General features: G+C 43.8%; 52 protein-coding genes, 1 riboswitch and 1 other annotated feature (2 of these 54 running past the window's edge). Of the genes, 15 read left to right on the top strand and 37 right to left on the bottom strand.

The genetic code is table 11. The features are described from left to right. Positions 1-21, bottom strand: partial view of a SprT family protein gene (locus tag AC0VXY_RS01545; RefSeq protein ID WP_475526681.1) — the 5' portion only. Its footprint begins 450 nt before the window's first position; the window shows 21 of its 471 coding nt (coding positions 1-21); it begins with the start codon at positions 19-21; the stop codon falls past the left edge of the window. A 144-nt stretch (positions 22-165) separates the two neighbouring features. On the opposite strand from AC0VXY_RS01545, the gene cmpA reads away from it, so the two are divergent. Beyond that, positions 166-279, top strand: coding sequence for a cortex morphogenetic protein CmpA (cmpA, locus tag AC0VXY_RS01540; protein WP_094075192.1), 114 nt, complete (start codon positions 166-168; stop codon positions 277-279). A 93-nt stretch (positions 280-372) separates the two neighbouring features. Here cmpA and AC0VXY_RS01535 read toward each other — a convergent pair whose 3' ends face one another. The 14 genes from AC0VXY_RS01535 to acpS all read right to left on the bottom strand — a co-directional run bounded on the left by AC0VXY_RS01535 (position 373) and on the right by acpS (position 11,687). After that, positions 373-2,541, bottom strand: a complete 2,169-nt coding sequence (locus AC0VXY_RS01535) for a Tex family protein (protein WP_475526679.1) — start codon at positions 2,539-2,541, stop codon at positions 373-375. Between the two features lie 99 nt (positions 2,542-2,640). Then, positions 2,641-3,237 (bottom strand): PP2C family serine/threonine-protein phosphatase, encoded by a 597-nt coding sequence (locus AC0VXY_RS01530; protein ID WP_475526678.1) that lies wholly within the window; start codon positions 3,235-3,237, stop codon positions 2,641-2,643. After that, positions 3,237-4,034 carry an RNA polymerase sigma factor SigB gene (gene sigB / locus AC0VXY_RS01525; RefSeq protein WP_435993986.1) on the bottom strand — a complete coding sequence of 266 codons (798 nt, stop codon included), beginning with the start codon at positions 4,032-4,034 and terminating at the stop codon, positions 3,237-3,239. The genes AC0VXY_RS01530 and sigB overlap by 1 nt, the downstream gene beginning before the upstream one ends. Beyond that, on the bottom strand, positions 4,012-4,479 hold the full coding sequence (gene rsbW / locus AC0VXY_RS01520; RefSeq protein ID WP_435994683.1) for an anti-sigma B factor RsbW: 468 nt from the start codon (positions 4,477-4,479) through the stop codon (positions 4,012-4,014). The genes sigB and rsbW overlap by 23 nt, the downstream gene beginning before the upstream one ends. Further along, complete coding sequence (locus AC0VXY_RS01515) at positions 4,479-4,811, bottom strand: anti-sigma factor antagonist (RefSeq protein WP_435993988.1); 333 nt, start codon at positions 4,809-4,811, stop codon at positions 4,479-4,481. Before AC0VXY_RS01515 ends, rsbW begins: the two co-directional genes overlap by 1 nt. A gap of 74 nt (positions 4,812-4,885) precedes the next feature. Next, positions 4,886-5,896 carry a PP2C family protein-serine/threonine phosphatase gene (locus tag AC0VXY_RS01510; protein ID WP_435993990.1) on the bottom strand — a complete coding sequence of 337 codons (1,011 nt, stop codon included), beginning with the start codon at positions 5,894-5,896 and terminating at the stop codon, positions 4,886-4,888. Positions 5,897-5,906: 10 nt separating this feature from the next. Further along, positions 5,907-6,308 (bottom strand): anti-sigma regulatory factor, encoded by a 402-nt coding sequence (locus AC0VXY_RS01505; RefSeq protein ID WP_435993992.1) that lies wholly within the window; start codon positions 6,306-6,308, stop codon positions 5,907-5,909. Between the two features lie 2 nt (positions 6,309-6,310). Beyond that, positions 6,311-6,667 (bottom strand): STAS domain-containing protein, encoded by a 357-nt coding sequence (locus AC0VXY_RS01500; RefSeq protein ID WP_034763058.1) that lies wholly within the window; start codon positions 6,665-6,667, stop codon positions 6,311-6,313. Beyond that, positions 6,664-7,494 carry an RsbT co-antagonist protein RsbRA gene (locus AC0VXY_RS01495; RefSeq protein ID WP_435993995.1) on the bottom strand — a complete coding sequence of 277 codons (831 nt, stop codon included), beginning with the start codon at positions 7,492-7,494 and terminating at the stop codon, positions 6,664-6,666. Before AC0VXY_RS01495 ends, AC0VXY_RS01500 begins: the two co-directional genes overlap by 4 nt. Before the next feature lie 405 nt (positions 7,495-7,899). Beyond that, on the bottom strand, positions 7,900-8,250 hold the full coding sequence (gene ndoA, locus AC0VXY_RS01490) for a type II toxin-antitoxin system endoribonuclease NdoA (RefSeq protein WP_034763063.1): 351 nt from the start codon (positions 8,248-8,250) through the stop codon (positions 7,900-7,902). Positions 8,251-8,254: 4 nt separating this feature from the next. Further along, on the bottom strand, positions 8,255-8,536 hold the full coding sequence (locus AC0VXY_RS01485; RefSeq protein ID WP_032085355.1) for a CopG family ribbon-helix-helix protein: 282 nt from the start codon (positions 8,534-8,536) through the stop codon (positions 8,255-8,257). 126 nt (positions 8,537-8,662) lie between these two features. Next, complete coding sequence (alr, locus tag AC0VXY_RS01480) at positions 8,663-9,868, bottom strand: alanine racemase (RefSeq protein ID WP_475526676.1); 1,206 nt, start codon at positions 9,866-9,868, stop codon at positions 8,663-8,665. Between the two features lie 246 nt (positions 9,869-10,114). Continuing rightward, positions 10,115-11,128: a LolA family protein gene (locus AC0VXY_RS01475; protein WP_435993999.1), complete on the bottom strand. Its 1,014-nt coding sequence runs from the start codon at positions 11,126-11,128 to the stop codon at positions 10,115-10,117. Between the two features lie 208 nt (positions 11,129-11,336). Continuing rightward, entirely contained in the window at positions 11,337-11,687 is a 351-nt protein-coding gene (acpS, locus tag AC0VXY_RS01470; RefSeq protein WP_475526675.1) for a holo-ACP synthase, read from the bottom strand. A 134-nt stretch (positions 11,688-11,821) separates the two neighbouring features. Between acpS and AC0VXY_RS01465 the strand changes: the two genes are divergently transcribed. Beyond that, positions 11,822-12,406: a rhomboid family intramembrane serine protease gene (locus AC0VXY_RS01465; protein ID WP_475526674.1), complete on the top strand. Its 585-nt coding sequence runs from the start codon at positions 11,822-11,824 to the stop codon at positions 12,404-12,406. Positions 12,407-12,450: 44 nt separating this feature from the next. Here the strand turns inward: AC0VXY_RS01465 and AC0VXY_RS01460 are convergent, their stop codons facing one another. The 8 genes from AC0VXY_RS01460 to AC0VXY_RS01425 form a co-directional block, all read right to left on the bottom strand. Beyond that, positions 12,451-13,908: a PH domain-containing protein gene (locus AC0VXY_RS01460; protein WP_475526673.1), complete on the bottom strand. Its 1,458-nt coding sequence runs from the start codon at positions 13,906-13,908 to the stop codon at positions 12,451-12,453. Beyond that, positions 13,898-14,377, bottom strand: coding sequence for a PH domain-containing protein (locus AC0VXY_RS01455; protein WP_435994007.1), 480 nt, complete (start codon positions 14,375-14,377; stop codon positions 13,898-13,900). Before AC0VXY_RS01455 ends, AC0VXY_RS01460 begins: the two co-directional genes overlap by 11 nt. A 97-nt stretch (positions 14,378-14,474) precedes the next feature. Further along, positions 14,475-15,437 carry a UV DNA damage repair endonuclease UvsE gene (uvsE, locus tag AC0VXY_RS01450; RefSeq protein ID WP_475526672.1) on the bottom strand — a complete coding sequence of 321 codons (963 nt, stop codon included), beginning with the start codon at positions 15,435-15,437 and terminating at the stop codon, positions 14,475-14,477. Positions 15,438-15,484: 47 nt separating this feature from the next. Beyond that, the gene (locus tag AC0VXY_RS01445; RefSeq protein ID WP_475526671.1) at positions 15,485-16,456 is read right to left on the bottom strand and encodes a nuclease-related domain-containing protein; all 972 of its coding nucleotides are present in this window, start codon (positions 16,454-16,456) and stop codon (positions 15,485-15,487) included. 303 nt (positions 16,457-16,759) lie between these two features. Continuing rightward, positions 16,760-18,274: a degradosome RNA helicase CshA gene (cshA, locus tag AC0VXY_RS01440; RefSeq protein WP_435994013.1), complete on the bottom strand. Its 1,515-nt coding sequence runs from the start codon at positions 18,272-18,274 to the stop codon at positions 16,760-16,762. 262 nt (positions 18,275-18,536) lie between these two features. Then, positions 18,537-19,226, bottom strand: a complete 690-nt coding sequence (locus AC0VXY_RS01435) for an alpha/beta hydrolase (protein WP_435994015.1) — start codon at positions 19,224-19,226, stop codon at positions 18,537-18,539. A gap of 87 nt (positions 19,227-19,313) precedes the next feature. Then, entirely contained in the window at positions 19,314-20,690 is a 1,377-nt protein-coding gene (locus tag AC0VXY_RS01430) for a UDP-N-acetylmuramoyl-tripeptide--D-alanyl-D-alanine ligase (protein WP_475526670.1), read from the bottom strand. 75 nt (positions 20,691-20,765) lie between these two features. Beyond that, the gene (locus AC0VXY_RS01425) at positions 20,766-21,836 is read right to left on the bottom strand and encodes a D-alanine--D-alanine ligase (RefSeq protein ID WP_435994019.1); all 1,071 of its coding nucleotides are present in this window, start codon (positions 21,834-21,836) and stop codon (positions 20,766-20,768) included. Positions 21,837-22,136: 300 nt separating this feature from the next. On the opposite strand from AC0VXY_RS01425, the gene AC0VXY_RS01420 reads away from it, so the two are divergent. The 3 genes from AC0VXY_RS01420 to AC0VXY_RS01410 all read left to right on the top strand — a co-directional run bounded on the left by AC0VXY_RS01420 (position 22,137) and on the right by AC0VXY_RS01410 (position 25,099). Beyond that, the gene (locus AC0VXY_RS01420) at positions 22,137-23,324 is read left to right on the top strand and encodes a dicarboxylate/amino acid:cation symporter (RefSeq protein ID WP_435994021.1); all 1,188 of its coding nucleotides are present in this window, start codon (positions 22,137-22,139) and stop codon (positions 23,322-23,324) included. A gap of 123 nt (positions 23,325-23,447) precedes the next feature. Beyond that, the gene (locus tag AC0VXY_RS01415; protein WP_435994023.1) at positions 23,448-23,999 is read left to right on the top strand and encodes a GNAT family N-acetyltransferase; all 552 of its coding nucleotides are present in this window, start codon (positions 23,448-23,450) and stop codon (positions 23,997-23,999) included. Between the two features lie 14 nt (positions 24,000-24,013). Next, positions 24,014-25,099, top strand: coding sequence for an FAD-dependent oxidoreductase (locus AC0VXY_RS01410; protein ID WP_475526669.1), 1,086 nt, complete (start codon positions 24,014-24,016; stop codon positions 25,097-25,099). A gap of 64 nt (positions 25,100-25,163) precedes the next feature. Here the strand turns inward: AC0VXY_RS01410 and AC0VXY_RS01405 are convergent, their stop codons facing one another. Genes AC0VXY_RS01405 through AC0VXY_RS01375 form a run of 7 tightly spaced genes read right to left on the bottom strand, consistent with a single transcriptional unit; the run spans position 25,164 to position 31,712 of the window. Further along, the gene (locus AC0VXY_RS01405; RefSeq protein ID WP_475526668.1) at positions 25,164-26,588 is read right to left on the bottom strand and encodes a dihydrolipoyl dehydrogenase family protein; all 1,425 of its coding nucleotides are present in this window, start codon (positions 26,586-26,588) and stop codon (positions 25,164-25,166) included. 12 nt (positions 26,589-26,600) lie between these two features. Next, positions 26,601-27,182 carry a CDP-alcohol phosphatidyltransferase family protein gene (locus AC0VXY_RS01400; protein ID WP_475526667.1) on the bottom strand — a complete coding sequence of 194 codons (582 nt, stop codon included), beginning with the start codon at positions 27,180-27,182 and terminating at the stop codon, positions 26,601-26,603. Between the two features lie 14 nt (positions 27,183-27,196). After that, a complete protein-coding gene (locus AC0VXY_RS01395; RefSeq protein WP_435994031.1) occupies positions 27,197-27,856 on the bottom strand; it encodes a TVP38/TMEM64 family protein in 660 nt (219 codons plus the stop codon). A 12-nt stretch (positions 27,857-27,868) separates the two neighbouring features. Next, positions 27,869-28,837, bottom strand: coding sequence for an ABC transporter ATP-binding protein (locus AC0VXY_RS01390; RefSeq protein ID WP_475526666.1), 969 nt, complete (start codon positions 28,835-28,837; stop codon positions 27,869-27,871). Next, a complete protein-coding gene (locus AC0VXY_RS01385) occupies positions 28,834-29,634 on the bottom strand; it encodes an ABC transporter permease (RefSeq protein ID WP_475526665.1) in 801 nt (266 codons plus the stop codon). Before AC0VXY_RS01385 ends, AC0VXY_RS01390 begins: the two co-directional genes overlap by 4 nt. 7 nt (positions 29,635-29,641) lie before the next feature. After that, entirely contained in the window at positions 29,642-30,502 is an 861-nt protein-coding gene (locus tag AC0VXY_RS01380; protein ID WP_475526664.1) for an ABC transporter permease, read from the bottom strand. Next, positions 30,483-31,712: an ABC transporter substrate-binding protein gene (locus tag AC0VXY_RS01375; protein WP_475526663.1), complete on the bottom strand. Its 1,230-nt coding sequence runs from the start codon at positions 31,710-31,712 to the stop codon at positions 30,483-30,485. Before AC0VXY_RS01375 ends, AC0VXY_RS01380 begins: the two co-directional genes overlap by 20 nt. Before the next feature lie 223 nt (positions 31,713-31,935). Between AC0VXY_RS01375 and AC0VXY_RS01370 the strand changes: the two genes are divergently transcribed. Next, positions 31,936-32,409 carry a BsuPI-related putative proteinase inhibitor gene (locus AC0VXY_RS01370; RefSeq protein ID WP_475526662.1) on the top strand — a complete coding sequence of 158 codons (474 nt, stop codon included), beginning with the start codon at positions 31,936-31,938 and terminating at the stop codon, positions 32,407-32,409. A 42-nt stretch (positions 32,410-32,451) separates the two neighbouring features. Here AC0VXY_RS01370 and sfsA read toward each other — a convergent pair whose 3' ends face one another. Both sfsA and AC0VXY_RS01360 read right to left on the bottom strand, forming a co-directional pair. Further along, the gene (gene sfsA / locus AC0VXY_RS01365) at positions 32,452-33,195 is read right to left on the bottom strand and encodes a DNA/RNA nuclease SfsA (RefSeq protein ID WP_475526661.1); all 744 of its coding nucleotides are present in this window, start codon (positions 33,193-33,195) and stop codon (positions 32,452-32,454) included. Beyond that, positions 33,192-33,971 carry a hypothetical protein gene (locus AC0VXY_RS01360; RefSeq protein ID WP_475527790.1) on the bottom strand — a complete coding sequence of 260 codons (780 nt, stop codon included), beginning with the start codon at positions 33,969-33,971 and terminating at the stop codon, positions 33,192-33,194. The genes sfsA and AC0VXY_RS01360 overlap by 4 nt, the downstream gene beginning before the upstream one ends. Before the next feature lie 436 nt (positions 33,972-34,407). Between AC0VXY_RS01360 and AC0VXY_RS01355 the strand changes: the two genes are divergently transcribed. The 3 genes from AC0VXY_RS01355 (at position 34,408) to AC0VXY_RS01345 (ending at position 38,339) form a co-directional block, all read left to right on the top strand. After that, positions 34,408-35,583, top strand: coding sequence for an FtsW/RodA/SpoVE family cell cycle protein (locus AC0VXY_RS01355; RefSeq protein WP_034763125.1), 1,176 nt, complete (start codon positions 34,408-34,410; stop codon positions 35,581-35,583). A 52-nt stretch (positions 35,584-35,635) separates the two neighbouring features. Beyond that, positions 35,636-35,841: a binding site (T-box leader), on the top strand. Between the two features lie 47 nt (positions 35,842-35,888). Further along, positions 35,889-37,577: an arginine--tRNA ligase gene (gene argS, locus AC0VXY_RS01350; protein ID WP_475526660.1), complete on the top strand. Its 1,689-nt coding sequence runs from the start codon at positions 35,889-35,891 to the stop codon at positions 37,575-37,577. Positions 37,578-37,757: 180 nt separating this feature from the next. Then, positions 37,758-38,339: a YqaA family protein gene (locus AC0VXY_RS01345; protein WP_475526659.1), complete on the top strand. Its 582-nt coding sequence runs from the start codon at positions 37,758-37,760 to the stop codon at positions 38,337-38,339. Positions 38,340-38,385: 46 nt separating this feature from the next. Here the strand turns inward: AC0VXY_RS01345 and AC0VXY_RS01340 are convergent, their stop codons facing one another. The 3 genes from AC0VXY_RS01340 to AC0VXY_RS01330 form a co-directional block, all read right to left on the bottom strand. Further along, positions 38,386-39,285, bottom strand: coding sequence for a diacylglycerol/lipid kinase family protein (locus AC0VXY_RS01340; RefSeq protein WP_475526658.1), 900 nt, complete (start codon positions 39,283-39,285; stop codon positions 38,386-38,388). 171 nt (positions 39,286-39,456) lie between these two features. Beyond that, positions 39,457-39,741, bottom strand: a complete 285-nt coding sequence (locus AC0VXY_RS01335; protein ID WP_435994055.1) for a hypothetical protein — start codon at positions 39,739-39,741, stop codon at positions 39,457-39,459. A gap of 85 nt (positions 39,742-39,826) precedes the next feature. Beyond that, a complete protein-coding gene (locus AC0VXY_RS01330) occupies positions 39,827-39,976 on the bottom strand; it encodes an Lmo0850 family protein (RefSeq protein WP_098351100.1) in 150 nt (49 codons plus the stop codon). A gap of 165 nt (positions 39,977-40,141) precedes the next feature. On the opposite strand from AC0VXY_RS01330, the gene safA reads away from it, so the two are divergent. The 5 genes from safA (at position 40,142) to AC0VXY_RS01305 (ending at position 43,918) form a co-directional block, all read left to right on the top strand. After that, positions 40,142-40,762, top strand: coding sequence for a SafA/ExsA family spore coat assembly protein (gene safA / locus AC0VXY_RS01325; protein ID WP_475526657.1), 621 nt, complete (start codon positions 40,142-40,144; stop codon positions 40,760-40,762). Positions 40,763-40,892: 130 nt separating this feature from the next. Continuing rightward, a complete protein-coding gene (locus tag AC0VXY_RS01320) occupies positions 40,893-41,306 on the top strand; it encodes a CBS domain-containing protein (protein WP_034763135.1) in 414 nt (137 codons plus the stop codon). A gap of 210 nt (positions 41,307-41,516) precedes the next feature. Continuing rightward, entirely contained in the window at positions 41,517-41,684 is a 168-nt protein-coding gene (locus AC0VXY_RS01315; RefSeq protein WP_435994060.1) for a hypothetical protein, read from the top strand. 330 nt (positions 41,685-42,014) lie between these two features. Further along, a complete protein-coding gene (locus AC0VXY_RS01310) occupies positions 42,015-43,448 on the top strand; it encodes an alanine/glycine:cation symporter family protein (RefSeq protein WP_475526656.1) in 1,434 nt (477 codons plus the stop codon). A gap of 212 nt (positions 43,449-43,660) precedes the next feature. Next, entirely contained in the window at positions 43,661-43,918 is a 258-nt protein-coding gene (locus AC0VXY_RS01305; protein ID WP_475526655.1) for a YpbS family protein, read from the top strand. A gap of 86 nt (positions 43,919-44,004) precedes the next feature. On the opposite strand, the gene AC0VXY_RS01300 is transcribed toward AC0VXY_RS01305, so the two are convergent. Continuing rightward, entirely contained in the window at positions 44,005-44,277 is a 273-nt protein-coding gene (locus AC0VXY_RS01300) for a DUF2187 family protein (protein WP_435994066.1), read from the bottom strand. A 292-nt stretch (positions 44,278-44,569) separates the two neighbouring features. Beyond that, positions 44,570-45,742 (bottom strand): MFS transporter, encoded by a 1,173-nt coding sequence (locus AC0VXY_RS01295; protein WP_261749051.1) that lies wholly within the window; start codon positions 45,740-45,742, stop codon positions 44,570-44,572. Positions 45,743-46,002: 260 nt separating this feature from the next. Beyond that, positions 46,003-46,107, top strand: a riboswitch (SAM riboswitch). Between the two features lie 82 nt (positions 46,108-46,189). Between AC0VXY_RS01295 and AC0VXY_RS01290 the strand changes: the two genes are divergently transcribed. Further along, a protein-coding gene (locus AC0VXY_RS01290; protein WP_475526654.1) for a Na+/H+ antiporter NhaC family protein crosses the window boundary here: on the top strand, positions 46,190-47,329 show its 5' portion. The gene runs 180 nt beyond the window's last position; only the first 1,140 of its 1,320 coding nucleotides appear in the window; the start codon lies at positions 46,190-46,192; its stop codon lies off the right edge, out of view.

Here is a 47,329-nt window from a genome sequence, read left to right as displayed (position 1 = left end):
CTGCAGCTCAGCATTTGTCATACAAATCCTTCTTTCTTAATTAGAACATGACAACCCATTATAGCATACACTAGGTATCACCTTATTGTTTTAAACTGACAAACTACCCGGGGAAAAACCGTTTTCTATTTAGCGGCACTTTCAAAGGGATAAGGAGGTTCAACCATGCCAAATTGGCTTGTCAATCAATTGAGGAAAGCTTATCTTGAGAAAGATCGATACCAGATCAAACTCCTTAATCAATGTTGGAATTTTTACAGAAAGAAAAACTGCTCTTAATGATGACTTTCTATTTTAAAGTTATTTCATCGTATATAAAAAAGAGCTGACCTCCAGATAGTTCCCTATCATCAGTCAGCTCCTATCCATTTCTTAAGGAACCATCGTCAGTGCGACCCTGCCCTTTTGGATATCTACACTATCAACCCAAACGGTCACCACATCCCCGACTGACACCACATCTAATGGATGCTTTACGAAACCATTTTTCAGCTTCGAGATATGGACAAGTCCATCTTGTTTCACACCAATGTCAATAAAGGCACCAAAATCGACTACATTTCGCACGGTTCCTTGTAACTCCATTCCTTCAGATAGATCCTCAAGCTTCAGAACATCTTTCTTCAGTAACGGTTTAGGAAACTCATCTCTCGGATCTCGACCAGGTCTAATGAGTGAATCGATAATATCCTTCAGAGTCAATTTCCCTATTTCCAACTCTTCACAGACTTCATCTATATTCAATTGTTCCAAAGACTGCTTGAGTTTTTCTGAACCGACGTCATTTACACTCATCCCCACTTTAGAAAGGAGCTTCTTTACATCGTTATAGTTCTCCGGGTGAATAGACGTCCTATCAAGCACCTCTTTCCCATCCATTATCCTCAGGAAGCCGATACATTGTTCGAACGTTTTTGCGCCAAGTCTTGGGATTTTTTTCAATTGTGCCCTAGAATGAAACTTCCCTTCTTCCTCCCGCTTTTTCACGATATTGTTGGCCACTGTTTTAGAAAGTCCTGCTACATATTGCAATAAGGAGGAGGATGCAGTATTTACATTCACACCCACTTGGTTTACAGCCGTTTCCACTACAAAAGTTAGCGACTCGTTCAGCTTCTTTTGGGAAACATCGTGTTGATATTGCCCGACCCCTACTGATTTAGGATCGATTTTCACTAATTCAGCTAATGGATCCTGCAATCTCCGGGCAATGGAGACAGCACTTCTTTCTTCAACTTGAAGGTCCGGGAACTCTTCTCTCGCCACATCTGATGCGGAATATACGCTTGCCCCCGCTTCGTTGACTATTAAATATGAAATATTCCCGACTGCTTCTTTTAATATATCTACAACAAATTGTTCGGTTTCTCTCGATGCGGTTCCATTTCCAATAGCAACAACCTCAATCGAATATTTTGTCAAAATCGTTTTAAAAGCGTCCTCTGCCTTATTTCGTTGAGATTGAGATGTATGTGGATAGATCACATTGATATCGAGGGTTTTCCCAGTTTCATCAATGACGGCAAGCTTACAGCCAGTCCGAAATGCAGGATCGACACCCAATACCATCTTCCCTTTCATCGGAGGCTGGAGCAATAATTTACGCAAGTTTTCAGAGAAGATATGAATGGCTTGATCTTCAGCTTTGTCAGTTAACTCATTGCGGATTTCTCTTTCTACTGATGGCTGTATGAGCCTTTTATAACTATCCTCCACTGCTTCTTTCACAAGGGGCACGGAAATAGAGTGGATATTCTTAATGACCTGTTTTTCCAAATAGTTTTGAATACCCTCTGTATCTGGCTGGATGTTCACTTTGAGAATGTCTTCCTTTTCCCCTCTATTCATTGCCAGGACACGATGGGGGACAACTTTGTGAATAGGTTCCTGATAGGAGTAATACATTTCAAACACTTTTTTCTCGTCTAACTCTTCTTTTTTTACCTTTGATTCAATTAACCCTTTACGGAATGTATATTTTCTTATGTAGTCCCGGTAAGAAGCTTCATCGGATATATATTCAGCAATGATGTCCCGGGCTCCACCCAGGGCTTCTTCAACTGTTGTCACTTCATTCTCTTCAGAGATATAGTTTGAAGCTTCTCTTGTAAGGTCTCCTTTTAATGGAAAGGTTAGAATCCATTCGGCCAAGGGCTCCAAGCCTTTTTCTTTTGCTACGGTTGCTTTGGTACGCCTTTTTTGTTTATATGGACGATATAAATCTTCCACCATTTGCAGCTTATCCGCTTTTTGAATGGACCGGGCTAATTCTTCCGTTAACTTCCCCTGTTCTTCTATCAAACGGATGACTTCTTCTTTTCGCTGCTCTAGATTCTGTAGATAATTCCATTTGTCCATGATATTACGAATCTGGACTTCATCAAGTGCGCCTGTCTGTTCTTTTCGATAACGTGCGATGAAAGGAACGGTATTCCCTTCCTCCAGAAGTGAAATGACGTTTTTTACATTCTTTATTGATAAATTCAATTCTTTTGATACTTGATGAAGTAATGGTTCTTGATTTGTTAATGTTGCTGCCAATTGTATTACCTCCATTGATAGGATTCTTATTTATTTTACCATATCTGTCTTTTGGGATTGAAATAGGGCCTATAAACAAAAAAACTTACCCTAAGCCTGTTAGAGTAAGTTTCCAATGATATATGTTGTATCATCTGCTGTGCCGTCTACTAATGATTGAATATCACCCAGCGCCCCATGAAGGGTCGGATATCTTTGAAGGATATTCTTTACGCCGGAAATGCTCAATCCATCTGAATGAATGAGAAATCTTGAGTTGGTATCATAATGAAAACGTTGAGTTTTATACGTTTGAGGCCGTCCGGAGAGATAGCCTGTGACCGGTAAAGGATAGGTCATCTTACCTTCTGGTGCATACATATAAAAACGGATATTACCTACACAGCTATACACAAATTCTTTGGAATGATAATATGCTTTAATAATCGCCACGGCAGCTCCACGTTTGTTCTGCAGGACATCATTACATAGACTCATGAGAGTCTCGACATCTTCATGGTGATTTCTTTCTACAATCTCCACGACAGCATGTGATGATTCATATGCATACTTACCACTGCCTAAACCATCGGCAAGGACACAGATAAAGTAATCGTTTGTGGAAGTATAGAAATAACTATCACCACAAAAGGGATTCCCATTTTTCGATACTTGTTCTGCATAAAGCTCTACTTCATTTTGTTGAAGATAAGCCATTAATAATGACTCTCCGAATCGTCCATCTCTTCTTGAATGGCTTCCCGAAGCTTTTTGATCGCTCTTCTTTGCAAACGGGAAACATGCATTTGTGAAATACCGAGCTTTTCCCCAGCTTCTTTTTGGCTTAGGTTTTCTAAATAAGTGTGTTGTATAATAGCTTTTTCCCTGTCGGAAAGGACATGAAGGACTTTCTCCAGAACAAGTCGCTGGTTCACCTTTTCATAACCTTCATCCTGATCTCCTACGATATCCAGTATCGTAACCGTACTTCCTTCTGAGTCAGCCTCAATTGAGTGATCCACAGATAAAGCCTGATAACTTCTACCCATTTCCATCGCTTCCAGTACCTCTTCTTCACTTACTTCCAGGTACTCAGCAATCTCATGAACCTGTGGAGAGCGTTCCAATTGATTTGTTAACTCTTCAACCGTCGATTTAATTTTAGGGCCCAGTTCCTTAATTCTCCGGGGAACATGTACACTCCACGTTTTATCCCTGAGGAACCTTTTGATCTCTCCGATAATAGTTGGAATCGCGAAGGCTTCAAATGATCTGCCGAACGATTCATCGTACCTTCTGATCGCACCAAGCAGGCCAATCATCCCTACCTGGATTATATCCTCATGGAAAGACCTGCCCTTTGAATATTTCCTCGCAATGGACTCAACGAGATTCTGATAATGTAAAATGAGCTGGCTCTGTGCATCATCATCCTGGGTTTCCTGATAATCCTTGATCCACTTGAGTACTTTTTCTTTTTGTGCCTGCTGGTTAGGTTGAGATAGTTTTTTCATCCCTCTCCACCTGCTCTCCTGATAGGAGTTTAGTCATAAAGACTGTCACTCCCTCCTTGTGATGCACTTTTACATCATCCATAAGACTCTCAATAAGGTAAAGACCTAACCCACCTTCTCTTAAGAACTCGACGGAATGATCGGCATGATAAGGACCAACAGCACTGCGGATTTCTTTGAAATCAAAACTTTCACCGTGATCAGCCACCATCACTTCAAGGCGATCCTCGTATAGCGCGAATCCGACCACGACTTCTCCATCATTGTCTTTATACGCATGCTGAACCGCATTAGTGATCGCTTCACTTGTGGCAATCTTCAAATCCTCAATTGCATCATAGTCAAATCCCATACGACTAGCAATTCCCGAAAGCGTCAATCGAATGACCCCGACATATTCCGGCTTTGCGGGGATCTTCATCTCGATGTAATCAAAAGTTCGCATCATTCCACTCCACCTTCTACTTTGGAATTGATATTCATAATATCCCCTAAACCTGTAATATCAAACAATCTTTGCAAACGGTCAGATAGTCCGATTAGATTAAGCTGTCCACCACGGGCCTTAACTGTTTTAAACAGACCGACGAACACGCCTAGTCCCGTACTATCCATGTATGATACTTCTGAAAGATCGACTGTTATATCTTTATTATCAGATTCAGCAGATGGCTGAAGAGCTTCTTTAAGCTTTGGAGCTGTATATGCATCAATTTCACCGGCTACTTTAACTAGCAGCTCGTTTTCTTTTTCTTTCATATCTATTGATAAGTTCATAAAAAGACCACCTTTTTGGCAACATTATAATACGTCTCTATTTATTTACCCTATATTTGAAAAAATAAACTACATTACGAATTTCTTTTTATGATGATTAAGGTGAAATCGTCCCTAAGCTCAAAGTGCTGCAGCTTCTCTAGTTGCTTATACACATTATTGATGATCTCCTGAGTGGGAAGATGTGTATACCGGCTGATCAACTTCACCAGATCCTCCCTCTCGAGGAAACCTTCTTCTGTGCGGCATTCTGTTACTCCATCGGAAAGGAGAATAATCATATCCCCCACTTCCACACGTCTTTCATATTGTCTGTACTTCGCTTTTTTATCGACCCCTAATAGAAGGCCCTTGGCATCAAGGTCCTCATATTCATTGGTTGACGCTCTATAAAAAAAGCCGGGTTCATGCCCAGCTGATGAGTATGAAAACAGATGTTTCTCAGAATTATACACTCCGTAGAACATGGTAATGAACATACTGGCGTCCACGTTTTGTTCGACTACCCTGTTCAAGCTTTCCAATACAGCATTCGGTTCATTGCGATACTCTGGTAAACTGTCCATTGCATACTTGATCATGGACATACAAAGTGCCGCTGGTATACCCTTCCCGATTACGTCCGCAATGGCCACACTTACGCTGTCATTTTCATCCTGTACAAAGTGATAGTAATCACCGTTCATCTTCTTTGCCGGGACACTCACCGCTCCAATATCCAATCCTTCGACTGAAGGAATAACTGTGCCAAGGAGAGTTTGCTGCATATTGGATGCTACATCTATTTCATTATTCAATTCCTGTTGTTTCGTTCTCAAGCTTTGATGTTCACGATAGGCAAAACCATAACCTATCATGACTTCCAAAAGAATATCGAAAGAATGCAGCACCTGGTGCGGTATGTCTGGTTCCATCTCCAGGATGACATTCTTATGGAGACTGATGATTTCTTCCGGTGATACGTGGTGCTCAATTGATTTGCGACTGAATTTCTGTCCCAAATAAAGAGCTTTCTCATCTTGGTCGTTTAAATAGTGCTCAATAATCTCTCTATATTTTGAATCCATCAATTCTCTGAAATTCATATAACTCCCCCTAGCGGAGCCACTTGGTCGCCCTTATATCTGTTCCTTCACCTGGTACAGATTCGACGTTAAATTCGTCCATTAAACGCTTAACTCCAGGCAAACCTGCTCCTAATCCGCCTGATGTGGAATATCCATCTTCCATTACTTTTCTGATATCGGCAATACCAGGGCCTTCATCCAAGGCGATGATGCCCACGCCCTTTTTTCCGGCGTCAAATAATTTTTCAATGCAAATTTGACCATAGCCGGCATATAAATAGATGTTCCTTGCTAATTCGCTGATAGCCGTAGTGATACGAGCTTGGTCAACTGTGCCGAATCCGAGCTCTTTCGCTACATTCCTCCCTAACTGGCGGGCAGCAACGATGTCCCATTCATTCGTGATCTTCACGCAGGATTGGCTATCCATACCTAGTCCCCCAGTTCCAATTGTAATTTCTCCAGACCTTTTTCCAGATCCAAAGCGGTTAGGACGTCTTCTAACCTGATTCCAAGCTCGATCAACGTGATTGCTACAGCAGGCTGAATGCCTGTGATGACAACTTTTGCTCCCATCAGCCTGGACATATTGATCACATCTCCAAGTACTTTAGCGATGAATGAGTCAATAAAATCGATAGAAGTAATATCGATTACTACTCCCCTCGCACTAGTTTCATGAATCTTCTGAAGAAGATCCTCTTGAAATTGAAGGGCTGTCTGATCATCAAGCTCCCACTGAATGGAAATCAACAAACAATCATGCAGCTTTAAAATTGGTATTCTCACTCTAATCCCTCCGCCGAAACTATTTTTCGATTTGTCATTTCAAGAGCTTTTTCTATTCCTTTTCGTAACGTACTGTTTGTGCTGAACTGATTAAGATCAATACCCAAATTAACGATCGTCTGGGCAATCTCCGGTCTGATTCCCACCAGCATGCACTTCGCCCCGACTAAACGTACGGCTTCAGCAGCCTGAATGATATGATGGGCGACCATCGTATCCACCACCGGAACACCGGTAATATCAATCAGAACGACTTCGGCCCTGTGCTTCACCACACCATTTAACAGGTTTTCCATAATCAAACGGGCACGTTCAGTATCAATGGTGCCGACAAGCGGCATAATGGAAATCTTTTCAAATACCGGAATAAGTGGTGCAGATAATTCCTGTAATGCTATTTTTTGAAGAGAAACCGTTCTTTCCCATGATTCTGTGTAAGCTTTTACGACTCTGTTATACATCGGTGTCAGCCATTTATCAAACTTCTCAACCTGCGAAGCGTGATTTTCATCTGTGATCAGCTGATCCTCCATCATGCCTTCGTATACCACTTTACCAAATGTCCCTAAAGCGGTAGTTACAAATGTTAATGGCCACCCTAATCTAACAACCTTTTCAGCGAAGTCTTCAAGGCGGCTGTTGAATTCTTTCATATCTCTCAAATTAGCGGCAATCATTTCAACAAATTCATGGCTTGTCTTGGTGAACACCTGATCTGAAACGACTTGGAGAAACTTCTCATCCGCTTCATTTCGCATACGATCCATCCAAGTACTAGTGATTTCTGATTTATTGTCCTGAATATAAGCCGTGACTTCACTAAACATTTTGTTCTCTCCATTCTATCATATGAAATTTAACCCCAGTATTTAGGCCGATTGATGTAACCCAATCTTAAAGTAGTTTACAACAAAGAACGAAAATGACTTAATTACTTTAATAGTAACAAATAAATATGGAAAAGAAAAAGCCTATGCCTTTTCGGGTATTTATATTACTTTCTTTTCCCATTATAAATGGTTTACCTGGTTTTGTCATAAAATTGTCTATATTTCCATTCTCCTGATTCTACTTTCAAGGCAGAATCAGGCTTCAATGGGTATTAAAATAAAAAAAACAAAACAAAAAGGCTTAATGATCAAACATTTGTTGATCAGCAAGCCTTCTGGTTTGCAGTTATAATGTCTCTATTGTATACGTGATAATGGATTCACACGAAGGACGGATATGAGTTAAAACTGGATCAAACCCACACTGATCTGCAGGGCGTCGTCCACTTTCTCCATCATCTCATCATCCAGATGTGTAATCTTATCGGTAAGACGTTGTTTATCAATCGTTCGAATCTGTTCAAGCAAGATAACGGAATCACGTTCAAAGCCATAACGTTTTGCATCAATTTCAACATGAGTAGGCAGTTTTGCTTTTTGAATTTGTGCGGTAATGGCAGCTACAATAATTGTGGGACTAAACCTGTTCCCTATATCGTTTTGAATAACAAGTACCGGCCGAACTCCGCCTTGTTCTGAACCTACAACAGGAGAAAGGTCTGCAAAATATACGTCACCACGCTTAACAATCAAAGGATTAACCTCCGCTTACTAAGCGTTCGACTGTATGTTCTGCCTCATATTCTGCTTGAATCGCTTCTGAAGCGATTGCGAGATTAATCTTCGCCATTTCCATATAGCCGCGTCTCATAGATTCACGTAATTGTCTCTTCTTACGCTCTCTTAAATACATTTTGGTTGCACGATAAATAAACTCATTGCGATTCACATTTTCTTGATCTGCAAAGCCGTCTAATTCTGTAACGAGCTGTTGCGGTAGACGAATTAAGATTTCTGTTGTTGCGCTGGATTCAGACACAAACTACACCTCCACCAATCACTACATACCGTTTCTGTTCATTAACATATTTATCATACCATCAAATACAGGGAATGAAAAGTTAATTTATCAATCTCTTCTATTATCCACCAGTTAAAATACTAATTATTCATCAAACGGGTGGTTATTTTCCGATTGTTGGTCCATCCCTGTCGATAAGAGCTTATTCGACACTTCCGTCGCCTCTCCGTTCCGTATATATATGCGCGGTACTCTTGTCGAGATGATACAAGGAATCTCATAGTTGATGGTATCAAGCTTTCGGGCAATTTCATCCATTGTGATGGCAGCTTCATCCTGCTTGCCTATCAAGGTGACGCGGGTACCGATCGACCGGGGTCCGGGAAGCCGGATCATACATTGATCCATACAGATCCTTCCAACAATTGGAATCCTCTCCCCGGCCACTAAAACGTCCTGACCCTGTAATTTCCGCAGCCACCCATCTGCATATCCGATCGGAATCGTCCCGACCCATTCCGATTCGGAAGCTTCATACGTAGCTCCGTAACTGATCTTCTCACCAGCTGCAAGTTCTTTTGCATGAATGAGTCTGGAATGGAGTGAAAAGACTTCCTTCAACGGAAATGGCAGTTCAGGTTTCATCTCGATTGATGGTGTAAGACCATACATAGCGATCCCCACTCTTACAGCGTTAAAAAGGGTATCCGTTTTCCTTAGAGTAGCAGCACTATTGGAAGAATGGATATACGCAGGGAGTGATTCTAGTTGTTCAAGCATATACTCGAAGCGCCCCAATTGCTCCTCAAGATAGTCATCATTCAGTTCATCCGCCGTAGCAAAATGGGTAAAGATCCCTTCAAGCTCGAATGGTGTGCGAGAATGGATATACCCCTCGATACCCTTTAATTCTTCGGATGTCCGAACGCCTATCCTCCCCATACCGGTATCACACTTGATATGGAGGTTTAAATGATCTTCTTTCGACAACTGTCTTTCAGCTTCCATAAGCCAATCCTTGCAGAAGACCGTTAATGAAATATCCAATTGAGAAGCAATCTTCACATCTTTTGGCCGCGTAGCCCCCAAGACAAGAATCGGAGCGGTGATGCCTCCCCTTCTCAAAGAAATCGCTTCATCCAGGAAGGCAACGGCCAATCCATGTGCCCCTGCAGCGAGGGCAGTGAGAGATGTTTGAACATCCCCGTGTCCATAAGCATTCGCCTTTACAACAGCAAATACATTCACGTCATCGGGGATATGACCTTTAATATTTTTTACATTTTCATATAAATGATCCAAATTGATTTCAGCCCATGTATCTCGAAAAAATTGCGTCTGGGTTTCCACTCTGTTCACTTCCTCATATCGTTACACAAAACATTGTCATTCTATTCAAGAATACCATGAATTATTCATATTATCATTGATTGTGGTGAACAGATTTTGGGATCTTTAGCAGGAATAAAACATCGACACGGGGTTTAATGGGGAAGGTGGAAGGGTTTAAAGGGTTTATGGCTGGAGATTGGATTTTACTCTCTATCACTTGATAGAAAAGAGGCGGACCCTATAGGCCCGCCCCGATCATAAAGATTATTTCACCATTGAACCTTGCACGGATTGTGCCACCATGACCATTTCCGAAGGAGTCAGGTCATTTGAAGCAAGCATATAATCCACACCATTATTCGTCCATCGGATGGACTGATCCGTCATGGCCGCTACAGTGAAGCCAAGGTCCACCAATTCCCCTTTAAGGGAGGTAGACACGGTCATCGTAGGGACGACAGTCGTCTTCTCTTGAACGATCGTAAAGGATTTTTCACCATCATAGGTTAAAATGACTCGTTTCCCAGTATCGGTCGCCACTTCTTTTTCTTCTATCAATTCAGTACCGGTGATTTCAGACATCGGGTAAAGAACGGTGAACTCCGTATCTTCTACTGCAGCTGTTACTGGAACCTCAAGCTGGGCGCCGGTCATATTTTTCTTCATATCGAAATCTTTTTTGTCAAACGCAGCTTTCATGTCCATCTTAGAGAACTCCACTTTCACAAGCGGGTTTTGATCTGAATCCATCACATTCACAGATGCCGGCGTCAAATCTTTTTTGTTGAAAGCAATCTCCTGTGTAGGGAGCATCTGACTGTTCTGGTAACGTGTTTTCGTTGTGAAGACATAGTGGCTCTTCGTTTCTTTGAAGGTCGCATCCTTGTCTTCCAAGACATCTTTGACAAGTGATTCATACAAGTATGCCTGACTGCTGTTTTCAGGCCAGTTGCTTTGGAATCGGAAGCTTTTATTCAGAGCCGGTGTCAGGACGAACACTCCCTCATCATTACGCAGGATCATTTGGCTTTGATCTTTCGTAGCATTCTTTAGGGCTACACGATAATAATTAGGGTCATTATGCCATACTTCCACATCATAGGTTTGGGGTTCTTCTCCCACCTGCAGGGTCATCTTTGCATCTGCTTTGTACCCCTTCATATCTTCTACTTTTGCCTTAAGGTCCTTGGTTACATCGTCTTTCGATTTCTCTCCGCAAGCGGCGAGTGCAAGCACCGCCAACATGACCATCACTAGTATCACTAGCTTTTTCTTCATTTTTTCAACCCCTTTTGTCCCAGGATAAACGTAATTGAGAGAGGGGAAGGCCACCTGTCAAAGAATGGACGATCCTTGAAAGAATGCCCGGTTCCATTCGCCAACGAACCGCGATTGTTAAACAACTGGCCTTGTCTCTCCTATTGCACTACTGAATATATGAGACAACCCGAGGGATTATGCTAGTGATGATGACAAGCTTGAAATTTTATTCTTCTATGACGACCTGGGCTGCCGCAAACTCCCTGCTATGAGTGATGGATAGATGGGAGGGCGTTCCCTCAGGCTTTATAAAATAAGGCTTGCCGTTCCCATCCTTACTGATTTCAATATCCCGAAACGAAAGTACCGTACCGATGCCGGTTCCATTCGCTTTCGCGTAGGCTTCTTTCGCAGCAAAACGCCCAGCCACATATTCAATCCTGCGCCTTTCACTCAACGAAATGAACACATCCTCTTCTCTGTCCGTCAGGATCCTCTTAACGAACTTCGGCTGCCTTTCCAGCAATTCCCGTATGCGTCCGATTTCTACAATATCCAACCCTATTCCTTTAATCATATGCGACTTCCCTTCTACTCTTGTCCTGACCTGCATATTTTAATAATGAACTCTACTCGTGATTTTCATCATTTTCTTATACTATAGTACTAGCTGTTATTTTCGCGCACCAAGCCCATTTAGGAGGATACACTATGTTTGTACGAACTGAAAGTTTTTCTCAATTTCTACGGTACTATCCTATTATTTCCTTGATTGTACTGATTCATATCGCCCTATTTGCAGTCAGTGCCCTTCCCATCTTCCCTCAATTGTGGGTGTACGAGCAACTCGCTGGTGTAAATGTATTTATAAAAGAAGGGGAATGGTGGAGACTGATCACTCCGATCTTCGTCCATATGGGTTTTGCTCATCTATTATTCAACTCGTTTTCTCTTGTCCTATTCGGACCGCCTCTGGAAAAACACCTTGGAAAGGCAAAGTTCCTTTCCCTTTACTTAGCAAGCGGTGTGTTTGCCAATATCATTACCTATTTAATCAAACCCCTTACCTACAGCCACGTCGGTGCATCAGGTGCCATTTTCGGGTTATTCGGCTTCTATATTGCCATGATCGTTCTGAAAAATCATTTTATTACCAGGGAAAGCCGGCAGATTATCCTTCCCATCGTGATCATCGGGGTCGTTATGACCTTTATGCAATCAGGCATTAACATTACCGCCCATATCTTCGGGTTGATCGCGGGCTTTGTCATCGGATGGATTTCGGGGAGGAAATAAGAAATAGGCAAGAAGCGGCCAGGATTAGCAGGCCGCTTCTTTGTTTATATACTGTGGGAAAACCAGGAGGCAATCCTTTTCAGATCTTCTTTCTTAAGATCTCTCACCTGACTCGCATAACCGGCTGCCCCTGATTTCACCGTAGTCGTGAGACTCCCCAATCCACTTCTCGCCTGAAACCAGCTCTCTTTCGTATCAAGGGACTGAATCCGATTTTTCTTCATATACATCGTATTCTTCAATACCCCTCTATACCGCAAAGATAACTGTCCCCCATCGATTCTGAATCCACCTGCGCGGTATTGATAATACCCAAGAGTCCCCATAGGCAATACAATGAGCGCTGCCCAAAGACCATATGGCCAGAAGAAATAGCAGGCAGCAGCGACAGGTACCAATACCCAGACGGATTGTCTGAATACATATCTTCTCATGGATCGTCCCGGCAGCCGATTAAATTCACTCCCGATGACATATTCGGGAAACACTCCCTTCAACAACTCCGGTACCCGTTCCTTCTTCACGATCGGGAATAATTTAATACTCATACTGTCTTTATCTAAAACAGACCCACCCGCATTTTCAATATGTACAGTGCAGTAACCTATCAGCTGTCTGACAGGGTTTTCCACTATTCGGATCCCCTGCACCCGGTTTAACGGGACCGTCACCTGCTTCTTTTCAAGCAGTCCTCTTGTTATCACGATATGATCATCCACAATTTTGATCTTAAAATCACCGTAGACGATAAACGTCCAGACGATTGATAGGAACCAGGCAAGAATCAGCCCTAAAAATGCCGTCAATGCGACCATGAACATTCCACTTTTTATAAACACAGCCACTTCTTCATATACAGCCTTATATGGAATGAGTTCATTAAATTGCGATAAGAATAACGCAACCCCTGAAATAATGACCCCCACTCCTCCCGAGGTTGCCGCAAGAACCCAGATGTCTTTAGGACCAAGGGTGAAAAAAGGTTCATCTTCCTGAACTGCTGCCTGCTTTATAGAAGAATCCTCCGTCACGCTCTGACCCTTCTTTTCCCGATAAATCATCTGTTCTAAATCCAGGGCTTCCTCCTTTGAAATCGCGGTCAGTTCCGCTTCCGACTCCCTGGAATTTGAAGATCCCGCTGTTTCGACCTTCACCTTTACAAGCCCAAAGGGACGGTGTAAAACACCTTCCGAGAAGTTCAGACTCTGGATCCGTTCAATCGGGATGTACCGTTTCTTTTTCACAAATAGCCCGTACTCTATCCTCAGTTCGCCATTTTCAAGCCTGTAGGTAAAACGAAGCCACTTAATAATTCCAAAAATAAGAACGATGACAAGGACAAGAGCCATGGATAGAAGCGGCAGATAATCCCAAAATCCATTCTTCTCCCCCCGATTGTTTATGACAAACAAAAATACGAATGGAACAATCAAGTCTTTCAGTTGTTTAACAAAACTTGCCACAGCGGATATAGGGTGAAGTCTTTTATGTTCAGACATCATCTTCGGCCACCCTCGCCAGCTGCGATATCGAATTCCTCAGTTCATCCGCTTCATCCATGTCCAAAGCAGGGATCTCATGGACGTTTGCTGCAGTGGAAATGGTAATCGTCGATAGCCCGTATCTTTTTAAGATCGGTCCCTGTACTGTATCAACATGCTGGACTCTCACCATCGGAACCAGCGTACGTTTCACAATCAGAATTCCCCTCTGCAGTTCAATTTCCTGTTCCCTCACTTCATACCGCCACCTCTTCCACTTGATGGTCGGAAGTAAAAACACGAACAAATATGTAAAAAGGATAAATACACCTATTGATATTGCAGTCACCCAATGGGACCAATCAAATATAAAAGTCAAAACAATCGCTCCTACTGCCAAGGCAGCCACAATCAACGATTCGAGTACTCCATATATCTTCCATACTTTCAAAGCCATTGGCGATATTCTCTTTTGCGGTTCCCCTATCATTCAAATCCCCCTTCTCTCTTTACTAAATCTTACAGTAAATATACGTTTTGGAACAGAGATGGTTTCAGATTGGGAGGAGAATAAAATTTCATGACATTCACTTCACTATAAAGGAGCTTTTATCAACCCATTCAATTCCCTCCATTCCTTGCAGGTCCTCTACCAGTTTGAACAACGCATCGTCCTTTCTCTTCGCTTCGATCATACAGTCGATTTCATCGACCGAGCCTTTCATTCCGTGTAAAAAGTCGAGGAACATTACGGGATCGATGAAATCAGCATGAGCCTTGTACTCTTCCCGGGACCGGGGACTGGATATATGCATCTTCACCGGCAAAGGCGACTGACTCCACGTCCCAACCACCCTTTCCCAATCAAGCAGCCAGTCTCTTTCGTTATAGGCAAGATGGTGATGATAATCAAACACAAGAGGGATACCGAGTTTCTCACACAAATAAAGGGTATCCGCTGCGCTGAACACCGTATCATCATTTTCAAGAATGATCATCCGCTGAAGAGAGACAGGTGTCAGGCCCCAATTATGGATAAATTGTTCAAGTGCCTTTTCCTTATCCTCATATGCTCCCCCCACATGAAGAACACAGCGGTGGAGCGGATCGATCCCCATCCCCTTTAACAAAGCTTTGTGCATCTTCAACGTCTTCAACGTGTTTTTCAACACATCCACATCACTGGAATTCAGCAGAACAAAGTGATCAGGATGAAAGCCCACCCTCATTGGATGAAGCTTCAGGTACTCTTCAACCGCCCGGAGCTCCTCCTGTAACGGAGAGATGAAATCCCACCCCTTTAATTCAGGATGATTCGCAAGAGGAATCAGTTTTGAACTGAATCGGAAGAAATGGATTTCATTCATTACATTATGCTTTAAAAGCCTGAGGCAGTTTTGTAAATTGGACCGGGCAATCCGTTCTAATTTATAAATGGCTGCCTCTCGATCCTTTATGCCTGCGAATTGCTTATAGGTCATCGTTTGGGAGGGTGAAGCATTTTGAAGGTTCATGCTCATGGCCACATAGCCGAGTTTTACGAGTGTCATGTGTGGAGGACTCCTTTTTGGGGTTAGTATGTGCTTTAGATGTGGAATTATCTAGGGGGTTTTGAATAGATGACAGATTTTGTGCCTCCTTCGGTTTTGAGCTGAAAGGATTTCAATATTTTGTAGACTGTATTTCTTGATTGCAGATGGAGGAACTTTCTTAGTTCGCTATTGGTTAGGTGGTTGTTAAGGAGTAAGAAGTATTCGTGGATTGCTTTGATGTGTGCAATCTTAGAAGAGTAGCGGCACTTAGGGCAGGACCAGGATGCACTGACTCGGATCATTGGGATGTGACGGCAGTTTTCGCAGCGTATACCGGTGAGGATGTCCCTTTTTGAGAGGGAGTAGGCTTTTAGGATGTCAAATTCCGGCTCCTCATGTTTTTTTATTATGAGCCTTTTCATTTTTAGAAGTTCTTTATCTGTCACGGTTGAGATCGGATGTTTTTCATTGAATTCCTTAATCTTATCGATGATATTTTGAGCATGGATAATTTGCTTGTAGGGGTCGTCCTGCGCTGGGGATACGGTGTAATTCAGGGTAGTCGAGGGGTTGCTGAATACGACGAGGTGCTCAATAGGTGGATGCTTTATTTTGTGGCTACTGAACCATTTCTGGAGTAGTAATTTATACCTTTGCACTTGCGAGACCGGATCGGTGAATCCTTCCGTCACTCCTTTATGAGTCCGGGTCAATTGTTTGATGAAAGGATCGATGGTTACCATTCCAGATATGTTTTTTACTTCGATGATCAGGATATAGAACCGGGTGAGGAGGAGAAAGTCCATTTGGAAATGATTTGAGAGGATGGGGAGTCTTACATTGTAAAAAATTTTATATTTTTTGTCTTTCAAGAAGTTAAGGTGGTAGTAAACCGTGGATTCTCCGTTGTAGCCTGCCCTTCTTTTTCGTAAATCCTTTTCTATCAGGGGAATTTTTAAATGATGTTGGACAATCCGACCAGATAATGCCTCTGTTTTCTCAAGAATTAGCGGGATTGTTAGCTCTTTACAGATCAATTGATCACTCTCCTTTAGCGGGTATGGATATTCAGTTCGCCACAGGCAAGGAAATACCTTCTTCTTATTGAAAATATTAACATATTAATATGGATTGCGTCATTTTGGGGTCTGATTGCGTCATTTTCCGGATAATTGCGTCGTTTTTTTATTTATTGCGTCATTTTAGGTGGTAATTGCGTCTTTTAACATAAATTGGAATTACACATTTCCCGTCCGACACCTCATCCACTTCCCAACCCCACACCAACAAAAAAAAACACGACAACCCCTAAAGGTCATCGTGTCCTATTATCTGTCTAATCAAGAATTGTTATAAGATTTACGTTTGCTTGAAGATTGTGGTCTGCCGCCGCCAGTACGGTTGCGATCTCCGCCACGGCTTCCGCCTCCGCGATTTCCACCGCCGCTGCGTGAAGATCCACCGCGACTTCCACTGCGAGCTCCACCTTTGTATCCACCGCCGCGATTTCCGCCGCCACGATTTCCACCTCTTGATGGTAATGGTCGCTCTTCAGTAATGTCTACTGGAGTTGTATCCGGTTCTTTTGTCAATACACGGATCGCTGCCGCTACTGCTTGAACGGAATCATGGCCACCAAGGAATTCTTCTGCTAATGGATAGTAATCCTTAAGATCACTTTCCTTCGCCGCTTCAGCTAATTTTTCAAGAGCTAAGCGTTGTTGACCTTCAAGGGCTTCGTTTAAGCTAGGTGGCTTAAGAGCCGTCATTTTCTTCTTCGTTGTTTGTTCAACGATCTTCAGGTAACCCATTTCTCTTGGTGTAACAAAAGTGATGGACATCCCTTTCTTACCTGCACGACCTGTACGTCCGATACGGTGAACGTAGCTTTCCGGGTCTTGAGGAATATCAAAGTTGTAAACGTGTGTTACGCCAGAGATATCTAATCCACGAGCAGCAACGTCTGTTGCGATCAGGATATCGATGCGGCCTTCTTTGAACTTCTTAAGAACCGTCATACGACGAGCCTGAGAAAGATCTCCGTGAATCCCTTCTGCCAGGTAGCCGCGGATGCTAAGAGCACGCGCTAATTCGTCCACTCTACGTTTTGTACGACCGAATACAATCGCAAGTTCCGGTGATTGTACGTCGATTAAACGGGAAAGTGTATCGAATTTTTCTTTTTCACTTACTTTTGTATAGAATTGTTCGATATTCGAAACCGTTACTTCTTTTGATTTCACTTTGATGACTTCCGGCTCTGTCATAAAGCGGTTTGCAATGCGGCGGATCGGATCCGGCATTGTTGCAGAGAATAGAAGTGTTTGTCTTGTGCTTGGAACAGTTTCAAGAATGCTTTCGATGTCTTCGATGAAGCCCATGTTAAGCATTTCGTCTGCTTCGTCAAGTACTAATGTTTCAACATTTTCAAGGTTGAGCGTTTTACGTTTGATATGGTCAAGCAGACGACCTGGTGTACCAACGATGATATGAGGGTTCTTTTTCATCGCGCGGATTTGTCGTTGGATGTCCTGTCCTCCGTAGACAGATAACACGCGTGCACGCTTGTCAGCTCCGATACGATATAACTCTTCAGAAACCTGGATGGCAAGTTCACGAGTTGGTGCAATGATAAGAGCTTGAACGTTTGGATTTTTCACATCGATCTTCTCGATCATCGGGATTCCAAATGCTGTTGTTTTACCTGTTCCAGTTTGTGCCTGACCGATAATATCCTTACCTTCTAAACCGACTGGAATTGTACTCGCCTGAATTGGTGTAGCTTCTTCAAAGCCCATACGTTTAATTGATTTCAACGTAGATGCGCTTAAGTTTAAATCTGCAAACTTTGTCAATGTTACATTCTCCTTTAATTTACATCTTTTATAACTAATCATTATCTGATTATATTTTTAGGTCGGAACGAAATCTTACCCACCGAAAGACTTCGGTATCTAATCTAAAACCGTCTATATGAGATGTTTAGTTTTTATGTTTGATACAAAAAAATACACTCTTCAAAATAGAAGAGCTAGCACGTCCAACAAGTTAAGAACTATGTTGTAGTTATGTTACCACTTCTAGAAACGAATTTCAATCTAATGTCAAATAGTCAATCTATTCACTTTGCAGGAATTGGTAGATCTTATCAAAAAGCTCGTGCTTATCTTGGCAATGGCATATCAAATGTTTTGCTTCAGGGGAATAAAATAGGTTTTTCTCCTTTGAGGAAATAGTCTCATATATATATTTCGCAGCTTTAGGGGGGACTATTCCATCATTCTCTCCTTGGGCGATAAAGGTCGGGATGCTGACCTTTTGAAGGAGGGGACGAGCGATACGGACGACTTTCCTGAATTCGTATGTGGACAGGATCGGGGTTTGGGTCACCTTGAATTTGTATCGTTTGTACAACTCGTTTTCAAGTATATTTCCTTGCATTCCTTCCTTGATCAAATTTCCAATATCTTTCAGTAACTGTTTAACATTTATATAATAAGCTGCAGCACTTAACAGCACGAGCTTATCTATATCATACTTCACCGAAAGATACGAGGCAATCAATCCACCCATTGAAAAACCAATTACGTACACTTTATCACATGTGTCCAATAGTAATTTCAGCTCGGACTCAGCATGTTCGATCCACTCGATATGCTTTATTCCCTTCAGTTCGAGTAATTCCCCATGACCCGGAAGAGTCGGCACGACAATTTTCCAATCGGTTCTGTCTTGGAGGAATTCAGCCAGGGGTTCTACTTCATAAGGGCTCCCTGTGAAACCATGGATTAGCAAACAACCGATCATTTTATCCCCTCTTACTTATTAAAAGGTAGGGAGCGAGCCACCCTCCCAGCTTAAGCTCATTTTGCTCATTTCTATGAAGGTTTAAACTTAGGCCTTTAATCCTTCAATGATTTCTTCCAGTTTCATTCCTCTTGAAGCCTTAAATAGAATCAATTCATCCCCTTTGATCAAGGAAGACAGTTCATTTGTCAGACTCTCTTTATCCGTAAAAGAGTGAATGCGCTCTTCAGGGAAATTCTCGAGGGCCCCTTTTGCGATGAACGTTCCAAGCCGTCCAAACGTAAACACTTGCTGGACCTTTTCCTGATCGATCAAGTGTCCGATCTCTTGGTGGAATTCTTCTTCGTCATCTCCAAGTTCGAGCATATCACCTAGGACGAGAATTTTTGTACGGAATCCTTCGAGCTCTGACACAAGTCCGATGGCCGCTTTCATGGAAGTCGGGCTCGCATTATAGGCATCGTTGATGATGCTTTCGCCTTTCTTCCCTTCCACCATTTCCATCCTCATCTGAGTCAGCTTCAATGATTGCAAGCCTTCTTTCATTTCATCCACGCTGAGTCCGAAATGACGGGCAATGAGAATCCCGGCAAGGGCATTATGGATGTTATGCTGCCCCAATACAGGCAGGAAGAACGTCTCGCCTTCAGCGATAGAAGTCTCAAAATAACTTCCTTGATTGTTCATTTCAATCTTTGTCGGGTAGATGCTATTGGCTTCGCTTCTACCGAATGTCTCCATATGCTTCAGGTCGAGTCCCTTCACACCATCCTGCAGGAGAGGCTCATCTCCGTAGTAGGCAAATAACCCATCAGGCTTCAGACCCTTTACAATTTCAAGCTTGGCTTTGGCGATGCCTTCCCGCGAACCGAGATCCTGAAGATGGGATTCTCCGATGTTCGTGATAATGGCAGCATCAGGTTGTGAGATGGTTGACAGAAGTTCAATTTCCCCGAATCCGCTCATCCCCATTTCAAGTACCGCCACTTCCGAGTCCTGTGGAAGAGAAAGGATCGTTAAAGGCAGACCGATATGGTTATTGTAGTTCCCTTGGGTTTTATGAACCCGGTATTTCACGGAAAGAAGATTGGCCACAATGTCCTTGGTGGTCGTTTTGCCATTGCTTCCAGTAATCCCGACTACCTTTAAATCAAGCTCGTGACGGTACTGGTTTGCCAAAGACTGAAGGGCAAGCAGTGGATCCTCCACCACGATGACCGGAATATCCTCGGGGGGATTAGGGACATTGTTATCCCATAAGGCAGCGGACGCCCCATTGTCGATCGCCTGACGGACGAACTGGTGACCGTCGACATTTTCTCCTTTAAAAGGAACAAATAAGTTGCCACTCCCGATTTTTCTCGTATCGATGGAAACACCTTTTACGACCACTGAATCAAATACAGAAAGGTCATTTTTCACATCAAGTATGGTACATATGTCTCTAATCGTTTTCTCGAACATTCGTTTTCTCCTTTTACTCATTTTTCATCCAAATAGACCAGGGACTGCCTCTGGATGTGGTCAGTCCCAAGTTGTTTACATCGTATGTTTAATCGTTTGTTTGTCTTGATAGCGTTCCATTCCAAGCTCCACGAGTTTCCCGATCAGGGTAGGATAATCAACTCCAGTGTGTTTCCAGAGAAGCGGGAACATGCTGTACGGTGTGAAACCTGGCATCGTGTTCACTTCGTTCATATAAATCTGCCCATCTTCGGTTAAAAAGAAGTCTGCACGTACAAGTCCTGAACAATCCAGGGCTTTGTATGACTGAATTGCAATTTCCTTCAGTTCATTGTAGATGCCGCCTTCTACTTCTGCAGGGATGATGAGGGCTGTATCCCCATCTTCATATTTGGCTTTATAATCATAGAAATCTTTCTTAGGCACGATCTCTCCTGCCACAGAGCATTCCGGCTGATCGTTGCCAAGTACGCCAAGCTCGATTTCCCGGGCCTTCACGCCTTCTTCGATGATGATCTTACGGTCGAATTGGAACGCTTCTGAAAAGGCAGCCGCTAATTCCTCACGGGACGTACACTTGCTGATCCCGACAGATGAACCTAAGTTGGCAGGTTTCACGAAGCATGGGTAACCAATCTCTTCTTCTACCTGTTTGTAAGCAGATTCCGGGTTCCCCTTCCACGTACTGCGGATAAACCACGTGTAGTTGACTTGAGGAATGCCTGCCTGAGCAAATAGATTCTTCATGATGACTTTATCCATTCCGGCAGATGAAGCAAGGACTCCGTTTCCGACGTATGGAAGATTCAACAGCTCAAGCATCCCTTGAACCGTTCCATCTTCACCATTTGGTCCGTGAAGCAATGGGAAGATCATGTCGTAGCCTTCCGATTCAGAAGGAGCGATTGCAGTACTCAAGGCATTGGGAGCGATCTCTTCGCCGTGATTAAACTGCAATGCTTTCACATCTTCAACGGGAGCATTCAATTGTGGTCCTTTTATCCAATTACCCTCCGTCGAAATAAAAATAGGGTGGATTTCATATTTATTTAAGTCCAGGGCACCGATTACGGCCTTGGCTGTTTGCAGGGAAACATTATGTTCAGCAGATTTACCGCCGTACAATAAGCATAACTTCGTTTTCATGTATTTCGTTACCTCCAATATTCACAATAGATGTTTCTATTTTATCACTTTCACCGGAAAGGGAAAGAATGATTCCTCTGGAAAATAAAAATCACCACATTTGTCTTGATTCAATTGACATTCCGGAAGTTTGCCCATTATATATGTATGCAAACGAAAACCAGTCCGGCGACAATTCTTTCAATTATTGTTCAGAATAAACTTAAGATTTCGCCTATTTGAAAAGCTATTAAGTTATCACACTATTAGGTGTATAATCCTCGTATTAAAAACATTTGTACTTTCAAGGAGGACACCCAGATGAGAAAGTTCGGTTTACTGCCTAAGATCCTTTTAGGTATTGCGTTAGGTATTGTCATTGGAGCATATGCACCTGAATGGTTTGTAAAAATCTTTGCTACATTCAATGGACTATTCGGTAATTTCCTCGGATTTGCGATTCCATTGATCATCATCGGCTTTATCGCACCAGGGATAGGCTCCATGGGTAAAGGCGCAGGAAAACTTCTCGGATTGACCACTGCCCTAGCATATGGTTCCACTGTGTTAGCCGGTTTACTCGCCTTTACGGTTGCGAAGTCTATTTACCCAACTTTACTCGCTAATCAAACGTCTCAATCATTTGAAAATCCCGAAGAAGCTCTTCTTAAAGGGTTCTTCACAGTGGACATGCCCCCGATCATGGGCGTGATGTCAGCACTTCTCATCGCGTTCACCATTGGCCTGGGAATGGCCGCCATTAAAGGGGATACCCTTCAAAAAGGTATGGATGAATTCAGAAACATCGTGGAACTCGTCATTGAAAAGATCATCATCCCGCTTTTACCGATTCATATCCTTGGCATCTTTGCGAATATGACCCAAGGTGGACAAGTCAGTGCCATTATGTCTGTATTCGCGAAAGTGTTTATCATGATTATTCTTTTACATCTTGTCTTTTTAGTCGTTCAATATACAGCGGCTGGTACACTGAGAAAGCAAAATCCGCTTTCCATGATGAAAGGGATGCTCCCTGCTTATTTCACGGCACTCGGAACACAGTCTTCTGCTTCCACAATTCCGGTGACCCTTGAGCGTTCGAAGAAAATCGGTGCCAGAGAACGGATCGCCGACTTCTCTGTTCCGCTTCTCGCCACGATTCATTTATCAGGAAGCACCATCACACTCGTCAGCTGCGCCATGGCCGTCATGTTCATCCAGGGGGAAGCACTGCAATTCGCTCAGCTGTTCCCATTCATTTTGATGCTCGGCATCACGATGATTGCAGCACCCGGTGTTCCCGGGGGAGCCGTCATGGCAGCCCTTGGATTACTTGAAACGATGCTTGGATTCGGACCGACTATGACGTCCCTCATGATTGCCCTTTACCTAGCACAGGACAGCTTCGGAACTGCCTGCAACGTAACAGGCGACGGTGCCATCACATCCATCGTCGACAAACTGACCCAAAAGAAAAAAGCACGGGTGTCCTCCATCAAAGCAAGTTAATGAAACAGAGGTCCGTCCCTCATCTCAGAGGGACGGACCTCTGTTTTTTAATCATCTATTCTGATTATTCCGGATATTTTCTGTATAATGGAAATAGTAACACAATAAAGGAGTGCTCATGAATTGAAATTAACCGGTCAGCGTGTAACACTTAGAAAAATAGAAGAGAGAGACCTTCCTTGTCTTTGGGACTATATTTACGGGGATCCTTCTCCTGAATGGAAAAAATGGGACGCACCTTATTTTAAACATACGTATGTCCCCCTTGAGGAGTATATGGAATCATCCATCAGAAATAAAAGTCGCAGCGATGAATTCCAACGGGTCATCGAGGTCGATGGCACCATCATCGGAACCGTCGGATACTATTGGGATTACGAGCCCACCAGATGGCTTGAAGCAGGGATCGTCATCTACGATCCTGCTTACTGGAACGGTGGGTATGGAACCGAAGCCTTATCCCTATGGGTCGATCACCTCTTTACTACGAAGGAAATCGGTCGGGTCGGCATCACGACGTGGTCAGGGAATGAACGGATGATGAAGGCCGCAGAGAAAATCGGGATGCAGCTTGAAGGACGCATGAGAAAATGCCGGTACTATAATGGTGTTTATTATGACTCCATCCGCATGGGCATGATCAGGGAAGAATGGGAAGAAAAACGCTCTCTTTAAGAAGGAGTCCCACTATGAAAACAATCATCTTAGTCGGTGGCGGACACAGCCACCTCCACTGCATACAAAAGAGTCAACACCAGGAGGAAAACGTGAAATGGGTCCTCATTTCCCCTTCCCGTTACCAATATTATTCCGGGATGTTCTCCGGGTACACGGAAGGAATCTATTCATTGGAGGAAACCCGGATTGATTTAGAGAATTTGTGTAAGGTCTCCGGCTGTGACTTTATCGAAAGTACGGTCCTCTCCATCGATCCGGATCAGCAGCATCTGTTAACAGACAAAGGTGAGATTTTTACCTACGACTTTGTTTCATTCGACATCGGCTCCCGAAACGACTCAATGGAGATCAAGGGCTTACACAAGCACAACCTGCCTATCAAACCAAATTACCGATTCCCCGAGCAAATCCGGAAACTGCATAACAGCAGGAAAACTGTCTTTATCGGGGGCGGTGCCGCAAGTATCGAAATGGCATTATCACTGAAAGCATGGAAGAAGGGCAAAGGTTACCCAGATCACTCCATCGCGGTCGTCCACTCATCTCCACTATTAGAAAAAGCCGGTACCATTTCGTCGAAAAAACTGACGTATATGGCACTTTCAAAAGGCATCGACCTGCATCAAGGGCGTGTGACGGAAGTAGAGCTTTCACAACTGCATACAGATACAGGTGAAATCCTCGATTATGAAGAAGTGATTTTCTTAGGCGGACCTAAAGCACCTCCCCTATTCGGGAGCAGTGTTTTACCAACAGATGAACAAGGATATCTGCTCGTGAACAGCTACCTTCAATCAGTAGAATACCCAAATGTGTTTGGAACCGGTGATTGCGCTACCCTACAAGACTTTCCCGACACCCCTAAAAACGGCGTAACAGCCGTCAGGCAAGGGCCCGTCCTATGGGAAAACCTGAACGGCGCCGCAGCCGATGGAAAAATCATTCCCTTTGAGCCCCAGAAACGATATCTCGCCATCATGTCTGTCGGGGATAAGCGCGGCTTCTTAACCTACGGATCCTTTTCATTGGTCAGCGGTTGGGCCTGGCGGTTGAAGAACTGGATCGATCGGCGGTTTATAGGGAAATATGGGGAGTGAGCGTTAAGCTGCTTACCCCACAAAAAAAACACGACCGCCTCCCAGCAGTCGCGCTCTAAACATCTTATCTGAACAATTCCACATACTTCTTACTAATCACAGGCAATACCCCGTCGAACAGCTTCTCTCTCCAGTACAGGTCCGCTGTCTGCTGGACGGCCGCTGCGTGATTCGGGTAAGGATAGACCATGTTGGAAAGGGCACCGATCTTGCTTCCCTTTTCCATTGCGAACACGACCGGCTGCATCCAGTCGCCTGCACCAGTGCCGACTGCGTGGGCACCGAGGATCTTGCCTTTCGGGTCTGTGATGATTTTGACGAGTCCCTCTGTACGCTGATCTGCCACGAACCGGTCGACCTCGTCTAAAGTCTTCTTATAGACCTTGTATTCCATTCCTTTTTCAACCGCTTCTTCCTCGGTCAAGCCGATATGAAAGATTTCCGGTGTCGTATAGGTTGTCCAGGGCAGCTTGTTATAGGAAACATTTCGTTTCAATCCGAAGACGGCGTTTTGGACCACAAGTTTCCCTTCCATTCCGGCACCATGGGTAAATGGATAGCGGCCGTTCACATCTCCTATGGCGAAAATATGGGATTGATTCGTTCTTAGTTCATCATTCACTTTGATGAATCCCTGGTCGTCGGTCTCCACTCCGGCAGCAGATAGATTCAAGGATTCTGTACCCGGCTTGCGACCTGTCGCAAGGAATAAAAGGTCCCCCTCCACCGAATGCTCCGCTCCATTTTTCATGTAATGAACCACTTTCTGTCCATCCTGCTTTGACACTCGTTTGATTTCCGCTCCATATATAAACTGAATATCCTTTTCCAATAAACCGGTGGCCACTTCCCGGATTTCCTTATCTTCTTTCACCAGAATTTCATCGTGCTGTTCAAGGACAATGGCTTCAGAACCTAAATGGGAGAAAGCCTGTGCCAGTTCAAGACCGATGGGGCCCCCACCTATGAACACAACCCGACTCGGCAATTCATCGACCTCAAATACGGTTTCATTCGTATGGTATTCAACATCGCCAAGGCCATCGATTTCCGGGATAAGGGGACTTGATCCTGTCGCCACAACCACCCTCTTCCCGGAGATCCGGTCCTCTTTCTCCACCAAAATGGTATGGGGATCCAGGAACTCGGCTGCTCCGAAATAAATATCGACCCCCAGCTCCAGGAAGCGCCCGGGATCATCGTGCTGTTGGATGTGAGAGATGGCTCCCTTGACTCTTTCTCTTACCTTCTTCATATCGACAGAACCTTTTGTTTCAAATCCATAATCCCCACCTGCACGTATGGTCGCCACTTCTCTTGCCGATTGGATGAAAGCCTTTGACGGGACACAGCCAAAGTGAAGGCAGTCCCCGCCCAGAAGGCCGCTTTTCTCAACAAGTGCGACTTTAGCTCCCAATGAAGCGGCCCCCGAGGCAACGGTCAATCCGCCTGCCCCTCCTCCTATGACAATTAAATCGTATTGTTCCATCTGAATCTCTCCTTATGAAAGTAGTCGTTTCGCTTCTAGAAATCGTTGGATACCCGTGAATAACTCCACTACAACAAACAGGAGGGTGGTCCATAAGACAATGGATGGAAAGATCATCATGAGGCTGAAAAGGATGAATCCTTCCGTTCTCTCAGCCAGTCCCGCTTGATAATAGAAGGACTTCATGCCCTGCTTTTCTGATACAGCTCCCACGGTCAGGAAGATGGTCATGGAAATGATGATGGAGACACTGAGTAAAAGGAGGGCCCACATGATGTCAGGGTGCAGGAAAGCAACTCCGAGGATGACGCTGATCTCAACAATCCGATCAAACGTCACATCCATGACGGTTCCAAAGGGAGATGGTTTGGTCAGTCGGGCCATGGTTCCATCCACGGCGTCAAGGAATCCTGACAGCCATAATAAAAGGACGGCCATGATCGGGAAACCCAGGTAATAGACCAGACCTGTCACAGATCCTATGATGAAGGCGGTGACCGTCACTTGATTGGCCGTTAATCCTTTGTTCAGGAACAGCTGCGCCGTCCCCTCTATACTTGGCTGCACCCACTTACGGGCATGCGTGTCTAACATGTACTTCCCATCCTTTACTTATCTTCTTTGCCCGATAATCCAAGCCATGCTTTCATCTTCTTCTTGAAAATGAGTGGTACGATGATCATGGCTAAGAAAAACGCAATGGCAATATATAAATTCGTCCGATCTTCTCCTATCAAGCTTGATCCCAGAAAGACATAGCCAAACGTGCCGGGTAAAATCCCGATGGCTGTGGCGAGGATGAATGGAAGGTATCTCACTTTCCCCATCCCGGCCAGGTAACTGATCAAATCAAAGTTCAAGAATGGTACCAACCGCAATACCAGGACATAGATGAAGCCGCTCTCCTCCATCTTTTCCCGTATTTTCACGATGCGGGGGGATGGTCTTTTTAACAGTTTCCTCCCCAGGATGCTTGCTGCATAATAGGCAACCGTCGCACCACCCAGTGCTCCCAGTACAATGTAAAAGAAGCCTTCCACCGCACCGAAAGCAAGGCCCGCCGAGAACGATAGGATGGAAGCCGGGAAAAGGATCAATGGGCGGACCGTATAGACGACAATGAAAACGATTGGGGCCCAGATGCCGAATGATACAATCCAATCCCTGATATCATGGGGCTTTATATGAAAGAAATTCCGGCTGAGCCACATGAGGAACAGTAATATCGCGATGAATAGAAAGACCTTGCCGATTTCCTTCTTCTTCAATGTTCTTCCCTCCTATTCCTCGTTCTGAAACGTTTGAATGTTCTCTTCCTTGGCATATAGCCAAACCGTCCCGTGAGAGGATTCCCAACCAAGGGGTAGATGGAGTTTCTGTTTCAATTCTTCTACCCATATTTCATGGATGTTCGTTCCTGCTACAAACAGCTTTTGCTGGACCGTACCCTTCCACTTAGGGTGAGGCAGATCCTGTCCTGAAGAGCTTATGGATATATGGGAGGCATGAATGAACTGACTGCGAGGCAGTATGAGTCCGTCACTCATGAAAGAAGCGACGAAGGTGGAGCCCGGTCGGAAATAGATTTCCTCCGGTTTTCCCACCTGCAGGAATCGTCCGTCGTGTAACACTGCCACCCGGTCTCCTACTTCATATGCTTCATCTCGGTCATGGGTAACGAACAAGACTGTGGTTCCTTCTTCTTTAAATACGTTCAACACCCATTGCCTCAACTCTTTCCTCAGTTGCAGATCGAGACTGCTGAAAGGTTCGTCTAAGAGTAACAGCTTCGGTTTCAAAATAAGGGAGCGGATAAGGGAAACCCGCTGCTGCTGGCCACCCGAAAGCTCAGAGGGGTAATGATGCATAACTTCACCTAAACCGACTCTTTGAATATATTCTTTCGCATTCCTTTTATTTTCACGTTTCCTATTCCCCTTCATTCCCAGCCCGTACATGACGTTTTCAAGAACATTCATATGAGGGAATAACAAAGGCTGCTGAAAGACCATACCAATCGGTCGATTTTGAGGTTTGGTCGAAGAAATATCGTTACCTTCTATTAATACCTTTCCCTTTGTAACAGATTCTAAGCCTGAGAGAATCCGTAAAAAGGTTGATTTTCCTGAACCCGATGCTCCTACCAATGAGAGGATCTCCCCTTTTTTCAAGGAGAAGGTTATATCATTCAATATCTCTTTCTCTTTCAAGGTTTTGGACACTCCCAGGATATCTATAAATGAACTCACTGTTTCTTCCCCCCTCTTAGATGCTGGTAAGGGAGTGTGAATTTCAAGCACCCCTCGAGTATGATGTATAAGATGATGGGAATAAGGGCGAACACGATGGAAAATGCCGCCATGACCGCTTCATCTGCCGTATCGGTAAATGGGTAGTAGACCATTGCAAGGGTTACGACGTTCCCACCGCCTATAATCGCCGTCAGGACATATTGACTTAAAGAGATGACAATCGTCAGGAACAATACACTGCGGATGCTTGGAAGGAGCAAAGGCAACTCGATATGGTATAAGCGCTTGATGGCACTCCCTCCCAGGATGGTTGATTGTTCGAGTAATTTCGAGCCGATTCGCTCATAGCCTGTTTTAAACATTTTAATGCTGTAAGGAATCGTCGGTACTAGATGAACAAGCGCAACCCCGAGCCAGTGATCAGAGAGGCCATAACGGATGAAGGTAATATGAAGTCCGATGGCAACGACCAAAACGGGAATAAACAGCGGCAGCATCATGAGCGCTTCCACTACTGATTTCCCCCTGAAAGAAGAGAAGGAAAACACTTTTCCCGCTGTGATGCCGATCAGAAGATTAAGACTCAACACAACTATTGCAATCCACACCGACACCCCTACTGAATTCAGAAACTCTCCTTCGTTTATCAAGAGTTCCCACGCCCTTACACTTGGTGTACCTCGAGTAGAACTCCCCCATGCCGCTACACCGTAAAAGCTTTTATACACTAAAAATAAAAGGGGGAAGACAAAAAGGATAAAGGATATGCTGTAAAATAACGTTTTTTTCATCATGACACCTCTAATTCCCAATCCCTTTAGTGATGTGCGTACGTTTCTTGTTCGTGATATAAAAAACGAGCCACATGAAGACCCCGATGCCGAGCCCGGTCATGACAAGTGAGGCAAACGCTAAGGGACGGTCACTCCAGTTACCGCTATAAAACCAGTCGTATGCAAGGATCGCAAGCATTTGTGGAGACGTCACCCCCAACAAACGCGGAACTTCAAATGCGGTAAAAATAAAGGCAAAAAGAATGGCCCCGGTTTCGATGAGGACAGGATAGATAAAGGGCCATTCAGCCACTCTGAACGTTTGATAGGAGCCCGCGCCCAATAACGATGCGACCTCTTTATACCCTTTGCGCATAGTAGCATACACGGGTAACAGCATCAGGGTCACAAAGGGAACTTCTTTCCACACATATGTCAATATGATCCCAATCCCATTCCGGTCCTGCACCAATATAGGAAATTGACTGCGATCGTCAATCCAACCTAGCACCCCGGCGACATTTGAGAAAAAGCCGCTTTGATTAAAGAGTAAGTAGACGAGATACGCCCATACAAAATGAGGAACGAGCATCGGGATCCACACCAGCAGTTTATGCCCGGTTTCCTTTAACAATGGATAGAAGGCTTTGACGATACCCAACCCGATGAAAAGGGACAGGGTCGTTGAAGCCACGGTCACCGTCAGGCTGAACAGGACGGACGCGATAAAACGATCTTGTTCAAACAATTCCCGGTAATGTTCGAATGTAAAGACTCCCCCGTCCCTTACACTTTCCAAAATCGCAAGGACGATCCCGAGTCCCGGAATCAGGAGGAAAAAGAGGAGGCCCGGCAGGAGAAGTAGTGCGTTATTGGCTGGCCACTTCACGGATCCAGTTCTCCTTTAACCATTCAACATAGGCAGCATCAAGCTCACCCTTGAAGCTTTCTTCAAGCTTTGAGGCTTCCAATACGCTTTCACCGCGATCGATCTCCATGAATTTCTTCCTCCATCCCTCATCAAGCTTGGCATAGGAAATAGCTGAACTCTCCCCCCAATAATCCGGTTTCAGCTTCTCATACTGCGCTTCCGGGGACAGGAACTCATTAATGGCCACCATGGCACCTTCTTTATTTGGACTATTGAAAGGAATGGCCAGGAAATGAGTATTCCCGATGGATCCGATATCACTCAATATGAACGACTTTGTGCTTTCCGGAAACACGCCATCCTTGATCAGATGTTCCGCCCTTGCTTCGTTATATCCCATCGTCATCCACACCTCTTCCTGACTATAAAGCTTATCAAGATCCGTCAAGGTGGATGGATACGTATCCCCTTTTCGCCACAAATACGGCTTCATGGTGTTCAATTCCTCCCACACTCCCGCTCCAATCTCTTCCGATTTGTCTTCATTAAACCCGTCCCGGGCCAGATTCGAATCCGTTTTGGCATAGAGGAGATGTCTTAGAAACGCATTCCCAGTGAAATCACTTGGGTTCGGATAGGTGAATTTCCCGGGATTCTCTTTCATGAATGTTTTCAAATCATCAAAGGTAGCCGGCGGGTTTTTCACTTTTTCACTATTATAGAAAAAAACGAATTGAACTTTTCCCCACGGGGCTTCGAATCCTTCTGTTTCCGTTCCGAAGTCGTATTGGAAGGCGTCACTGTCCGTATCATAGTATTCGTTGTAGTTCGGCAGTTTGTTTGTGAAGGAACCTGCCAACAGATCTTGTTCTTTCGCATTCTTAAAATTTTCACCGTTGATCCAGACGATGTCGATCGTCCCCTCTTTTTTTCCGGCCTTTTTCTCGGTTTGCAGCTTCTGGAGGATTTCAGGCGTGTCTAAAGGGACCCGGTTCAGTTCGATATTGTTCTTTTCTTTTAACATGGGCGCCATGACCTCATCGATATACCGGTTGATCCCGTCATCTCCTCCCCACATAAACATATTCACTTTGGTCCCTTTTGCTTTCGACGTGATCGTTTCCCACTCTTCATCAGGAATTTTCACGGTATCGTTTGCATTTGACGAACCGCAAGCCGATACTAATAGTAAGGATAATACGCTTACAATAGCTAACCACATTCTCATCCATCATGCTCCTCTGCGCTTTTCTATAATTCTATTGTACTGAACCGTATAATTTAAAAAAGGAATCTGCCTTACATATATGCAAATCAGTGCATAAAGGGAGAAGAAACTAGATGAACACATCCCCCATGCCTTCCGAGCTCATATTCTCCGAAGGCTTGTAACCTTTTGGATCAAACTCTGTCTAATACAGTAAGGAGGTGACTCTAGCGTGAAGCGATTCATGATGATTATAATCATTCTTATAGCGGGAATGGCCGGCTGTGGAACGGCTGAAAACGACAGCCAGCCGGTAAAAAAAGAGACAGAACAGGGAGCGGGTGAAGATATTTCTGTACAGAAAGGAATTATCGCAGGCGAAATGGAACCTTCATTAACCAAGAAAGATGCAGATGGTCAAATTGTGTATGTATATAGTGTGAAAAATCAAACAGAGCAGGAGAAAACATTTTCTTTCTCATCTGGACAGACAATCGACTATGAACTTCGAAACGAAAAAGGCGAGATCGTTTATAAAGATTCAAAGAATAAAATGTATACTCAAGCCTTACAGGAAATCACTGTGAAACAAGGGGAAGAGTTCTCTCGTGAAATTGTCCTCCCAAAGGTTGAAAGCGGCAATTATACATTGACCGTCTGGATGACCGCCAAGGGGGAGCAGGACTATAAAGCGACGACTAAGGTAGTGGTGGAATAGGGGCACACAAAAAGGATTAATCTCGGGCGGGGCACGTCGAGATTAATCCTTTTCTATGAAGACCGGGATAGATCCACTAAGGGAGATGCGTTCAGGCGTCATGATGCAATATCTTCCGTAAAACCTGACACCGTGCCTTGCGGCTTCTTCCATGACCCGGGCAAAATGGGGATCGATTTCAGGTGCGGAAGTGATTCCCCGCAGATCTGTACGCTGGGCAATGAATAGGACCGCTGTTTGATAGCTTCCCTTCATCTGCAAGTGGGTCAGTTCCTCTACATGCCTCGCTCCCCTTGCTGTGACGGCATCGGGAAATTTACCTATTCCGTCCTCGACCATCGTGACACTCTTGACTTCGAGTAGTAATTTTTCATCATTTTGTTTATGTTTGAGGAGAAAGTCAAAGCGTGAACCTCCCACCTTATATTCGGCTTTTTCCAGGCGCCAAACCTTCAGCTCCTCTAGTACATCCAACTGCAGGGCTTCCAGTACCAATCGGTTTGGATATTGAGTATTCAAGGAAACATACATATCGTTTACGGAATCATGGGTCATGATCGCCGACCACCTTGTTTTCCTTTTTGGATCCTTGGATTCCTGGAGCCAGATCGGCCCTCCGGGTACCAGCAAGTCCTTCAGCCTGCCTGGATCGGGTAAGTGGACTTTTTCTTTTGAGCCTGAAGGAAGCTCGCACTCTAGCACAAACCGATTAAGCCGTTCAAGAAAGACGGCTTGAACCAGGGTGTCATGGAATGAAATATCTGCGAAAACTTCACGTTCCCTCATTTAAGCAAGGCGCTCCAGCTCTTCGTTTTACGGTCATATGATAGTAATCCGTTCGCAGGTAATTTACGAATCTGCTTATAATCCTCAGTCATTTCATCCATGTCATAATAATCGCCCATTACCCAAATGGGAATCTCGATCTTCCCTCTCGTTAATACGGCTTTTTCAAGGGAGATGACCATTCCTTCTTTTAACTTATCCTGGAAGGAATGAATGACTTCCTTCCCGATTACAGGGTAGGGTTTCTCCTTCTTCATACCGAAGAGGCCTTTCCCACTCTTGACCGTACTGAGTTTGGATGAAAGGGTCGCTCCCAGCATATGATAGAAGTCCTCGAAGTCCCGGTAATAAACTTTATTGAACCAGCCGTCATCATGGGAAAGATAGGCATAGCGGTTATTCAGCTTAGAATAAAATGGAGGGTTTAATGGCTGTTTGATATGCCCCATATAAAGGAGTTCTGCAATTTCCTGCCCGTTCAATTCATCGACTCCGACCTCTTCTTCAAAATCGATCCAGCAGAAATCTCCGTAGCTCTGAACACCGTCATCGATGATCTTCTTCATTTCGTCCTGTTCTACATATTCCATATGGGTATGTATATTGAAAGCACCATGCTCGTACTGATGCTTGATAAGAAGTAAGTTCTTTAAGGGTTTACGGGCATTCATTGCAAACTCGTTGAAATGGATTCCGTAAGAAACGACATATTGGCGATCCGGATTCTTGTGAACATAGATGATATCTTTAACTTGGTTATTTGCCTTCAAGAACATTCCCTCCATCTGATTAACACGGTGCACAGTTCATAGTTTCTATTTTATCAAATATAGAACATACTTGTTCTTTTCTATTTCATTTCAAAATGATGACAAAAGTCGCAGGTAATTGTCGAAAATAGTCATATTTCAGTACTTTGTGTTGTGAAGAACTAACGTCGATATTAACTTCTAAACCAAATAGTGTTAAATATCATCTATTTCAATAGCAAACACCTACTATAAACATGTAATAAATGGAATATCCCCTCTCTGTTTTCCTTCTAAGCCCTTCTGCCATGGACATTCCCGATGAATTCAATTCTTCACCTGTTTCAAATACGTGTCATATGCCGAAAGAAGTTCTCGAATTTCTCGGGTCATGAGTAGAAATTTCCTTTCATTTCTATTAGACTAGGAATGTGAAATCTTTAGAAATTCAGGTGAATAGATTATGGAAACTCGCCAGCGATTTGCTGATAAGATCGATTGGGGTCTTCTCTTTTTATTAATGCTGTTCTTTATTGTAAGTGCAATGGGAATCAGCAGCGCCCAGACCTCAGGGCAATATGGGACAAACTTTGTGATTAGACAGGCTTTTTGGTACGTAGTGGGCGGTATCATTATCGGCGCTGCGTTATTTCTCGACTCAGATCAGTATAAACGGCTTGCCTGGTACATATACGGCGCAGGAATCTTCTTGCTCGTTTTATTATTGATTTCTCCGGAAAGCATCGCACCCCACCGGAATGGAGCCAAAAGCTGGTTCATGCTGGGACCGCTTGGATCGATACAGCCTTCAGAGTTCATGAAGACATTCTTAATCCTTGCTTTGGCACGTGTCATTACCAATCATCATGAACTTAATCCAAGGAAAACGGTGCAGACAGACTTTCAATTATTAATTAAAATCGGCTTGACCACCCTTCTCCCCCTTGCTTTCATTATGCAGCAGCCGGATTTAGGGACATCACTGGTGATACTTGCCATCATGACGGGTATCATCCTCGTTTCAGGTATTACGTGGAAGCTGATTGTGCCTATCTATGCTTCGATCGGAGTCTTAGGTGCGGGCATCCTTTCACTGGTCATATGGGCACCACAATTATTGGAGAAATACTTAAACGTGAAACCTTACCAATTCGGACGGATCTATGCCTGGCTCGATCCGTACAATTATGCGAAATTAGAAGGATTTCACTTGATCAATTCCCTTAACGCCATTGGTTCGGGACAAATTTTCGGGAAAGGCTACAGTGACCGGGAAGTGTATATCCCGGAAAATCATACAGACTTTATCTTCAGTGTCATCGGTGAAGAGTACGGATTTATCGGCGCAAGTGTCGTCATCAGTTTATACTTTCTGCTGATCTACCATCTAACCAAGACTGCCCTTGATACCAAAGAGCCTTTCAACGCTTATGTCTGTGCAGGAATCATCAGTATGATCACGTTCCATGTGTTCCAGAACATCGGAATGACGATCCAGTTACTGCCGATCACAGGTATCCCCCTTCCGTTCATCAGTTATGGGGGAAGCTCTCTCATGGGGAATATGCTGGCCCTCGGCCTTGTGTTCAGTATGAGGTTTCATCATAAAACGTATATGTTTTCTTCAGAAGATTCTTAATTACAGGTTGCATTCATCCCTGATATGTGTAAAATAATAGTAATTAGATATGGAATATTCTGTGAAGAAGAGAGTAATCCCGACGTGAATCATAAGCGAGCCGGGGGCGGTGGGAGCCCGGTATGAAGCCCTGGATGAAACGCACTTCTGAGAAGTTCTTCTTGAAAATCAGTAGGGAAGAACCGGGATCTCCCGTTATACAATGAGTGTCCTTAATCGGGAATAAGAGTGGTACCGCGAGCTAAACTCGTCTCTGTGTAGAGACGGGTTTTTTTGTGTTTCATACTAATGGGAGGTGTAACAAGATGGATTTTAAATCAATACTGGCTCAAGAGTTAAAAACTCAGCTCTTGTCGGATTGGAGCGAGAAAGATCTATACGATCTGATTGAAATTCCGAAGCATAGTCATTTAGGGGACTTGGCCTTCCCTTGCTTCCAGTTGGCAAAAATCATGAAAAAGGCCCCTGCACAGATCGCCAATGAAATGGCCGCTACGATTACCTCTCCCCTTTTCACCAAGGTTGTGGCCGTTGGACCTTATATCAATATCCACTTTGACGGGGGAAAAATGGGAAGAGAAATCGTGTCGGGAATTTTGGCGAAGGGAAGGGATTATGGAACCCACACCTTTGGAGAAAACAGAACCGTCGTATTAGATATGTCCTCACCTAACATTGCCAAACCTTTTTCCATGGGGCATCTCCGTTCAACGGTCATCGGGAATGCCATTGCCTCTATTGCCGAAAAATGCGGCTATCGTACAGAGAAAATCAATTACATCGGCGATTGGGGGACACAATTCGGTAAACTGATCGTCGCTTTCAAAAAATGGGGCGACCCGGAAAAGGTCAAAGAAAACCCCATTGCCGAATTGTTTATTCTTTATAAAAAGTTCCATGAACAGGCAGAACTTGATGTTTCCCTTGAGGAAGAAGGAAGAAGAGCCTTTAAGCTACTCGAAGACGGGGATGAAGAGATTACAGGGCTTTGGAGATGGTTTAAAGATGAATCACTCCAAGCATTTAAGACGATCTACTCTCTCCTTGGAGTCGAGTTCGATTCCTATAACGGTGAAGCGTTCTTCAATGACAAGATGGAAGAAGTCGTGACCTTGCTTCAGAAACACCATCTTCTTGAGGAATCCCAAGGGGCTCAAGTCGTTCGGATGGATGATGGGAATCTGCCTCCCTGCCTGATCAAGAAATCTGATGGAGCAACCCTTTATGCCACACGGGACCTGGCTGCTGCCCTTTATCGTCAGCGACAATATGCCTTTGACGAAGCCCTGTACATTGTAGGTCAGGAACAGACCATCCATTTCAAGCAAGTGATGAACGTATTGAATAAGCTCGGGTACAATTGGGCGAATGACATGAAGCATATTCCATTCGGTCTGTATTTAAAGGATGGAAAGAAGATGTCTACAAGAAAAGGAAGGGTCATCCTCCTTGAAGAAGTGCTTCAGGAAGCAATTAAAATGGCGGAGGACAACATTAAGCAGAAAAACCCTGACTTAAAGGATGCTTACAGAGTTGCAAGAGATGTCGGGGTCGGGGCAATCATTTTTCATGACCTGAAAAATGACCGGCTCAATGATATTGAATTCTCCCTGGAGCATATGCTCACGTTCGAAGGTGAAACCGGTCCATATATTCAATACACGTATGCGAGAGCCCAGTCCCTTCTCAGAAAAGCAGGTGAGTCAGGTCCACTGACATTTGAAGGTCTGGAAGATGCCGAAAGCTGGGAAGTAATAAAGCAGCTGAGATTATTTCCGGAAATCATCGAAAAATCATGGCAGTATTATGCGCCATCTGTCATTGCCAAATATTTAATCTTCACATCACAAAGCTTCAACCGTTATTATGCTAAAACCAAAATCCTTTCGGATGACAACCAGCAAAATACACGTCTGGCCTTGGTTCATGCCGTGGGGATTGTCCTTGCCGAAGGATTGCGATTATTGGGGATGAAATCTCCTTCCGAAATGTAGAATCCGAAAGAATACTGTCACTATTTCCCGAGAAATAGATTTATTTCGAGAATGTGTCTGGTCCAGTTCTTAAGTGAGGGAAGAATAGGATATTTCATGACTCCCTTTATGAAAAGTGATATACTTTCTTATGTTCTATTAAATTCGAAACTAACGCTTTATTCATAAAGGAGAGTACTTATGTCTGAACTACTTCACACGTTCGAAGCATGGTTAATGGATTACGGTGTATGGGGACTGATCATCGTCTCTTTCGCAGATTCATCTTTCTTCCCTATTCCACCTGATGTATTACTGATTCCATTGGCAATTGCCAACCCTGGGAGTGCCCTGCTTTACGCACTTTATACGACAATCGCTTCCGTCATAGGAGCCCTTTTTGGATGGTTGATCGGAAAAAAGCTGGGTCGCCCGATTCTTGTTCGTCTATTCTCTGAAGCAAGAATTCAAAAAGTAGAAGAGTACTTTACAAAGTTCGGCCCAGTGGCGTTACTGATTGCAGGTCTGACACCTGTCCCTTATAAGATTTTCACGATATTCGCAGGGGTTTCCGGTGTAAAGATCCGGGTATTAGTGATTTGGTCGATCATCGGAAGAGGGATCCGCTTTTTCCTGGAAGGCGTGATCATTCTGACACTGGGAGCAAAAGCAAAACCTTTTATCGAAGAGAACTTCACTTTACTGACACTTGCAGCAGGCGGTGTACTGATTCTTGTCTATCTCGTCTACTTGGTCATCAGAAAGAAAAAGCAAACTCCTTGATCAGGCTCATCCAAAAAGGAGCATGGGATAATCCCATGCTCCTTTTTCATTCGGCAGCTCCCACCACAAAGCGCAGATGCTTATGTAACACGCGGAGGGACTGCCTGCTGCCTTCATAGAGTTCCCCATCCATATCAAGCTTCTCATCCTGCCCGAGTTCAATATGGGCTTCTTTTGCTTGAATGTGCATGATATCGTCATATTCTTCGCTGATATTGCCTGTACTTTTAATGACAAGAAATTCCTTCAGCAATGGAAATCCACTTTTCTTCACTACATATATGTCCATTAATCCATCGTCCATATTGATACATGTAGGCAGTGGATTAGATCCGATCGAACGGCCGTTTGCGACCAACAGCATGACGACCTCCTCTTCCACTGTCTCATTTTCCGTTGTAACTTTCACACTTAAGATAGGGGAATCCTTAATCGATTGGAATGCACTGATATAATAGCTCAGTTTACCGAGGACACTCTTAGATCCGACATCTATATTATCACTCGTCTGGGAAACCAAGCCTGTGCCCCAGAAATTACTGAAATATCTCTCCCCCGCCTTCACAATGTCGATTTCCTGTTCATAAGGCTGTTCGGTTATAAGACTGACGGCTTGTCCAATATCCATCGGAATACGCAGGGAGCGGGCAAAATCGTTACATGTACCACCAGGAAGAATGGCAACAAGGGGGCGCTCTTCGAGGACAGACAGCCCATTGATGGCTTCATGGATCGTCCCATCCCCGCCCATGATGACCACCAGCTCATAGCGACTTCCTGATTCCCTGCAGACCCTTTCCGCATCACCCTTTTCCTTTGTTTTGTGAATGATCAGTTCGTTGCAAATATCTAATAAAGGGGGCACCGCATCCTTCAACAGGATCTCGAGTGTCCCTTGACCTGCCTTGCCATTGCATATAAGCAATACTTCCGAAAATCTCGCCATGAATATCGTCACCTAACTTTTAGATTTAGTATGGTAAAAAAAAAGAGGCTGACCCAAAACGATGAGTGGTTATCATCCTTATCGGACCAGGCCATATGATTAGAGAGTGTTTCATTATAACAAGTGTACTACTGGCTTATCAGCCAATGACTCTTGGGTCAACCTCTTTTACTATGCCGTATTCGAATCATCCTGAGGGACTTGGAGTACAGATCGATAGGCAATTCCGAGACGCCCTTTGATATAGCTTTGGGGGTCATAGGGAATATGCTGATTCTGCATGCGATGAAGCTCCATTTCTGCAAACATAGCCAGGGCACGACATACCTGATCTAATGCCATGCTTACACGATGAGGATCTGAAGGCTGCTCCCGGCTCATACAGTAGTATGAAATCTCATCTGCCTTCTTTCTGATTTCCTTTAATGCTTGTAGATCAAACATCATTCTCTCCATGCCTAACCCTCCCCTTTACCTTTAGCTATAGTATATCGGGAAGAATCGGGAAATATGTCTGTCCAACATTTCGGATAAGCATGGATTATGAATCTTGTGTTAACGTCTTAGGTAATGGTTGATACTGCTTTAGTGAATGAAGAATTTCCCGTCTTGATTTCGTTTTAGAAATATTCACACCGACGTTCGACAATTTCGTTATCACTTTTTTAAAGCGATCGTTCTCCTTTACCACGTTATTCACCTCTTTTTAAAATATCGTTACCTATTTGTACGTTCTACTCCGTAAAAGGTTTCACTAAATGTTATATGGTTTCCCTTTTCCCTAAAAATGAAACGATAATCCTACTTTTACACATTTCAGAAGAATAATTTGTTTCGAATTACACAATTTATACTTATGAAGACTAAACTATTCCTTGTTATCATCACATCGTCCCTTTTCTTTAGTCTATTTGATCCACATAAAACAACCGCCGAAAGCACGTATATTGTAAAAAAAGGAGATACTCTTTGGACCATTTCCAGAACATTTCAGATCGGATTGTCTGAAATGATCAGCGCAAATCCCCAGGTAACAGATCCAAATATCATTTATCCGGGGCAGAACATTAAGATCCCAAGCATCGCATCTGAAACTTCATTCGAAAGCCGGGTCACTGAATTAACCAATAAGGAACGACAAAAAAACGGTCTCCCCCCTCTTCGGGCTGACAGAAATCTCTCTCAGGTCGCATTGTATAAGTCCCGGGATATGAGGGATGCCGGATACTTCTCTCATCGAAGCCCGGCCCACGGAACTCCTGATGAGATGCTGAAACGTTTTCACATCTCAAATCGCTCAGCTTCAGAAAATATTGCTGCCGGACAATTGAATCCTGAAGAAGTTGTGCGGGAATGGATGAACAATCCGGTTCACCGCAAAAATATTCTTAACAAGTCCTATACTCATGTGGGCGTGGGATATGTCGAGGGCGGTACTTACGGGACGTACTGGACCCAGCTGTTTATAGCAAGATAAGCAGGGGGATGATGGAGGTCCGTCCCTCGAATTAAGACCAATTAAATTGGAAATTCATGTTCAGAATAAGGCGGAGAAATATGCAGGATAATAAGTGTGTACTGTCATTATGATCAAGGGGGAATTTTTTATGCAAGTACGTGATATTATGTCGACAAATGTGGAAGCAGCTTCTAACCAGGATTCACTTGAGAGCGTCGCTTCCAAGATGAGTTCCAGAAACGTTGGATCCGTTCCTGTCGTTGAAAACGGACAGGTTGTCGGTATGATTACGGACCGTGATATTGCGACTCGTGGACTGTCTCAAGGTGCACAAGGAAATGTCTCTCAGGTTATGTCACAGCAGGTTGTGACAATTTCTCCTGATGCATCCGTTGAAGAAGCATCGGCTTTGATGTCCCAGCATCAGGTACGCCGTTTACCAGTTGTGGAAAACGGTCAGCTGGTCGGGATGCTGGCTTTAGGAGATTTGGCAGTACAGCAGAAATCCGATCAAAGTGCTGGAAGCGCCTTAAGCGGAATCTCTCAGAATCACCTTCGTTAATAAAGGCTTACAGGCAGAAACTTCAAAGCTTTCTTTCACTGAATAAGGGGCTCTTGCAGCCCCTTATTTGGCATGTAAAAAGATCAAATCGACTTATTGTGACGAAGAGATGGGTATATCGTCATTTTTTTCATGTAAAGGGAGGATTTTCTTTATTTGTGACGAATATGTGATTAATGCAAAAGGGGTTAATGGAGGAGGAGGTTTTGTATGAGTCGTGCTGCACGATCGTACCGTAAGGAAGTTCGTCATTTTAAACGTGAGAACCGCAAAAGAGTCTTCGCCGACAGCATTCTTGATTTCTTATTTATGTTATTTGGTATTTCCATGATAACCGGGGTTTTACTATTTGTTTTAGGATTTTGGGACTTTTATTAATCAAATGATTACAGCAATTATTTTTCCTATTTTAATACCGAACACAAAAACATCTGCCATGGATTTCTATGGCTTTTTTTGTGTTCGGAGTTACCCTTCACATAAAAAAATATTATACAAATAAATACAAATAAGTTATACCAAAATAATAATCCACCCTATTACTTTTGTCTTATCCGTTTCCAGAAAACCTTTATTACTATGATAAAATAGTTCGGTTCACTAAATAAAACCTGGTAATATTTTAATATTCAGATAATAACTTGACTTTCATTTTTAATTTTCAGATAATAATATATGTAACCGACACAAATTTCCGAGGGGGTTATCATGGATATTTTAAACAATTTAGTCACGGAAGCAAACTCCATATTATGGGGGTATATTTTAATCGGTGTACTTCTTATTTTAGGATTATACTTCACAATCGGATCTAAATTTGTTCAAATTCGCCACTTAGGTGAGATGTTTCGATTATTAGGGGATAAAGATGTTATCGAAGCAGACGGGGAAAAGCAGATTTCTTCCTTACAGGCATTCTTTATCGGAGCAGGTACTCGAATTGGTACAGGTAATTTAGCGGGAGTAGCCATTGCCTTAGCAATTGGGGGACCTGGAGCGGTCTTCTGGATGTGGCTCGTTGCCATTCTGGGAGGAGCCAGCGCCTTTGTGGAGAGCACATTGGCACAGATTTATAAAGAAAAGGATAAGGTTGGATTTAAAGGCGGCCCCGGCTACTATATGAAGAAACAACTGGGCAAGCCCTGGATGAGTTCGATCTTTGCGGTGACCATCATCCTCTCATTTGGGACAACTTTTAATGCTGTCCAAAGTAATACCATCGCAACGGCCTTCAGTAATTCATTTGGCATCAATACGTTTGTCATTGGAATTGTACTGGCCGGATTGACTGCACTCATCATCTTTGGCGGTGTTAAACGCATAGCCAACTTCTCATCTTTCATTGTACCGATCATGGCAGGCTTTTATATTGTACTCGCCTTATTTGTAGTCATTACGAATATCACTGAAATGCCAGGCGTCATCGCCATGATTTTCAAAAGTGCCTTTGGCTTTGAACAAGTTGTCGGTGGTGGTATTGGAGCCGCGATCATGAACGGCGTAAAGCGTGGGCTATTCTCCAATGAAGCCGGAATGGGTAGTGCACCGAATGCGGCGGCTACGGCATCGGTTTCCCATCCTGTCAAGCAGGGATTCATTCAGGCACTGGGGGTATTCTTCGATACAATTCTCGTCTGTTCCGCGACGGCCTTTATCATTTTAACGTCAGACGCATACGGTTCCGGTTTGACGGGAATCGAACTATCTCAAGCAGCCATGTCTGAACACTTTAACTCATGGGCCGGAATCTTTCTGGCGATTGCCATCTTCACCTTTGCCTTCAGTTCCATCATTGGGAGTTATTATTATGGTGAAGCCAATCTCCCATTCATTAATAAAAGCAAGGCCGCCCTTATGATCTACCGCTTTATTGCACTGGGAATGGTGGTCTTTGGGTCTGTCGCAAGCCTTGATATCGTCTGGAGCCTGGCTGACTTCTCAATGGCCTTGATGGCCCTTACGAACTTGGCTGCCATCGGCATTCTGGCACCGATTGCCTTTAAAGCTTTGGACAACTATATGACGCAGCGTCGTCAAGGATTGGACCCTGTATTCTATGCAGATGACATTCCTGGTTTAAAAAATGTCGAATGCTGGCCAAAGCGCCAAAGTGACATGCCTAAAAAAGCAGTAAATGAATAATAAACCTTATACCAAAGAGCAGGAGCATGTCCCTGCTCTTTTTTCTTGTCATTTTTTCTATTCTATTCTATTCTCAGGTATACTATTGATAGAAAGTTAGTCAAAGGAGCCTGCTGTCCCCCATCTTATAAAAGGGATGATTGAACATTGCCATCTGGAGATAGAAACAGGCATAATAGACTTATTGTAAAAATAAGGAGAGGGATGAAATCGTGAGTGTGCACAAAGAAATTTCCAAGCATTCCAACATGCAAAATCAACTTGTTCAGCAATTTATGAAACTTGATGAGCGCAGAGAAAAAGCGATTGACGAAGCTGTTCAGCTTTGTTCTGCTGGAAAACCTTTTACAACGGATCATGTTAATCAAGTGACAAATGAAATCAATGCCTTAGCAAGACGTGGGGTAGTTCCGCAAAGAAAGCTAGTGACAACGGAAATGGTTGAGGAATATGTCGCGAGACTAAAATAAGCTGCACAACACAAATAACCCTGATTCGTCTACATCCATTCTCATGGTGAGGCCGTTTCAGGGTTACTTTATTTGTAGGCTGAAACTTAGGCTTTTAATGCGCTATTCCACCCATCATAAACAAATACAGGCTGTGTATCGTTTTCTGCTCGCTCTGTCACCACATAGTTTTTATGTGCTACGACCGTTTGATCATCCGGTAAGTCAAGATTCTTCGCAATTTCCCTATCCATTTTGACGATGACGGTATTTTCTCTTAAAGTCGTGACGACACCATTGATGACATGTTTCTTTCTTTTAAACTGAATCGTATCCCCAAGATTTGCATTCTCTTTTGAGTAAACGAATGTATTTTCCATTTTCAAAGTCCCCTTTTAGTTAAAGTGATGGTTCTCTTTTTAATTGAAAGAATTTTCTAATAATATTATTTTAACTTGTATTTATATAAATTTCAATGAATGACTTATCCTTTTTGTACCACAAATAGATAAAATCAAAACCTTTTAAAGTTTTCTTTTTTTGAGCTGCACATTTAACCGGGGGTAAAGCCACTTATATATACTTATACACCCTATAAGGAAAATCCTTCCTTTTGTTAATTTTATATTAAAAATAGGCATCCGTGGGTAGCGGATGCCTGAAGATGTTTTATTAGTAGGCTAATGCATTCTTCTTTTCTTCTTTCATTAGGACGAAGCAGAGGAAGATGCCAAGGAGTGACAGGACTGCGAAGAAGAGGTATACCGTGTAAATGGAGTATGTTTCATAGATGAAACCTCCCACGAAGGTACTGAACCAATTCCCGAGGCCATTTCCGATGGCCGAATAGACGGTCACGGCAGTAGCTGTAATATGTGCCGGCGTGATTTCTTTAATGTAGCGAAGCCCTGCAGGAATGAATAATCCGATGGCAAGACCCTGCATCACTGCTGAAGAATATACCAGCCATAGACTTGGTTCCGTGAAGTAAAATAGCCAGCGGATCATGGATGCAGCGCCTGCCAGCGCCGCTACGGTCAAGAGACCGAACTTATCAATCCAACCTCCCGCGATTCTCATAAACGGTACTTCTGATAGGACGGCGATCAGAAATGCGAGGCCGATTCCGGCGTACGTACCACCTGAATCTTCCACGAATAATCCGAAATACACGTTGTTGGCTAAATTCGGGCCAAATACCAGGAACGTGACAGCCAGGAAGATCAGAAATTTTTTCATCGTGAATAATTCCTTCATCCCGGCTTTTAAATCAAGCTTAGCCGCCGCTCTCTCTTTAGGAAAACGGAAGGATAGGAACCCTGAAAGGACTAGGCAGATAAAGAAGGAGTAGAAAATGATCGTCGGTCCAATAAATCCCTCTGAAAGCCTCCCCATGATGAACACGGCAATTCCGAATCCCAATGAGCCGAACAATCGGATATTTCCGTAGTTATAACCGACTTTACTCGTATACTTCAAACTGATACTGTCGGAGACGGGGATGATGGCGCTTTGGAAGATCGCAACTAAAATTGCTACCACCAACAATCCATAGTAAACATCCATGAATAAATAACCAAGAGCAAAGATCCCTGCAACTAAGGAAGTCAACCCTAACACGACGGTCGGCTTATTGGTTGTGTCACTGACCATCCCCCATATCGGCTGGAAGAAAATCATCATGATCGGGCCGACAGACATAATGGTTCCGATCTGATACCCATTTAACCCCACACTTTCGCTCAAATACACACTAAGTAAAGGATATAAACTACCAACCCCGAAGAACGTCAATAAATAAAACCCTTGTAATGTAAAAATTTGATTTCGTACATTTCTTTCCACTACCGTATCCCCCAAGATGTTTTTGTCTATCTTATAGTAGACCCTGACCGTTCACTTGTCTATGAATTTATGCCTTTTTATGGATAAAGCCTCGCGTTTTACGATGTATCCCGTGCTACGGCGAACAGCCTACGCTTTGGTTTGAGCCAGCTACGGCAGCCACGCACTACGTTTTCATTTCCAATAAATTACCGTTTGACTTTTTCAATTAAACCCTTTAAAGTATGGAAGTATATTTTAAATTAACTAAATAACATATCTTCTTATCCAGAGAGACGGAGGGACTGGCCCTGTGATGTCTCGGCAGCGGACTCATGATGAGTGCTGTGCCACATCCAGCAAGCGTAATGCTTGAAAGATAAGAGGAGTGTTTCGTTTGAATGAAACCTCTTCTTATGTTGGAAGAGGTTTTTTTATTTGATTTCACACGACAAAGGAGTGTTTGACATGAACCAAGAAAAAGGTAATTTACTGGCTTTATTGCCCTTGATCATATTTGTTTCACTGTTCCTTGGAGCGGGAATCCTTTCAGGAGATTTTTATGCATTCCCTGTTCTCGTATCCATTATCATTGCCGCAGTTGTAGCCCTGGCGATGAATCGAAAAGAATCGTTAACCTCTAAGGTTGAACGGTTCGCAAAAGGCGCCGGGCATCCGGATATTATGATCATGGTCTTTATCTTCCTATTAGCCGGCGCGTTTTCCGGTGTAGCAGAAAAGATGGGGGCTGTTGATTCAACCGTCAACTTTGCCCTATCCGTACTTCCTGGTAATTTAATCATTGTTGGATTATTCATCATCGCCGCTTTCATTTCCTTATCAATGGGTACATCCATGGGGACGATTGCAGCACTTGCCCCTATCGGAGTGGGCATCAGCTCAGGAGCAGATATTTCCATGCCCCTTGCTATGGCCACCGTCATCGGAGGAGCGATGTTCGGGGATAATTTATCGTTCATCTCGGATACAACGATTGCAGCCGTACGCACACAGAAAACGGAAATGAAGGACAAGTTCAAAGTGAACTTCTTCATTGTATTACCGGCAGCCATCATCACTATGGTCATCCTTTTTGTCCTTACGATGGGGACTCCATCCTCTGTCGACGCAGGAAGCTTCGATTGGGTTAAAATCATCCCTTACCTTGGAGTCATCATCGGGGCCCTTGCAGGATTGAACGTATTTGTCGTTTTAATAGGCGGGATTGTGTTGGCAGGGATTATCGGATTTACTGATGGAAGCTTTACCCCATCGAGTTACTTTGGTAGTGTAGCTGATGGTATGACGGGCATGGCGGAGATTGTGATCCTGTCCATCCTGATCGGCGGAGTCGTCGAACTGATTCGTCATAATGGTGGGATTCAAGCGATCCTTTATCATGCCACCCGTAAAATCAAATCTCCTCAAGGAGCACAGCTTGCTACAGCAGGATTGGTGAGTTCAACGAATCTTTGCACAGCAAATAATACGATTTCCATTATCATCGCAGGACCACTGGCGAAAACGCTTAGCGATAAGTATGGCGTTGATGCCCGTAAGTCGGCCAGCATCCTGGATATTTTCTCCTGTGCCGTTCAAGGATTGATC

The sequence above is a fragment of the Rossellomorea sp. QJM3NY_18 genome (genome assembly GCF_056173145.1).
The sequence above is the reverse complement of the archived record's forward strand: the minus strand, read 5'-3'. Positions and strand labels throughout refer to the sequence as shown.

Bases quoted from the DNA above. Each gene is read 5' to 3' on its own strand.
- AC0VXY_RS01460 (WP_475526673.1), bottom strand. From the start codon at position 13,908: ATGATGTCTGAACATAAAAGACTTCACCCTATATCCGCTGTGGCAAGT.
- AC0VXY_RS01510 (WP_435993990.1), bottom strand. From the start codon at position 5,896: ATGAATTTCAGAGAATTGATGGATTCAAAATATAGAGAGATTATTGAG.
- uvsE (WP_475526672.1), bottom strand. From the start codon at position 15,437: ATGACACTCGTAAAACTCGGCTATGTGGCCATGAGCATGAACCTTCAA.
- AC0VXY_RS01410 (WP_475526669.1), top strand. From the start codon at position 24,014: ATGAAAACAATCATCTTAGTCGGTGGCGGACACAGCCACCTCCACTGC.
- argS (WP_475526660.1), top strand. From the start codon at position 35,889: ATGGATTTTAAATCAATACTGGCTCAAGAGTTAAAAACTCAGCTCTTG.
- AC0VXY_RS01400 (WP_475526667.1), bottom strand. From the start codon at position 27,182: ATGTTAGACACGCATGCCCGTAAGTGGGTGCAGCCAAGTATAGAGGGG.
- AC0VXY_RS01435 (WP_435994015.1), bottom strand. From the start codon at position 19,226: ATGATCGGTTGTTTGCTAATCCATGGTTTCACAGGGAGCCCTTATGAA.
- AC0VXY_RS01530 (WP_475526678.1), bottom strand. From the start codon at position 3,237: ATGGCTTATCTTCAACAAAATGAAGTAGAGCTTTATGCAGAACAAGTA.
- AC0VXY_RS01300 (WP_435994066.1), bottom strand. From the start codon at position 44,277: ATGGAAAATACATTCGTTTACTCAAAAGAGAATGCAAATCTTGGGGAT.
- AC0VXY_RS01515 (WP_435993988.1), bottom strand. From the start codon at position 4,811: ATGAACTTATCAATAGATATGAAAGAAAAAGAAAACGAGCTGCTAGTT.
- AC0VXY_RS01405 (WP_475526668.1), bottom strand. From the start codon at position 26,588: ATGGAACAATACGATTTAATTGTCATAGGAGGAGGGGCAGGCGGATTG.
- AC0VXY_RS01345 (WP_475526659.1), top strand. From the start codon at position 37,758: ATGTCTGAACTACTTCACACGTTCGAAGCATGGTTAATGGATTACGGT.
- AC0VXY_RS01335 (WP_435994055.1), bottom strand. From the start codon at position 39,741: ATGGAGAGAATGATGTTTGATCTACAAGCATTAAAGGAAATCAGAAAG.
- AC0VXY_RS01370 (WP_475526662.1), top strand. From the start codon at position 31,936: ATGATGATTATAATCATTCTTATAGCGGGAATGGCCGGCTGTGGAACG.
- safA (WP_475526657.1), top strand. From the start codon at position 40,142: ATGAAGACTAAACTATTCCTTGTTATCATCACATCGTCCCTTTTCTTT.
- AC0VXY_RS01455 (WP_435994007.1), bottom strand. From the start codon at position 14,377: ATGATAGGGGAACCGCAAAAGAGAATATCGCCAATGGCTTTGAAAGTA.
- AC0VXY_RS01315 (WP_435994060.1), top strand. From the start codon at position 41,517: ATGAGTCGTGCTGCACGATCGTACCGTAAGGAAGTTCGTCATTTTAAA.
- AC0VXY_RS01505 (WP_435993992.1), bottom strand. From the start codon at position 6,308: ATGGATAGCCAATCCTGCGTGAAGATCACGAATGAATGGGACATCGTT.
- AC0VXY_RS01340 (WP_475526658.1), bottom strand. From the start codon at position 39,285: ATGGCGAGATTTTCGGAAGTATTGCTTATATGCAATGGCAAGGCAGGT.
- AC0VXY_RS01355 (WP_034763125.1), top strand. From the start codon at position 34,408: ATGGAAACTCGCCAGCGATTTGCTGATAAGATCGATTGGGGTCTTCTC.
- AC0VXY_RS01425 (WP_435994019.1), bottom strand. From the start codon at position 21,836: ATGAAAACGAAGTTATGCTTATTGTACGGCGGTAAATCTGCTGAACAT.
- cmpA (WP_094075192.1), top strand. From the start codon at position 166: ATGCCAAATTGGCTTGTCAATCAATTGAGGAAAGCTTATCTTGAGAAA.
- rsbW (WP_435994683.1), bottom strand. From the start codon at position 4,479: ATGCGAACTTTTGATTACATCGAGATGAAGATCCCCGCAAAGCCGGAA.
- AC0VXY_RS01475 (WP_435993999.1), bottom strand. From the start codon at position 11,128: ATGAAGAAAAAGCTAGTGATACTAGTGATGGTCATGTTGGCGGTGCTT.
- sigB (WP_435993986.1), bottom strand. From the start codon at position 4,034: ATGAAAAAACTATCTCAACCTAACCAGCAGGCACAAAAAGAAAAAGTA.
- acpS (WP_475526675.1), bottom strand. From the start codon at position 11,687: ATGATTAAAGGAATAGGGTTGGATATTGTAGAAATCGGACGCATACGG.
- AC0VXY_RS01385 (WP_475526665.1), bottom strand. From the start codon at position 29,634: ATGATGAAAAAAACGTTATTTTACAGCATATCCTTTATCCTTTTTGTC.
- AC0VXY_RS01420 (WP_435994021.1), top strand. From the start codon at position 22,137: ATGAGAAAGTTCGGTTTACTGCCTAAGATCCTTTTAGGTATTGCGTTA.
- AC0VXY_RS01430 (WP_475526670.1), bottom strand. From the start codon at position 20,690: ATGTTCGAGAAAACGATTAGAGACATATGTACCATACTTGATGTGAAA.
- AC0VXY_RS01465 (WP_475526674.1), top strand. From the start codon at position 11,822: ATGTTTGTACGAACTGAAAGTTTTTCTCAATTTCTACGGTACTATCCT.
- AC0VXY_RS01310 (WP_475526656.1), top strand. From the start codon at position 42,015: ATGGATATTTTAAACAATTTAGTCACGGAAGCAAACTCCATATTATGG.
- AC0VXY_RS01320 (WP_034763135.1), top strand. From the start codon at position 40,893: ATGCAAGTACGTGATATTATGTCGACAAATGTGGAAGCAGCTTCTAAC.
- AC0VXY_RS01495 (WP_435993995.1), bottom strand. From the start codon at position 7,494: ATGTTTAGTGAAGTCACGGCTTATATTCAGGACAATAAATCAGAAATC.
- AC0VXY_RS01360 (WP_475527790.1), bottom strand. From the start codon at position 33,971: ATGTTCTTGAAGGCAAATAACCAAGTTAAAGATATCATCTATGTTCAC.
- sfsA (WP_475526661.1), bottom strand. From the start codon at position 33,195: ATGAGGGAACGTGAAGTTTTCGCAGATATTTCATTCCATGACACCCTG.
- AC0VXY_RS01375 (WP_475526663.1), bottom strand. From the start codon at position 31,712: ATGAGAATGTGGTTAGCTATTGTAAGCGTATTATCCTTACTATTAGTA.